Source organism: Rhizobium sp. BK538, assembly GCF_014197575.1.
In the GTDB taxonomy this organism is placed as follows: domain Bacteria; phylum Pseudomonadota; class Alphaproteobacteria; order Rhizobiales; family Rhizobiaceae; genus Rhizobium.
Genome location: NZ_JACIFT010000012.1, coordinates 167557 through 224444, shown reverse-complemented (window position 1 = coordinate 224444; position 56888 = coordinate 167557). Strand labels below are relative to the sequence as shown.

Sequence of the window (56888 nt, the reverse complement as noted above, 5' to 3'; positions counted from 1 at the left end):
AATGACTCGATCGACGCTTCCACACATGGCGGCGGCTATGACCGCTATGACGGTGGAGATGGCGTCGACACGATTAGCTACGCCACCTCGACCGAGAACTTGACCATATCCCATGACGATTTCTGGGGAGAATATTCCGCCACGGGGTCCTCCGGCGAGTCTGATACCTTCACGAACATCGAACGGATTATCGGTGGTCTCGGCAATGATTCAATTGCGGGGTCAGACGCAGATGAGACCTTCGCTGGGGGCGGTGGAAACGACACGATCAACGGCGGAGGCGGCGTTAACACGGTCGATTTCTCGATGCATACGGCATCGGTGACAGTTCAATTTACCTCGACCGGTCAGGGGACGGCGGTTGGTACCCAGAATGGCCAAGACAGCTTCGCTGCCATCCAGAACGTAATCGGTAGCCAGGGCAACGACACCATCACCGGTGACAGCGCTGACAACATCATCGACGGACAGAACGGTAGCGATCAGATCGACGGAGGAGCAGGATTCGACACCGTCGCCTTCCTCAACAGCATCGCGTCCTACACGATCATAGTGGCGTCGGGCGGACATCTGCAGATCTGGGACCACACATACACAGACACGGTCATAAATGTCGAGGAGTTCTCGTTCGCGGGTGTTGCATTTACTTACGCCGCTGTGCAGGCGGCCGCCGCTTTCATGACATTGGGTACCAGCGGTGGTGACAGCCTCACCGGATCGACTGGGGGCGACGCTATATTCGGCGGTGCCGGGAGCGACACCATTTTTGGTCTGGCCGGAAACGACCTGATCTATGGTGAAGACGGCGACGACGTCATTTTCGCGGGAGATGGAACCAACAACATAAATGGCGGAAACGGCAGCGATACTGTTATCATCAACGGTGCCCAATCGGATTTCACCGTTACTGTCCAACGCGATCACTCGGTTCTGGTAACCGCATCAGGCATCACAAATCGGATTGCCGACGTGGAGTGGATCGCCTTCGATGCGCCCGATGGGCAAGACGACACCAGTATAAACGTGGGCTTCCTCATCGAGTCTAATTCTTCAACCGATCTGACCGGCTCGGGGGGCAACGAGACGCTGACCGGTACTGCCGGGCACGACACGATCCACGGCCTCGCCGGAAACGATACTATCTACGGACTTCAGGGCGACGACACGATCGACGCCGGCGCCGGTGACGATGTGGTATTCGCGGGCACGGGGAAAGACATTGTCGACGGTGGTGACGGCGTCGATACCGTGGTCATCGGCGGTGCGTACACCGACTTCGCGATCAGCGTCCGGGACGATCATTCAATTCTCATAAGTGGAAACGGTGTTTCAAACACGATATCCCATGCCGAATGGATTGTGTTCGATACGCCGGACAGTCAAAATGACACGAGCGTCAGCGTCAGTGGCCTGATCGAAGCTCAATCTGCGACAGCCGTTGCCGGGACGATTTCCGCTGATACGCTGACGGGGACAGCCGGCCAGGACACCATCACAGGTCTTGGTGGAAATGATACGATCTACGGTCTTGCTGGCGACGACGTGATCAATGCCGGCGATGGCGACGATGTCATATTCGCAGGCGTCGGAGCGAATCTGGTAGATGGCGGTAACGGGTCTGATACGCTCGTCATTGACGGTGCCTACGACGATTTCAAACTGGATCTTGTCAATAACTCCACCGTAGTCGTCTCCGGCGGCCAGCTTATGGATGTCGCCAACAACGTCGAGTGGATTGTCTTCGACGCACCCGGAACAGGGACTGACCACAGCATCGACGTTTCTCAGTTCATCTTGCAGAATTCTACCCACACGCTCGAGGGCACGTCTGGAGCCGACACGCTGAATGGTGGTGCAGGGCTCGATACGATCCACGGGCAGGATGGCGATGACACCATCTACGGACTGGGCAACAAAGACGCTCTTTATGGGCAGGCCGGAAATGACATCCTATTCGGCGGCGACGGTGACGATATCATCGTCGGCGGGGACGGGGATGATTTTCTCGTTGGGGGCGGCGGGACGGATACGTTCGCCTTCGACCCGTCGAACGGGCAGGATTGGATCGACGATTTCGATGTCGGCGTCGACAAAATCGACGTGAGTGCAATCGCAAGCCTGCATGACTTTTCGGCGGTATTGGCGAACGCACAAGAATGGGTGAGTGGTACCACGTGGCTTTACGCGGACGTCAACAACTACGTTCGCCTCGAAGGCGTCTCGATCGCAAGCCTGCAAGCCAACGATTTCGTTTTCGCTTGATCCTGGCGTGAACGATGTGTGGGGGAGGGCGGCGTCTATCCCCCGCACATCGCTTTCCAGCTCTCTAATCGCCGTCCACTTGGCGAAGGATCGCCGCTGCGCTCGTGAATGGGGGATCACCATCCGCCCATCGATAGCCACCACACAAAATTTCCTTGGCTGTGGAAACACGTCCTCCGCGTTAACAGCGTTTTGAGCGTAAGGATTGGTAAACGCTAAAGCGACCTATCAAGGGTCCATTCGCGGTACTCGGACGCCGCGTAAGCCCCTCTTTACCGATTAGACCTAGTCAGTCGGAAGACGAGTGGGGATCCCTATGACTACAGAAAATTTCGGAATTGGGTAGATCCTATGAGGAGGGTGGATAGCAACCAGCGCCGTGGCAAGGTGAGGTTGCTATCCACCCTCCTCATAGGATCTACCTATTAATTCTTCCATCGATGCCGTCTCCAGACTATGTCGAATGCGGTGTGACATCCGTTTCCCTCCTGGACGATGATGAAGGGAAGTGCCGGCCCACCGAGAAGCGGGGCCAGTTCCGGGACACGACCGGCGAGAGCTTCGAATTCTTCGCGCCTGTAAAGCGTGAGGACGCTCAGGTCCTGTGCTGTCCCCAACAGATAGCCGGCCCGTGTTCCTGCGTTCGTGGGCGCGGGCTGCGACGAGGTCCACAGCTCGCTTCCCTCCGCGACGATCGCTCTCAGGTGCGCGACCCTGTTGAGCTGGCGGGCGGTCATCGTCAGAGTGATCTCCACCACCATCTCCGGAAGGCGTCCGTCGAGCGAAGCCCATGCGCCGTCGGGAATCCTTAGACGCCAAGTCTCGAAACGCAGTTCCGACGCAAGCGACGAGCTGAAAAACCGAGCACGGAATGGCACATCAGCGCAGGCATATCCGATTACGGTCCGAAGCCCGCCATTCGGTTCGCCCGATACTCACCATACCGTTCATGCAAGCCGTCCAAAAACGACGGATAGGTATAGGAGTTGTCAGGGACATTTTCCGAGGCGATCTGCGGCAGTAGTCGCCGGAGACGATGCTGAACAGATGGATCTGCCCCGAGGAGGAGCCTCGCGTCATAAATCCTATCCTCTGAAAGGTAGTCCGCGAGGATGTCGATCTCCTCCTGCGTGGCCGTAGACGTTACCACCAACAGATGGGTAGAGCCTGTTCGCTCGCGAACACGACGTAGGTTCCCAGATATCGCTGCCGGCTCGGAGAGCCCGGAGGTCACGAGCGCCGTTACATCCACACCCCCTTTTTCGAGCGCGTGGTATTCTCTGTACAGAGGCGCGATATCAGGAAGGGGGGCTTCCGCCGAGAGGCGGTGGTATTCGTTCCAGTAACAAGTGACGCCGATGTCGGCGGGTAGCGCTTCCGCGTCTGTTGCCTGGGCAAGGCTGTCGATGAAGCCGTCAGCGTACAACAAATCCGCCGCTCGAATAACAACTTGAACGACCTGCTGAGCAACGGGGACTTTCTCTTTAAGAAGATTGCCAAGAAAAAAGCCCGCGAGACGTTCGATCGTCGCGCGGTCGCCTGATTTCGTCGAGCTGAACTCGAGGAACTGATCCTCTATGGCTTCAGACAGTTCAGGCTCCACCATAATTCCTTCCTAGCAGCGGTGACAATCTCTTCCAAGTTTTCGGCCTTCGAGCAATTATTTCCTCTTCGAATGCCTGCCCTGACGCCGATCCGATCCGACAACCGAGCACCCGCCCTCGCACTTCGGGATTGGTACATTTATAGTGGAGTTGATCGCCGCAAACCGCAACGGTCATACCGGGGACAGCTAAAATGATCGCTTCGGCGCGAGGATCAAGGCGCTGGTCTGGTACACAGGTGAATGCACCCTTGTACTTTCTCGAAAGCTGCTCGGCCACGAACGCAAGATCTCGGATCTCATTGTTCGGAAAATTTAGAGCCGTCGCCTGGAGTCCTACGTAGAGATCTTCAAGGTCGCGGCGGGCGGCGTCCAGCGGGATCAGCTTCGATAGGTCGTTGGGGAACCAAGGGTATTCGATCTCGATGTCGTCGACATTACCCGTGTTCGGAAATATGACGACTAAGACGACGCCCTTCGTTCGGTGGTCGGCCATGTCGTCGAGATGGGATTTTCTCTCTTGGGTCGGCACGACCAGATTATATTTAGCTTTTAGCCGACGACCGTGATCGAGCAAGTATTGAGAGAGAAAGTTGTCGGCGATCGTGTGGCGACCTTCATCCCACTCGGTCGCCTCGCCGGACTTTATCTCGTACCAGTTCACTTCGTTGCCGCGTGCGACGACGAAGTCATCGATGTAAGATCGAACCTGAACGCCGAACTTGACAGTCGAGAAATCGGCGTTCGCCTTCTTTGCGAAAAGTACTTCTTCAAGGACACGAAAGGCTATGAACCGCAACTCGAACACTACTCCGTTGCGTCCGGATCCGCCGCCGATGATTTTCCGCTGCAAATACGATGCGTCGGTCTCTGCCGAGAGTGCCTCGACTTCTGCCTTGGAAGGTATCAATGCCATGCCGGTGCCCCAAAATCGTTGAGCCTGATTAGGGCGATCAGGTTAAGTTTTGGTAGAGCGTTGAAGACCGCAAAACATTCCGCATGCGCTGGGTCGGCAGTGATTGATCTACCCGATCAAAGGGCTCTGAGAACAGACAATGAGCTTGCGCGATCCTCTTGTGATGGCGACGTAAAGGTTCTTCATGTTGCGGACCGGCATCCTATCGAAATCTGCGGCATCCAGGATAACCGCTACGTCGGCTTCGAGTCCTTTGAGCAGAAGCGGGCTTCCGACAGCCCTTGCAGGAACTCGGCGTCCTATCGATCTCGTCAGCTCGCGGATCCGAAGGGCGGCGTCGAGGAACGTGCCGGGGCTCCTTGCAAGCACGATCGGAGGGCTTGGATACAGGTACGAAGGATTTCTGGCCGAAAGGTGCGTGCGCCGGGATTGGATTCCAGAGCAAGGAAGAGCTTGACGAGATCCTCTGCCGATCCGGTCGTCTTGTAGGCGATCGCTGCCAATTCTGCCCCCGTGGCTACTTTCCGCTCCGCCTGTCGCTCGAGCACTGCAACTCGGTTCATCAGTTCGGCGCGATTCACGCCGGTCGTCACCTCCGAAGCGAAAGCAAGCACGGTTGCCAGATCGCCGGGCCGGTCGAGTTCGATCTGCTCGGCGAAGGCGATAACGTCCGTCAGATCTACGTTCTCGACAGTCACCGCGCCCGGCGTCTCTCGTGCGATCCTGCGCTGCACGTCCTTCTGATTGCCCGCAGCCATGATCAAGACATCTCCACCCGCCTGCGGAGACCTGACGGTGCAGGCTTTACGGTGCTTGGTGTCGTCTTCGATCCCATCGAGTTGCACCCATTCCACCTCCGGCGGAGCGTCACGAAGGTCTATCTGGTTTCCAGCCATCAGGGTGCGCCGAGCCTCGAGGAGCCATTCGCCGAATCCTCGGGCGTCGGCCCGGATCCATCGCCAGGGCGTCGAAAGTTCACCGGCGGGCGGGAACGCCGAGCAGACGTCGCCCTCCCAGTCGGGGTGCGCGCCGTTGAAGCTGAAGATCTCTTGCATGGGGTCGCCAAGGACCACTGTCGGGAGAACAGAGGCGAGGTGGCAAACCATCCCGTGCTGCTCGAGACCGCAGTCTTGGTACTCGTCGACGATGACGCGGCCGTAGCTTGCCTCCAGGACGTCATTGATATGTTTCCCACCGAGCAGCGCGGCCGCGGCATGCTTTATTGCCGGATAGTCGGTGCGGGGATTGACAAGTTCGAGACGTCTTGGATCGATACCCGAACGTCGTGGAAATGTCTTCAGCGTCCTGAGCGCCCACCCGTCAAGCGTCGCTAGGCGGTACGAGGAAGAAGGGACGCCCGCACGCTCCAGCCGTGACCGCAACGCGGCCACTCCGGCGTTGGTGTGGGTTAGAACGAGAATGGGCTTTCGATCCGAATGCCGCTTCAAGGAATCCGCGATCAGTTGCGTCTTCCCGCAACCGGCCGGTGCTGTGATCGAACCACAACGGATTCCCAGCAAGTCGATTGCATCTTCAGGCACCGACGCACCACTTTCTCATTGCGACGATTACGTCCTTGAAGGCTACGTCACTTTTTAGCAGGTGAGGGATTACGACCTCTCGACCGATTTCTTCCATCGCACCGACGGACTTGAACCATGCCTTCTTGCCCTCGCTGTTTCCGCCGGCCGCTTCTCCCAGTGCCTTTCTGGCTTCCCCGCTGAGCACGCCTTTCCCTAGCTCGTCGCGGACAATTGCGAGCGTGACCGCATTGCCGGAACGGCTGCTGAGCTGGTCGTTAATTTCGGTCTCCGAGCGATCTTCCAGCACTTTTTCAAGCAAGATGTTGACTGCGTTCTCCGGAAGGCTCCCGAAGAGCTCGACTTCGAGCTTGTTGCCATCCCGCCATTTGAATACCTCGCCGCCGTCGACCTCGAACGCCGCTTCCTTGCCTGGGTTAGGCTTTACGTCGTCGTCCCGGAACGTGGCCACTCGATAACCCATGGTCTGGAAGGCGAGCGCCCGTCCGAGAATCTTGTCACACCCACCCGCGTCGACGAGCACGGTCCCCGTCGCGTACATTGACGCCTTGCCTGCTGCGTGCCTGTTCTGATCGATGCCACGGACCAGCCCCACTTCGCTTGCGCCTTCACAAACAAGGATTGATCGCGCAAGGAAGGCGTCTGGGTGGGCTCGCAGAGTTCCTTGCAGATCCGGGTAGTCGCCGACCCACCGGATTTCATGCTTGCCGCCGGAACGTCGCACGATCCAAAGCTGCTCCACTGTCAATTCCCTGACTGCTATAGGGGAATGACTGGTCAGAAAAACCTGCAGAGGTGTGTCCGCGTTCTTGGCACCGAGATTGTGCAGGAACTGGATAATCCGATGGGGCTCCAGGCCGTGCTCGAGTTCGTCGACGAGCAGCACCGCCGACTCCGAGGCGCTCTTCTGCTGAAGGCCGGAAATCATCAGTCTTGTCGATCCCAGGCCCAGCCGACGTAGCGGAACGCCCGTCTCGCTGTGAAGCGAGATGGTTCCCGCCGCCACGGAAACCGAGTGGGCCTCAAGCTCGGCCCTGGCCTTCGCACCGACGTCTATCCCCAGTTCGCCTGCCACCTGCGTGACGATGTCGAGCGCCTTGCCAAGCTTCTTGTCCGCATCTACGCCGAAGGATTTCCGTGCCGCGCGCGCCGCTTCCAGAAGGGCGGTCGATGCATCCGCGCTCTCGTCCGAGAGACGATTGAGAATCGATCCTCGGCGCCAGGCGAGATTGTTATCGGACAACGCGCCGATCCGGACAGGGGCGAGGTTGGTACGGTCCGACCAGGAAAGGTTCCGCGTCAGACCAGCCGCCTGAGCTCGGTCCGAAACCAATGTCCATACGGGCTCGAGATCACTTTCGACGCGCATGTTCAGCGAGAGAACTGTCTCGAGGCCGGCACCGGGTTCGTCCTCGAGTTCCTGCTTCGCGGAATCGTACCCCCGCAGATAGACGCCGTAACCTTCCATGGACTTCAGCTCAGGTGCGAGGTTTCCAAGCGTGATCGTGACGCTGATCGGATCGTCGACGAAGAGCGTGTCGCGCCGAGGCAGAGATCGATAGCGTCTAGTATCGTAGACTTGCCGCTATCGCCCGGACCGATCAGGCAATTGACGCCTGGTTTCGGATGCCACTGCAGCTTCTTGATGCCGCGAAAATTCTCGATCTCGATCGTTCTGATAGTCGCCATTCGTCAACCGTTGAAAATCACCAGTGCGCGGAGCGTCAGGTCTTGAGGGGGCCTAAAGTGAGGGGTTGAACCCGATCGGTCGCATGCGGCGCTGGGTTGCCTGATCCCTTTTTGTTCTTGTAAGCATTTCCAGGCGTCGAAACGCCTGGATTTGTTGGCTTTTTGAGCTCCGAACCTAGTTGGCCAGTTTTAGCTTCCTCTGAGGCCGGAAATTGGTCGTTTTTCGGCTTTTTGGCCAGTTATTGGTTCGGTTTCTCACGTCGTGTCGTCGTCCGAATACCGGCTATCAGCTGCAGCCGCTCGTTGCGCCGCATGTGTCGCACTTCTCGCAAGTGCCGTTGCGCACCATCGTAAAGTTCTGGCACTCGGAGCACATGTTGCCGGTGTAACCCTGCATGATGGAGCGGGCACGGCGTTCGGCTTCGACCTTCTTGGCTTCCGTCTTGGCCGATGCCGCGTCGGCGGCCGCCTTGTCGGAGAAGAGGGCGGTTGCCTGCTGCTGGGCCTCAGTCGTAACTTCTTCGATCACTTCCTCGGCGATCTCTTCGGCTAGTTCCTTCGCCCGCTCCTCATAGTCGCGCTTGAAAGCGACGATTTCGGAGCTCGAAATGGCGACGGTCGGTTCGATCTTGCGGGCGGCAGCACCGGCAAAGGACGTCACCGTGGCGCCAGAGGAGGCACGCGCCGGGGCTGTGGTGGCGGCGCCCTTCGGCTCGCCGCCGGCCTGACGCTCGTTGCCCGTTACCAGCGTCGGCTTGTAGCCGCGCGTCCAGCCGGTCGAGACGAGGTTCGTCTTGCCTTCCTGGATGCCCTTGCCGAGCGCCGTGTTCGAGAAGTCCGACGTGTCGACATGTGCCAGATCGTGGCGGCCGAGATAGGACACGGCGAGTTCGCGGAACACGTAGTCGAGGATCGACGTGGCGTTCTTGATAGCGTCATTGCCGATGACCATGCCGGCCGGCTCGAACTTGGTGAAGGTGAAGGCCTCCACATATTCTTCGAGCGGCACGCCGTACTGCAGGCCAAGCGAGATGGCGATCGCGAAGTTGTTCATCATCGCACGGAAGGCGGCCCCTTCCTTGTGCATGTCGATGAAGATTTCGCCGAGGCGGCCGTCGCCGAATTCGCCGGTGCGCAGATAGACCTTATGTCCGCCGACGGCGGCCTTCTGGGTGTAGCCCTGACGGCGGTTCGGCAGCTTCTCACGCTCGCGGGTGACGCGTTCGACCACACGCTCGATGATCTTCTCGGTGATGGTGACGGCCTGGGCCGCGACCGGCTGCTGCAGCAGTTCCTCAACCGCATCCTCGTCGCTTTCGTCCTCGATCAGCGAGGCGTTCAGCGGCTGCGACAGCTTGGAGCCGTCACGATAGAGGGCGTTCGCCTTCAGGCCGAGCTTCCAGGAGAGCATGTAGGCGCTCTTGCAATCCTCGACGGTGGCTTCATTCGGCATGTTGATCGTCTTGGAGATCGCACCCGAGATGAAGGGCTGGGCAGCTGCCATCATGCGGATGTGGCTCTCGACCGAGAGATAACGCTTGCCGATCTTGCCGCACGGGTTGGCGCAATCGAAGACGGCGAGATGTTCGTTTCTCAGGAATGGTGCACCTTCCAGCGTCATCGCACCGCAAACATGGATGTTCGCAGCCTCGATGTCCTTCTTCGAGAAGCCGAGATGGTCGAGCAGGTTGAAGCTCATGTCGGCGAGCTGCTCGTCGGAAACCTTCAGCGTGCCCTTCAGGAAGTCGGTACCGAGCGTCCACTGGTTGAAGACGAACTTGATGTCGAATGCCGACTTCAGCGCGGCGTTGATCGCCTCGACCTTCTCGTCGGTGAAGCCCTTGGCCCTCAGCGTCGAGGGGTTGATCGCAGGCGCCTGGTTCAGGTTGCCGTGACCGACTGCGTAAGCTTCGATCTCGGCGATCTGGCTTTCGGAATAACCCAGGGTGCGCAGCGCCTCTGGAACCGCACGGTTGATGATCTTGAAATAGCCGCCGCCGGCGAGCTTCTTGAACTTCACCAGTGCGAAGTCGGGCTCGATGCCTGTTGTGTCGCAATCCATGACGAGCCCGATCGTGCCGGTCGGCGCGATCACGGTTGCCTGGGCATTGCGGTAGCCGTGCTTTTCACCGAGCTCGAGAGCCTTGTCCCAGGCGCTCTTGGCATGGGCTACGAGATCCTGGTCCGGGTTTTCGGAATGGATCAGCGCGACCGGGTTGATCGACAGGCCTTCATAGCCCGAGCTCTCGCCGTAAGCGGCACGGCGATGGTTGCGGATGACGCGCAGCATGTTTTCGCGGTTCGGCTTGAACATCGGGAACGGGCCGAGCTCGGAAGCGATTTCCGCCGAGGTGGCATAGGAAATACCGGTCATGATCGCCGTCAGCGAGCCGGCGATGGCGCGGGCTTCGTCGCTGTCATACGGAATGCCCGAGGACATCAGCAGGCCGCCGATGTTGGCATAGCCGAGGCCGATCGTACGGTATTCGTAGGAGAGTTCGGCAATCCGCTTCGACGGGAACTGTGCCATCATCACGGAGATTTCGAGAACAACGCTCCACAGGCGGACGGCGTGCTCGTAGTCGGCAATGTTGATGCGTTTGGTGGCGGCATCCTTGAACTGCATGAGGTTCAGCGAGGCCAGGTTGCAGGCTGTGTCGTCGAGGAACATGTATTCCGAGCACGGGTTGGATGCGCGGATCGGGCCGGCTGCGGGGCTGGTGTGCCAGTCGTTCATCGTCGTGTTGAAGTGCAGGCCCGGGTCGGCCGATGCCCAGGCGGCGTAGGAGATCGACTCCCAGAGATCGCGGGCCTTCAGCGTCTTCATGACCTTGCCGTCCTTGCGGGCGGTCAGGTTCCAGTCGCCGTCGTTTTCGACGGCGCGCAAGAAGTCGTCCTTGATCGAGACCGAGTTGTTCGAGTTCTGACCGGATACGGTGAGGTAGGCTTCCGAATCCCAGTCGGTGTCGTAGGTCTTGAATTCGAGGTCTTTGTAGCCCTGGCGGGCGAACTGGATGACGCGGCCGATATAATTCTCAGGAACCTGATCCTTCTTGGCAGCGCGGATTTCGCGCTTCAGGGCAGGGTTCTTGTTCGGGTCGAAGCAATCGCCCCGAGTGGCTTCGGAGCCAGCCTCGCAGTTGACGCAGGCCTTCATGATCGCCTTCAGGTGCTTGGCGACGACCTTGGAACCGGTGACAAGGGCAGCGACCTTCTGCTCTTCCTTCACCTTCCAGTTGATATATTCCTCGATATCCGGGTGGTCGATGTCGACCACGACCATCTTGGCAGCACGGCGCGTTGTGCCGCCCGACTTGATGGCGCCAGCTGCACGGTCGCCGATCTTCAGGAAACTCATCAGGCCGGAGGAGCGGCCACCGCCGGAAAGTTTTTCGCCTTCGCCGCGGAGATAGGAGAAGTTGGAGCCGGTACCGGAGCCGTACTTAAAAAGACGGGCTTCGCGAACCCACAGGTCCATGATGCCGCCTTCGTTGACGAGGTCGTCTTCAACAGACTGGATGAAGCAGGCGTGCGGCTGAGGATGTTCGTAGGCCGACTTCGACTTGGTCAGCTTGCCGGTGAAAGGGTCTACATAGAAGTGGCCCTGGCCGGGGCCGTCGATGCCATAGGCCCAATGCATGCCGGTGTTGAACCATTGCGGGGAATTCGGGGCAACGCGCTGGGTAGCAAGCATGTACGCAAGTTCGTCTTTGAAGGCGAGGGCGTCTTCCTCGGACGAGAAGTAGCCGCCCTTCCAGCCCCAGTAGGTCCAGGTGCCGGCAAGACGGTCAAAGACCTGGCGGCCGTCGGTTTCGGAACCGTACTGTTGGTCCTTGGGAACATCCTTCAGAGCCGCTTCATCGGCAACCGAACGCCACAGGAAGGAAGGAACGTCGTTTTCCTCGACCTTCCTGAGCTTGGCTGGAACGCCGGCCTTGCGGAAATACTTCTGCGCCAGGATGTCGGCAGCGACCTGGGAGAACTGCGCCGGAACATCGATATTCTCGAGGCGGAAAACGATCGAACCGTCCGGGTTCTTGATCTCGCTCGTCGCCTTGCGGAATTCGATATCCGCGTAAGCGCTCTGTCCTGCCTTCGTGAAACGGCGTTCTATGCGCATTTGCCTAACCTCTAGCTTGCGCGCCCCGTCCCCGTTTGATCAAGGCGCAAGTTTCCACCTCCGGCGGCGCCGTGAGGAGCGCAGCCAGTTCTCGTTTCCGTATCGTCACAGGAGTGTCATCGGAGATGGCTTTCCTGTATCTTGTGGTGATGGTGGCTGCAAACACTAAATATAGTATTAACAGCTTATTATCGCCAGCCCCCCGATGTCACTTTTTGGAAGATAAAAATCGCGCACGAAGCCCCTCATGGCGATCATCCTTCATGGATGCAACACCCTGATTCTACGCTCGATTTTTGAAGAGAACCGGCCTCGTTAATTCCGGTCCAACTGCCGCAGCAACATCGGAACCCATTAAGTTGGAAACTGGCGATTCCGTCAAGGGGTTGTTTTTAACGAACCGTTCACCACAACATATTGTGGATCGGGCTGTGGAGAGTGGGGAAAACAAAGTCGTGCAAGAAATTCAATGGGTTGCGAGCTTTAGTCGGCCCAGAGCCTAAAAAATCTAAGAAAAGTTGCGACCGTGTTGATTTGGTTGCAGCTTTTGCCGGCCAAATGCGGCAACCGATTCGTTTGAGGCCAATTTCGGTCATAATGCGTCAATCGCAATTGTCACCGTTGCGATACCTATAGGCTGTCCGTTTTCATCCTTGATGACAAAGCTTGCCTGCGTTTCCAGTAATTGTGTCTGCTCATCGCGCTCAGCCCGGTCGATAAATATCTCGTCGGAATATCTCGGAAATGTTTTCAGGAACTTGTCTTCATCGCCTTGCCAATAGTCGGTGGTCATCGTGCCCTGGCCGACATTGAGTCCATGACGATCGGTTACAAAAAATTCGATGATGGTGCCCTGCGAATCATCCTGCTTGGATTTCAAATATCGTGACACCGGCTTGTTGAGCAGGCGCCTGACCATCTGCCACCCGCCACTCTGGACCTCGGAGCGGTAGGTATTGTCCAGCACCTGGATGTTCGCGTCACTGATATTGCCGAGTTTGGCGTTCTGGTCCTCGATCGCCTTCCGGACGATCGGCGTATTCACCATCGGCTTAACGACTGTCTCGACGTATTCCCGTACGACGGACACATAGGCCGGTTCCGCCGAAGTGGCCAAAGGCGAGAGACAGAGGCCCAGCCCGAAAGCCGCAACCGTCCCGACGTAGCCCCAACGCATCATATTCGTTCCAACGTCGCGCCCCGCGACTAAACTTCTACCCCGGTCCGCAGCGCAACGCCGTTGCCGCGCGGGACGGTTGCTTTGAAGGATAAGGTCTGAGGGGGCGGCGCGATAGCGGAATCCGATGAGTTAGTTAAACAAAGATTGGTGCAATTTGAAATTGTCACCGGCCTGTCAGGTTGCGCCGCGAGTCGCGCTCAGCCCCGGCCGGCCTTGGAGATCGGTTCCTGATAGGTGAACCCCATATCCCAAGGGAAATAGATCCAGGTGTCCTGGCTGACTTCCGTGACGAACGTATCGATCATCGGAACACCCTGAGGCTTCGCGTAGACGCAGGCAAAGTGTGCCTTGGGCAGGATCGAGCGAACTTCCGAGGCCGTCTTGCCGGTATCGGTGAGGTCGTCGATGACGAGGACAGCTTCGCCTTCGTCAGCGGTCAGTTCCGGCGCGATGCCCTTCAGGAGCATCATTTCGCCCTGGTTCACATAGTCGTGGTAGGAGGCAACGCAGACCGTTTCGATCAGCCTGATGTTGAGTTCGCGCGAGATGATCGCCGCTGGCACGAGGCCGCCACGCGTGATGCAGACGATTGCCTTGAAATCGCGCTTCAAACCAGCAAGGCGCCAGGCGAGCGCACGCGCGTCACGGTGGAACTGATCCCAGGAGACGGGAAAGGCTTTATCGGGAAGGGACATGGTTTGCTCCGCGGCATGAATGATGACACGCCGTTTGCCGGCGGCCGGACAAAGCATTCCGCGATCGGCCAAACGCAAATCGCGCAGCCGAGACTGCGCGATTGGAGGACCGAAGCCGGAGCTCGTCATCGGTCGCCGCAATTAACGGATTCCGGGGGCAAAACGCAAGCCCCTCGTCATTCTTATCGCGACAGCAGCGTCAAAGCAGTCATCGACTGCAGCAGCGTTTTCGTGGTGCCGCCGAAAATCATCTGCCAGAGTCGCGAATGGGTGTAAGCACCCATAACCAGCAGGTCGATGCTGCTGTCGGAGAGACGGTTTTCGATGACAGTCGACGCGGATTTGTCCGCGCTTTGAGCGGTCGCCAAGGTGACCTTGACGCCGTGGCGGGAAAGAGCCGCTGCGATGTCCGCGCCCGCGACAGCCGCAGACTGGAGTGCATTGTCGACGGGATCGACGGAGAAAATCTCGACTTCGTCGGCGGCTTTCAGGATTGGCAAGGCGTCGAACGCCGCGCGCGCTGCCTCCCTTGAGCCGTTCCAGGCGATGAGAACACGTTTGATCGGCTTCGGCTGGCGCAGCACAAAGGGGATCAGCATGACCGGGCGACCGCTTTCGAAGAGAAAGTTGTCAATGTCGACATGACTGTCCGACGGTTTTGCCGGATTGGCCTGCGACGCGATCAGCAAGTCAGCACTTCGCGCGCTTTCGATCAACGGTGCCGTGCCGTAGCCGGTGGATGAGGCGAAGCTACGCCATTCAAAGGAGATGCCTTCAGCCTGCGCCTTCCTGCGGAAGACGCGCTCTACTTCGAGGGTTTCCGCACGCGCCATGTCCTGAAGCGCCTGCACGGCGACGGGGTCGGGTATCTCCATTGGTGCCACGAGAGGCACGACCGCGACGGTTTCCGCATGAAGGCCGATAACGTGGGCATTGGTCTGCGCGGCAATGGCGAAAGCAAAATCGGCCACGGCGGTGGTGTTGTCGACGGTGTCGAGAATGGCAAGTATCGTCTTGTAAGACATAAACAATTCTCTCCTTACGCGGATGAAATCGGCTAATCTTCAACGAGAATGCGCCGGCAAGGGCGCCGGTGCCTTGATGCATATCAACGGCGAGCCGGGATCTCCTTTATTCTACGCCTCTGCCGAGCGGTTTTCAGCCACCTCCTTTGTTTGACGGATGGTCTCGATCATGGCGCGCACATCAACTCCCGCGGCATCGACCGCATTCTGCGAGCGGCTTCGTACGACGATTTCAGTCGAGAACGCCTGGCCGACATAGCGGGGGTAGGAGCCGATACTCGTCTCCGGGTGGGCTTTCTGGATGGCGGCAAGCGGCGTGCCGATGTCGCCCTCGCCGTAAGGGCAGGAGATGCCGAGCGAGAGCACGCGCGTGCCGGTGCGCAAGGTCGGTATGACCGCGTCGACCATGGCTTGGAAGACCTGCGGGACGCCGGCCATGACGTGAACATTGCCGATGACGAAACCAGGTGCGGTCGAGACCGGGTTGGCGATATGGCGCGCCCCCCTGGGCATGCGGGCCATTCTCTTTCTGGCATCGGTAAATTCGAGCCCACGGCGCGCATACATCTCGCCGAGCAAGGTCATTGCGTCAGCATCGTATTCGCAAGGCAGCCCGAACGCTGCGGACACAGCATCGGCGGTAATGTCGTCATGGGTCGGCCCGATGCCTCCCGACGTGAAGACGTAATCGTATTTTGCGCGCAGGGCATTCAGGGCCTCGACGATCACATCCTCCTCGTCGCCGACGATGCGGACCTCTCTGAGATCGATGCCGCAAAGCGTCAGCATATCCGCCAGATGGCCGATATTCTTGTCCTTGGTGCGGCCGGATAAGAGTTCGTCGCCAATGGCAAGCATGGCGGCGGTGACAACTGTCTCATTGGTCATTGGAAATTTCCGAACGTTTGGATCCCAACATAGGTAGCGCCCTTCGCCGGTCTTGCAAACCGTGTCACCGCCGCTAGGTCACGCAACTGGCTCCAAGTATTTTTTCGTCTATGGCCATTGAACAGTGCGTTCTGCCGCGTGGGGCTATGTTGATTACAGCGCGCTGCTAAGTTTCCACCGCCTACGAATTCAAACGCAAATTCCCTGATGGAGATAAGTAAATGGCGAAGGTACTCGTGCTCTACTATTCGGCCTACGGCCACATCGAAACCATGGCATATGCCGTCGCCGAAGGCGCAAAGTCGACTGGCGCCGACGTTGTTGTCAAGCGCGTTCCGGAACTGGTTCCAGACGAAGTTGCCAAGGCGTCCTACTACAAGATGGACCAGGCCGCGCCGATTGCAACTGTCGATGAACTTGCTGATTACGATGCCATCATCGTTGGTGCCGGCACGCGCTTCGGAACGGTTGCGTCGCAGATGCGCAATTTCTGGGATCAAACGGGCGGCCACTGGTTTGCCGGCAAGCTGGTCGGCAAGGTCGGTTCGGTTTTCACGTCCTCGGCAACGCAACACGGTGGTCAGGAGTCCACCATCCTCGGCTTTATCCCCACCTTCCTGCATCAGGGCATGATCGTCGCGGGACTTCCCTACGCTTTCCAAGGCCAGATGGGCGTTGATGAAATCAAGGGCGGCTCACCCTATGGCGCATCCACCATCACGGATGGTGACGGATCCCGCCAGCCTTCGGCGATCGAGCTGGAAGCGGCAAAGTATCAGGGCGCTCACGTCGCCAAGATTGCCGCAAAGCTGGGCTAATCGGCTCTCTTCACCGGCAGGCGCGGCCATTGGGTTCGCGCCTGCTTACACTGCGCAGAGAAAGTCACCGACTGCGCATCAGCCGTAGAGATCGTGCAGTTTCACTGCGTAGAAAAGAAGCGGTATTCCGAGAACCGCAATGGCGATCATGAATGCCGTTCCCGCCCTGAACAATTTGAGACGTCGCGTTCTCGTGCCATCCCAATCGTAAACCATAGCCTTACTCCCACAAGACAAGCCTACAACTATGCGCAGCCCCAACCGCGGTCCTTCTGGCGTGCGCATACAAGCACATTCGCAAGCGAGGATAAAGGGTGGTGGCCGGCTGCCCTGGATGTTGATACAGTCTGGCCCTGATGGTGCGAGCGACGGGGATCGAACCCGTATAGCCTAAGGCCGAGGGATTTTAAGTCCCTTGCGTCTACCAGTTTCGCCACGCTCGCGTTCAACGATCGCAATAACTTAGCGAATCTGTTTTGGGAAGCTCTGCACACCCAATCGTGGCGCAATTTATCGCCATATATTGAAATGCTGCTGCATGTACTCGATGCACCGGCGATTGGCTTCGCTACGGACCGCACCCTCGATGGTGGCGAGGTATAGTGAGGCGACATCGTGTGCAGCGGTCGTCCGTGGTTCTTCCAGCCCAGCAGGGAGCCAGATCGGGATACCTTTCAGTGCAAGCATGCCGGACAACCAAACGTCATCGACTGCCCATATGACTTCAGGGATGTCATACGCGATATCATCGAAAAACTCTGGACGCACGACGGCACCGCCGAGCCCTTGAAGCACATCCACGTAGCCGCCCTTCGCAACCAACGTCGGCATCGGTTTCGGCTGGTCCAAACGCAACACTATGGAAGCGAACTTATGCCGTAGTCGGCGGGCGCGGAGCAAAAGATCCATTTTCCGTCTGCGCACTGCTTTCGGCACAATGGCGGAGGGTTTCGCAATATGGGTTGGCACGTCCTTGCCGATCAGGGCTACGCATTCCGCTGGTCGCTCGTCCTGTGCCGCGAACAACTGAGAGGCCCAATTGGGCGAGAACACCTTGTCGTCATCGCAGAACAGAATTTGTGCCTTTTTCCCACGGAGCTCGCGTGCGGCAAACAGCACCTTAGATGCAGGTCCCATGTCTTCTTCAGGTCGAACTATCGTGATCCCAGTGGGCACGGATGGAACGGATCCGTCGTAGTCAGGAAACCGCCGATAGCGTTTGGGCACGTAGAGCCGGATCTCATCCACTGCGCCGTTCTGCTTAACTAGGCTGTTAAGGGTCGGTGCAAGCTTGGCGAAACGTGGAGGGATGGTAGAGAGCGAGATGATGCGCAATGTAGTGGACATGCGGAACTGTAAGTCATTGATGGGAAGTTGGGTGGCACTATGCCATTCCGAGTTGAGTTAAGTCAACCAAGCCGACCAGTGAGAACGAGTGGGATAGGCGTGGCATCTGAATTCGGCGCCGTGCCCAGCCGACATTCAAACGTTGTGCGAACGAAAGGGTTCTTGATCATTTTTCATCTAATCTGCGAGCTATATTGAGAAAAATAGCTTGTAAAAAATGCAGCGTATGAATTGCGACATCTTGCGATTGGCAGTTGCACCATGCTTTTCCAGCGAAGACTCAGCCGATTAGTCGTCACCAAGCAGCTGCGTTTTTATCTCTGAGGTGCCAGCTGTGGATGTTGCGCACACGCGGGCAGCGAATATTCCCGCAGATGCGCCGAGGATCTTGACGAGCGCGTCGTGCAGGCGCGCGTGGCGCGTCGGCGACAGATATTGCAGATATTCGATCGCCAATGCGCCAAAGATTAGGAGAACGGCGACCGCGAGCCAATGCCTGGGATAGGCGACCGCGAACATGAAGCCCACCAACAAATAGGCGAGCGCGCGGTCGAGATTGACCGAGGTCACGGTATGCGGCCGCAGCCCGATCGGCGACAGCGTGACGAAAATAATGGCCGCGAGAAGCAGCCAGGCAGCCGGCTTTGCAAATTTACTTGATATCATCGGGGCGATGTAGCCGCATCGTGAGCGAATTGATAGCGCACAATTGCGTTATCCGACCAGCTTTGGAACTCCGATTTAAAAGATGACTTTTGAAGTAAACAATATCGTCGGATATGGGCTTTCTCGCTCCGCTCACTTGTGCGATAGCGAGAGCAAAACAGGAATGGACGAACGACCGTGACCAGACAGGATGTCGAGAGCGCCAAGGCGGCCATGCGCAGCCTCTTTCCAGCAACGCCACTGCAGCTGAACGAGCACCTGTCGGCGCGTTATGGCGCCGACATCTGGTTGAAGCGTGAAGATCTTTCGCCGGTGCGCTCCTACAAGATTCGCGGCGCCTTCAATTTCTTCCGCAAGGCGATCGCCATGGGCGCTGGCGGCAAGACCTTCGTCTGTGCCTCGGCCGGCAACCATGCCCAGGGCTTCGCTTTTGTCTGCCGCTATTTCGGCGTGCCCGGTGTTGTCTTCATGCCGGTAACGACGCCGCAGCAGAAGATCGACAAGACTCGCATCTTTGGCGCCGAGTTCATCACCATCAAGCTGACGGGCGACTTCTTCGATCAATGCTACCAGGCCGCCCGCGATCACGTCGAGGCGATCGACGGTGTCATGGTGCCGCCTTTCGACCATGCTGATATCATCGAAGGGCAGGCGACGGTCGCTGCGGAAATCCTGCAACAGCTGCCCGAAGGAACGCTACCTGATATGGTGGTGATGCCGGTGGGTGGCGGCGGCCTTGCGGCTGGCATCACCGGCTATCTCGATGGCCTCATGCCGAAATCCGGCTTCATCTTTACGGAGCCGGCCGGAGCGCCGAGCCTGAAGCGAAGTATTGACGCGGGGCGCTTGGTGACGCTCACCAAGGTTGACAATTTCGTCGACGGCGCGGCGGTGGCGCGGATCGGGGATCTGAACTTCGCCGCCCTCGAAACATTCCCGACCGAGCAGGTCATGCTGATGCCGGAAAACGCGATCTGCGTGACCATTGGCGAGATGCTGAACGTGGAGGGCGTTGTTCTCGAGCCGGCAGGGGCGCTGTCACTGACCGCGATCGCTGCAATGGATCCGGAAGTGCTGAGGGGCAAAACGGTCGTGGCCGTCGTTTCTGGCGGCAACTTCGATTTCGAGCGCCTTCCCGATGTCAAGGAGCGCGCAATGCGCTACGCCGGCTTGAAGAAGTACTTCATCCTGCGGATGCCGCAGCGGCCGGGCGCATTGCGCGATTTCCTGAACCTGCTCGGTCCGGACGACGACATCGCCCGTTTCGAGTATCTGAAGAAGACGGCTCGCAATTTCGGCTCTGTCCTGATCGGCATCGAAACCAAGGCGCCGGAGAATTTTGCGCAACTCGTCGCGAACTTCGAGAATGCCGCCATCGGCTTCGAGGACATCACTGAAAACGAGATCCTCGCAAACCTCATCATTTAACTTTTCCGGCACGAGCTGCCGTGATAAAGGCGGAGTATGGCTTCGATCTTCTCCAGCATTTTCTCAATGTTTTCAGGCAGCGGCAAATCTGCTGACGCTCCGGCAGGCGTCTCTTCCGAGCCGCAGCTCTACGGCGACTGCACGATCTACGCCGAGCCGCAGAAAGAGGGCGGCCAGTATCGCCTTGCTGGCCGGATCGAGAAGACGGTCGGTGCAGAAGTCCTCGTGCGCAACTTCATTCGCGCCGACATGTTTGGATCTTCCGACGATGCGATCGAGTGCACGGTGCGCAAAGCGCAACAGATCATCGATCAGAACGGCCCGTCGTTGTTCAGCGATGGTGCAAAAATTCGTCAGGTCTGATCCGCTTCCGACGCGGTCTCTCCGGTGTCTGACGTGACGGTATTAATCCTCACGTAATCTTAAAGGATTGCGAGGAATCTTGGTGTTCGCAGCCTTGCAGGACGTCCACGTGCCTTACACCACACACGGACAGCCACTCATGTTCGCCGCCGCTGATTCTTCGCGCGGCGTGCCGCCTCTGGCGTTGGTGCGCTGGCTGAGGAGAGAGGCGCCTGATGCAAGCCTTTAATCTGCTGCTGTTTGTCATTGAGGCCGTTGGCTATTTCACGCTCATGGTGACGCTGCTGCATTTTCGCCAGCGCCTTGGCCTGGGTGTGTTTCTCACAGCCCTCGGCGTCATGCATTTCATGGAGACTTACCTCGCGGCCGTGTTTTATGTCGCGCTGCCATTCGGCGTTGCGTCGCCCGGATCGTCGGTGTTCTTCGCCGGCAAGCTGATGATGATCCTCATGCTGTATCTGCAGGAGGATGCTGCGACGGTTCGCCAGCCGATCTACGGCCTGTTTCTCGGCAATATCCTGACGGTCGCCGTAGCGTGGCTGCTTCAGTTGCATACGCCAATCGATCTGCCGCGCGGGGACGGCGCGAACTTCGATTTCCTCAAGGAAATGGGCTGGCTCATGGTCTGGGGAACAACGCTTCTGTATCTCGATTCCATCGGCATTATCCTCCTGTACGAGCGTCTCGGCCGCTATTTGAAGCGCAGGATCATCCTACGGTTCATGATCTGTGGCTTTGTCCTCCTAACCTTCGATCAGATCGGGTTCTTCGGTGCATTGCACTATTTCCTCGAGATTCCGGCCTCCGCCTTCTGGGACGGGTGGAGGGCAAAGATGTTCGCCGTCTGCATCTATACGGCGCTCTTTGCCGTCTACGAGATTTGGATACGCCGCGACGGCGTTCCCGCGAGCGTGCGGCCGATCAGCGATGTCTTCAGTGACTTGACTTTCCGGGAGCGCTACAACGACCTGCTGAACCGGACGGGTAGGGACGTTCTGACGGGTGTCTACGACCGTACGCGCATGGAGATGGAAGCGCCGGTCATGGTCCGCGAAGCGTTGCGGCAAGGGCAGTTGGCTACTGTGATCATTCTGGACGCAGACCATTTCAAGGACGTTAATGACCGCTTCGGGCATCTGCAGGGAGATGAGGTGTTGAAGGCGATCACGCTTCGCCTCGGGACCATTTTGCGATCGGCCGACCGCCTGTTCCGCTTTGGCGGCGAGGAATTTGTCGCGGTCTGCCCGGCAACCGACCATGCCGAGGGAATGCGACTTGCCGAACGCTTGCGCTGGACGATTGCAAGCAGCGTCAAGACGCCGGATGGCAAGCCGGTGACCGTCAGCATCGGCGTGGCGACAGCCGATACCGACGGCGTGAGCTTCACAACCGTCCTTTCGGCTGCCGATGAGCGGCTTTATCAGGCAAAGAAAGGCGGCCGCAATTGCGTTGTTGGCAAGCCTGGGCTTGTGAAGACGGGCTAGCGATTATCCGGCGCGGAAAATCTTGGCACCGGAGGGTGCGCCCGTCGCGCCGCCGTCGACCACGATCTCGATCCCTGTGACGTTGGTCGAATCACTTGAGGCGAAATAGAGCGCAGCCTTGGCAATTTCCTCCGCTTCGTTCATTCGTCCGAGCGGACTCATGCCGCCCAGTCGGGCTTCGAGCGCGGACATTGCATCGGCCGTGGACGCCATTGGCTGCCAGATCGGTGTCTTGGTGCCGCCGGGCGTCACCTGATTGACACGGATACCACGCGGTGCAAGCTCGGACGCCATATTGCGGGTCATGGCGCGCACAGCACCCTTTGTGGCGGCATAGGCCGACCAGCCAGGCGCACCGAGCACCGCATGCACGGATCCGTTGAGGATGACAGAACCGCCATCGTTCAGATGCGGAAGAGCCGATTGGACCGTGAAGAAGACGGCGGTCAGGTTGGTAGTGATGATGGCGTTAAATTGCTCCAGTGACGTCCCGCCAAGTGGCGTAGCACCACCAATACCCGCATTCGCAAAAAGCACGTCAAGCTTGCCGAATTTAGCAGCTGCTTCTGCAAATACCCGTTCCGTGGCCGCTACATCAGTAACGTCGAGCTTCAGCGCGAGCACGTTGCCGCCTAGCGCCTTTTCGGCCGCGGCGAGGGTCTCGGTATTGCGCCCCGTAATGATCACCCTGGCCCCTTCATCGAGGAAGACCTTGGCGGTCGCAAGACCGATGCCACTATTTCCGCCCGTGATGAGGGCGACCTTATTCTGCAGACGCATTGCATAACTCCTCTTGGAAATTTTCCTGATCTGGATTACGATCAACATCCATAAGGATTATGATTGTAATCTTGATAAGTCAACCGATCCCGGGAGAGAATTTCATGGGCCACTCACAGCAGGATAAGCGCAAGACGCACGAGAGGATCGTCGAGATTGCTTCGAAACGTTTGCGCGAGAAGGGTCTTGAAGGCGTCGGGGTCGCGGATCTCATGAAGGAGGCGGGGCTGACGGTCGGTGGCTTCTACAAGCATTTTGCGTCGCGTGACGAGCTGGTCGCCGAGGCGATGCAGGCAGCCTTTGGCTCCTGGGCCGCGAAAGTGCGGTCCGAAGGGCGGGCGCCGGCGGACATCGCGCTGGAGGAATATACGGCCAGCTATCTGAGCCGGGAACACCGAAACGATACGGCCGGAGGGTGCCCGTTCGCAGCCCTCACGGCTGATATCGCGCGCGGTGGGGAGAGGTGTCGATCGCTCGCGACCGATCAGATGAAGACGAACTTGCACAACATGCAGGCGCGCATGGCCGCGGCCAATGAAACAGAGGTGCGCCGCAAGGCGATTATCACGTCCTGTCTCATGATCGGCGCACTCGGCCTCGCACGCATCGCGAACGATGAAGTCCTCGCTAGCGAGATACTCGATACTGTAAAGGCTTTCGTGAACGAACTCGGCACAAAATGAAACGGCCGGTCAGAGCCGGCCGTTTTCAACATCAGTCTGGACACCAATTACGCGGCGAGGGCGATTTCCTCGGCGCGAGCCTTGGCAGCGCCAATTGCCTTTTCCGCAGCTTCCGGGCCAAAGGCGAGACCTTCGACGTAAATAGTTTCGATGTCGGTGATACCGAGGAAGCCGAGAACCGACTTCAGATACGGAACAGCATGGTTCATGCCGGCGGCCGGTCCCTGCGAGTAAACGCCGCCGGAGGCGAGAACGACGTAGACCTTCTTGCCGGTAGCAAGGCCAACCGGGCCGCTTTCGGTGTACGTGAAGGTGAGGCCGGCGCGAGCGACATTGTCGATCCAGGTCTTCAGCGACGAATAGATGTTGAAGTTGATGAGACCGGTGCCGATGACGATCGTGTCCGCTGCGAGCAGTTCGGCGACGAGCTCGTCGGAGGTCTTCACTGCGGCGGCTTCGGCGGCGGTGCGGTCATCGGCCGGCTTGCGGATGGCAGCGGTGAAGAGATCGTCGATATGCGGGAGCGGGTTGGCGGCGAGGTCGCGACGAACGACAGCGCTGCCCGGCTGCTGAGCCTTGATCTTCTCGACGAGGTCAGCCGCGATCGTGGTGGAAAGCGAGTCTACGCGCGGGCTGGAAGTCAAAAGCAGGATGGACGACATGATTGAATTTCCTCTCGAATTTGGTTCTGCGGCACGTCTTGGGAGCTTCGAGCCGCTGTTTCGAAGCAGAAAATAGGACTGGCTGGCTATCGAAAAAACTGTGATAATGTCGATCAAAAGCATCGATAGATTGGATGGTAAATGCTTCCGAATCCGACATTGGACCAGCTGCAGGTGTTTCTCACTGTTGCGGAAACGGGCAGCTTTTCGGCCGCTTCGCGCTCGCTAAACCGCGCTCAATCGGTCATCAGCTACACAATCGCCAACCTCGAGGCTCAATTGGAAGTGGCGCTCTTCGAGCGCTCCGGCGCAAGGCAGCCGAATCTGACGGAGGCGGGCAAGGCGCTTCTTGAGGATGCGCGGCGGCTTGTCTCGGATCTCGAGGTGATGCGTGCCCGCGTGAAAGGGCTGAAGGAAGGGCTGGAGGCCGAAGTCTCCGTGGCGATCAGCGTCATGGTGCCGTCGCACGCGGTCGTCGACGTGCTGCGCGGGTTCCGTGACAAGTTCCCGTCCGTGGCGCTCAGTTTGACCGTGGGTGAACTCGGTGTGGTGATGGATCTCGTTTTGAGCGGCAAAGCAACGATAGGCATCGGCGGCGCTCTGCTGAAGCAACACGATGCGCTTGCAGCAGAACAAATCGGACATTCCTTCATGATGCCCGTTGCCGCGCATGATCATCCGCTGGCGAAGATCGGCAGACCGCTGACCCTGGCGGATGTCCGTGAGGAGACGCAGTTGGTGGTGACGGACGCGTCTGGTTTGACAAAGGGCCGTGATTTCAATGTGCTTTCCTATAAGACATGGCGGGTGAGCGACATTGCGACGAAACACTCCCTCATTCGCGGTGGGCTTGGTTGGGGCGGCTTGCCCGCCTCGCTTATTCGCAACGATCTGAGAAGCGGTGCTTTGGTCCATCTCGACTTGCCTGCTTTCGAGCAGGGAGAATATCCGCTCTATGCCATGAGACGGATCGCCAGCCCGCCTGGTCCGGCGGCAAGCTGGATGATCGAAGCGTTTCGGGTAAGGCTGGAGCAATGCCCCAGGCACGCCGATTTTACGGCCCAACTGGCTGAGCTATCGCCGCCCGATTTACCGATTGCCGCCGAGTAAGAGGACGCGGATTCCCGCGCCTTCCCATTCCGCGCTGAAAACCTCCTGAAGCTCACATCTAGAGTATCAGCCTGAACTTCGAGAATCCGTCAGTGCCTTCACCGGCGTCCTCGATCTTGACGCTCTCCACATCCGCGAGAAATTGCTTGGCTTTCGGACCGCTCTGGAAGACCGCCGTCGTCCCCGGCAGCGGTTTGAAGCTCCAGTTGCCGTCGGCCGACGGATTGATCGTCCCCTGCTCGTGGACGAAACGGACAATGACGTCGCGGTTCGTGTCCGGCGCCTGGAAGACGACCTTGTCGGCCGCAATTTCCGGAAACTTGCCACCGCCGCCGGCGCGGTAATTGTTGGTGACGACCAAGAATTTCTGCTTGAGATCAATGGGCTTACCGTCGAATTGCAGATTCTGGATGCGGTTTGCATCGGCATTGTTCAGCTTGCCGTCATCATCGAACCGGCGCGGCTGCGATAGATCGATCTGGTAGGTGACGCCGTCGATCACATCGAAGTTGTAGGATGGGAAGGCGTTGTTCAGCAGTTCGGCATCCTTTGAGCCCGGCTTCACCTCGTTGAACATGGCGGCTGACATTTCCAGCCAGTTCTTCACCTGCTCGCCAGTAATGGCGACCGCCTGGACTGTGTTCGGATAGAGGTAGAGATCAGCGACGTTCTTGATCGCGATGTCGCCGGCAGGCACGTCCGTATAGTAGTCCGCGCCGCCGCGGCCACCCGCCTTGAACGGCGCCGCCGCCGAAAGCACCGGCAGGTCCTTGTATTCGGTGTCGGCGAGCATCTGCTTGATGTACCAGGTTTGCGCCTGGCTGACGATCTGAACCGACGGATCGTCGGCGACCAGCGCGAAATAGGAGTAGAGCGGGGCTGAGGTCTTGCCGACGGGGGTGCGCACGTAAGCGAGCGTTGCCTCGTGCTCGGCCTTCGCAGCCTCGATGACGTCCTTCTTGTCGACCACATCGGCGACGACTTTCTTTTTGTCATCGCGGTGGTAGATCGGCCGAGCTTCGGAGGTGAAGTCAACGATCCTCCAGCCCTTGCCGTCCTTCTCCAGAAGGAGATCGATCAGGCCGAGATGCGAGCCCCAGAAGCCGGCCATGACGGCGGGCTTGCCGTACAAGGTGCCTTTCACCGGATCGGCGTTCTGGATGCCATCCCAGGTCTTGGGGCCGGGGAAGACAAGGTGCTGGTGGCCGGTGAAAATTGCGTCGATTCCATCGACGGCGGCGAGATGCAGGGAGGCATTTTCCATCTTCTCGGAGGCTGCCGCACCGTCGATGCCGGAATGCGAGAGCGCGATGACAATATCTGCCCCTTCCTGCTTCATGACCGGCACCCAGGCCTTAGCAGCTTCGACGATGTCGCGCGTCTGCGCCTTGCGTTCGAGGTTCTTGATATCCCACAGCATGATCTGCGGCGGCACGAAGCCAATGAAGCCGATCTTGACCATGTTCTCGTTGCCGGCACCGTCCCTGATGGTCTTTCCGACGATGATGTAGGGCTTGAAGAACAGCTCATCCTTCGTCGGATCCGATGCGAGCTGGCCCTTTGTCAGGTTTGCGCAGACGAACGGAAAGTTTGCCCCGTTCAGCACCTTGAACATGAAGTCGAGGCCATAGTTGAATTCGTGGTTGCCGAGCGTGCCGACGGTGTAGCCGAGCGTGTTCATGGCCTTGATGACGGGATGCACATCGCCGTCCTTCATCCCGCGCTGATAGGCCATATAGTCGCCCATCGGGTTGCCCTGCAGCACGTCGCCGTTGTCGATCAGCAGCGAGTTGGCAGCTTCCGCCCGGATGTTGTCGATGATCGTCGCGGTGCGCGCCAGACCCATCGTATCGTTCGGTTTGTCGGCATAGTAGTCGTAGGGAAAGACGTTGACGTGAATGTCGGTCGTTTCCATCAGGCGCAGATGAGCCTGATTGGCGGCTGCGCGCGCGCTAAAGGGATGAAGCAGGACGAGTGCAGACGTGGCAGCGATGCCGCCAAGCAGAGAGCGACGGGTCATTGGTGGCAGATCGAGAATGGAAGACATGAAAACTCCTTCGAAAATCACGCATCGCCCGGCCCGCGGGCGAGATTATGGTGATTTGCGAAGGAGTAAACCCTGAAAATGACAGGGCGATTATCGCGTCAGGACTGGTTTTACCTCCTTGTGGAAGAACCGGAAATATGACGCCACCTGCGCGCGGGCATTGGAATTCGGATCGAACTGAATTCCCAGACGGCCATTGTGGCTCCAGCGGATGATGCCGTGCAGCGTGCCGAGATCATCGGCAAGAACCTGTACACGGCTGCCGGAAGCGGCATGAATCGGCGCCCGGATTTCGACGGCCATGCCGGTAACCGACATGTCGAGGATGCGGGCATCCACTTCTTTGGTGAGATAGCGGACCTTACCGAATATGCGGCAGGACCGGCGTTCGGCCTTGCGGGTAATGATATTCAGATTGCGCTGCATGTTACGCTCCACCAGAAACATACAGATGAATTCTATGGGACGAACGTTGAGAATGCTTTAATAGCTCGATCTAAAATTGCCGAGATTCCTGTTGCCGACGCGATCTGCGTGCAACGACCTGTTCCCGCCATACGGTGAAAATGCCCGCCGCGACGACGATGACGGAGCCGATGATCATGGTGAGGTTCAGCTTCTCGTTGTAGATCACGACGCCGATGATCGATGCATAGACGAGCTGCAGATAGGTCAGCGGCTGCACGGCGGTGGCATCCAGCATGTCGTACGCACGGATGAGGAAATAGTGGCTCGATATGCTGGTCATGCAGACAAGTGCCATCCATACCCAATCCCAGCCCGACATCCAGGTCCAATAGAAAGGGCCGACCAGCGTCATGGCGATGCCGCCGACGACGCCCGTGTAGAAGAAGCTCGTCATGGCCGAGTCGTCCCGGCTGACAAGGCGGGTGGCGATGACATAGAAGGCGAACAGGAAGCACGAGAAGACGGCAAGCAGAAGCTGGACATCGAAGAATTCGCCTTCCGGCTTCAGGATCAGCAGCACCCCGACGAGACCCGCACCGATTGCCGTCCAGCGACGCCAGCCGACCCGTTCGCCAAGGATAGGCATCGAGAGCAATGCAATGAGAATCGGGGTTGCCGAGAAGATCGCCTGCGAGTGGGCAAGACCGATCAGGGCAAAGCAGTTGATGACGACGACGACCTGAGCGGCCAGCAAAACACCCCGGATCACCTGCAGCAGCGGCCTCTTTGTGTAGGCCGTCTGTTTCAAGCCACCCCTCATCCTGCTAGCAAGCGCTACGGTGAAGGCGGCAAAGGCCCAGTAGCGGATCATGGTAACCAAGACGGGTGGGTAGGCGGATGCCAGATGCTTCGAGATGCCGTCCTGCAGCGAGAAGATGGTGATCGCCAACAGGACGAAAACATAACCTTGGGTCTTGGATTTCATGCGTGCGTCTTGCTGCGGGGGGATCAGGCAGGGGTAACGAAGCTGCTGCTCCGATGCAAGAACTGTCTGCCGATTTTGGCTCTCTGTCAAAGCCCGACATTTGGCCTGTCGATGACTTCCCGCAAGGCAAAGCTGGAATTGATCTTGACGACGTGTGGAAGCGCCGAGAGCCAGTCGCGATGGATGCGCTCGTAGTCCTCCAGGTCACGGGCGGCGACACGGAGAATATAGTCGTATTCGCCGGACATCAGGTAGCAGACGAGGACGTTCGGACAGCGCTTAACGGCGGCCTCGAATTCGGAAAGCGTCTTCGCAAACTGGCCCGACAGGGAAATGTGCACCACCGCGATCATCTTATAGTCGAGCGCCTTGTGAGAGACGTGCGCGTGGTAGCCGCTGATGACGCCGCTTTTCTCCAGTATATCAAGCCGCCGAGAGCAGGCCGATGCCGACAGGCCGACCTTGGCCGCAAGATCGGCGTTGGTAATGCGGGCATTGGACTGAAGTGTCTTCAGAATCGCAAGATCGATGGTGTCGAGTTCGGACATTCGAAGGACTTTCGATTATTTGCTCGAATTTGCAATAATCTTCGAAAATCAGTGTCGGCGCAAACCTTCTTTGCAAGGACATTTCGTGGCCGTGGTGGTTGGATTTCCTCGTCAATACACTCCGCCAAGCGGACAAAGAGAGAGGAACGCCTAATGCGTGTCGGTTGCCCGAAGGAAATCAAGAATCATGAATATCGTGTCGGCCTGACACCTGCATCCGTTCGTGAATATGTCGCACATGGCCATGAGGTCTGGGTTGAAACCAAGGCAGGCGCTGGCATTGGTGCCGATGATGCCGCCTACGCGGCCGCCGGCGCAAAGATTGCTGCCTCGGCCAAGGAAATCTTTGAGAAGTGCGACATGATCGTAAAGGTCAAGGAGCCGCAGCCCTCCGAATGGGCGCAGCTTCGCGATGGCCAGATTCTCTATACCTATCTTCACCTCGCGCCCGATCCGGAACAGACCAAGGGCCTCCTCGCCTCCGGCGTCACCGCTGTTGCCTATGAGACTGTAACAGATGACCGCGGCGGCCTGCCGCTCCTTGCGCCCATGTCCGAGGTCGCCGGACGCCTGTCGATCCAGGCGGGCGCGACCGCGCTGCAAAAGGCGAATGGCGGCCTTGGCATCTTGCTTGGTGGCGTGCCCGGCGTGCTGCCGGCCAAGGTTGCGGTGATCGGCGGCGGCGTCGTCGGTTTGCATGCAGCCAGGATGGCGGCGGGCCTCGGTGCCGACGTCAGCATCCTCGACAAGTCTCTGCCGCGCCTGCGCCAGCTCGACGATATCTTCGGCGGTCGCGTCCATACCCGCTATTCCAGCATTCAGGCCCTGGAAGAGGAAGTGTTCTCGGCAGACCTCGTCATCGGCGCTGTGCTCATTCCGGGAGCCGCCGCACCGAAGCTCGTCACCCGCGAAATGCTGTCGGGGATGAAGCGAGGCTCCGTGATCGTCGACGTCGCCATCGACCAGGGTGGCTGCTTCGAGACGTCGCATGCAACGACCCATTCCGAGCCGACCTACGTTGTCGATGACGTGGTGCATTATTGCGTTGCCAATATGCCAGGCGCCGTGCCGGTCACTTCGGCCCATGCCCTGAACAATGCGACGCTGGTTTATGGGCTGGCGCTTGCGGACCGTGGGCTGCGTGCAATCGCGGAGGATCGTCACCTCAGGAACGGTCTCAACATCCATAAGGGCCGCGTCACCAATAAGCCGGTGGCCGAAGCTTTAGGCTATGAAGTCTACGCCCCGGAAAGCGTACTGAACGTAGCGTAATTCCCATCACGTTACGTGAGGCAGGGCCGATCGCATTCTCCTGCGATCGGCCCTTTTTGCTGTCATCTGTCGATACGGCACTGATAGCAGTTGTTGCGCGCTGACCGCACGTGCACGTAGGCGATCTCCGGCCGCTCGAGGAGTTGGGCCGCATAGGAGCGAATGTCGGGTGTCAGTGTTACCGCGCCTGTGCCGTAGACAATGCGGTTTTCGGCATTGTAGCCGCGCACGATGAAATCGGGGCTGGTCAGAACCGGTGGTAGGACTTCTTCGGCGACATAGCGCCCGCACGGTTGCTTGTGGAGAAAGACAGGGCCGGTTTCAGCATAGGGCTGAAGCTCGGGAAACGGCCGGTATGCAAAAACCAGCAGTTCCTCGCCCGCATCGATGTTGTTCAGGCAGTGACGGCAGGGGTAGCCCGGGCCGTCTGAGACCATCGTCTCGGGCAAGAAACCGTAGGCATCTGTACCGCCGTTCCAAAGATTTTCGGCGTCGGCAGTGGGCATGGCGGAAAAGCGGATGTCGGTCATTGCAGATCTCCTTGCTGATTGCCATGAGATGCGCCTTTGCAGGCGCGCAAGCCACCCGATTCCTGCGCAAGCGCCTCCAGCCAGAGTTCCTTTTGGCCTGCTCAACAGCCCTTCTTACTCAGCTCCAGCAGTTCCTTGTCGCTGAGCGGCCGGACGATGCCCGCGCCGGTGGAGACCGGAGAAAAGCCGAACATCTGGTAAAGCTGGAGCGCACGCGGATGATCGAGATTGTTGGTCGTCGTCGTCACTCGCTTCGGATTGAGCGTCCAGATCGCATAGAGTGCCTGCAGCAGGAACCACTTTCCGATCCCGAGACCAAGTGCATGCTCGATCAGCCCGAAGTGGCAGAGCTCGATGGTGTCCTCATCCTCGACGAAATATTCATAGAAACCGGCGGGTGCGCCATTCACATAGAGCACGCTGATATTGTTGCGCTTATCATGCAGCGCCCTGGCCAGGTCCTCGTCCACCATCCGTATCCGATCCACCCACTGCCACCGGGCCCCGACCTGGCGGTAGAGATAGCGGTAGAAAGGCAGCGGAATATCGGGAGCGCGCATGATCGCCGTCTGGATGTTGATGGGCACCGGCAGGCTTGCCTTCGGCGGTGCCGTCATTTCCAGGCGCGTAATATGGGCTTTCAGGGACGAGGGGGCCTTCACCATCGCGTTAGACTTTGACCGGTTCTGGTGGGCCAGTGACGACGGGCGTGTCGTCCCGGCCACCCCATTCGCTCCAAGAGCCGTCGTAGAGCTTGTTGTCGGCATGGCCGAGCGATTCCAGCGCCAGCGTAATGATCGCGGCTGTGATGCCTGAGCCGCAGGACGTGACGACGGGCTTCGACAGGTCTATGCCCGCGTCCTCGATCGTCTGCTTGAGTTCCGGCAGCGACTTGAAGCGGCCCTGGTTGGCGAAGACACCCGACGGCAGGTTTCGCGCACCCGGCATGTGACCGGAGCGCATGCCAGCGCGCGGCTCAGGCTCGAGCGCTGCAAATCGGCCGGCGCTTCTGGCGTCGGCTATCTGCAGGGCGCCGCTCGCAACGATATCCCGCATTGTGTCGAGAGTGACGACCCGCGAGGCGTCGTAGGTCGGCCTAAATACCTTGGGCTCATAGTGCGGCACGGTTGTCTCAAGCGGTCGACCCTCAGACTTCCATCCGTCAAGGCCGCCGTCGAGAACGTACACATTCCGCGCGCCCATCACGCGAAACAGCCACCAGACGCGCGGCGATGCGAACATTCCGATCCCGTCGTAGACGACGATAAGGTCGTTTTCACCGATGCCGAGTTTTCCGACCTCAGTTGCGAAAAGCTCAGGCGAGGGAATGGTGTGCGGCAGCGGTACGGAATGATCCGCGATTTTGTCCTGATCGAAGCGGACGGCACCAGGGATGTGGCCGGCGGCATATTCCGCGTCGGCATCACGCTTCTGCGCCGGCAAATAAAAGGATGCATCTAGGACGCGCAAATCCGGCTTGCCCAATGCCGCCTGCAGCCAATCGGCCGAAACGACGAACCGGCTCTTCTCTTCGCTCATTCTGCTCTCCCTAGGCTTCAAGCTTCGTCGCCAGGAGCGCCGAAGCGAATTCGGAAGCGGCGGTTTTCCTTGCCCTTCTTCTCGATCTTGGCAATGTGAATCTGGCCGACTTCCTGCGTTTCGGACACATGTGTGCCGCCGCAAGGCTGGCTGTCAATCGCAGAGTTTTCGCCGATGCAGACAAGGCTGACCCGGCCTAGGCCGATCGGCGGGCGAACATTCTTGGATTTGACGATGCCCGGATTGGCGGCAAGCTGCTCGTCGGTGATCCATTGCAGGTAGACCGGATGGTTCTGCCGCACCAGTTCCATCAGTTTTTCGGTCACGTCGTCCTTGTCGATTGTCTCGGTCATATCGAAGTCGACACGGCTTTCGTCTTCGCCAACGGCCGCACCGGTGATCGGATAGGAGCAGACCACCGAGAGCAGATGACAGGCGGTATGCATTCGCATCAGCTTGTAGCGGCGCGGCCAGTCGACGTGCAACACCAGCTTTTCGCCGACAACTGGCTTGGTCTCACCTTCGAGCGGCACATGGACGACGATGTCCTTGCTTGCCCCATGCTTTGTCTGTGCGAGCGCGATCTTGCTGCCGTCGGCGCGCTCGAGAAAGCCGGTATCGCCCGGCTGGCCTCCCGATGTCGCATAGAAGCAGGTCCGATCCAGCTCAATGCCCCCGTCTTCGTGAATGGCGGTTACAACCGCCTCGCATGTGGAAAGATAGAAATCGTCACGATAGAGGGCATTGACGGGCATGGGGTCTCACGCTGCTGGTTCGTACGGGATCTGTATGTCTTGCGTCTTGGCGAGCCACGCCGGGACGGGCAAGCCCTTCGAGGTTAGGAAATCCGGGTTGAAGAGCTTGGACTGATAGCGGTTGCCGTAGTCGCAGAGGATGGTCACGATGGTATGGCCGGGACCGAGCTCTTTAGCAAGGCGCACTGAGCCGGCAATGTTGATCCCGGTCGATCCGCCCAGGCACAATCCTTCATGTTCGACGAGGTCGAAGACGTAGGGCAGGGCTTCGGCATCCGAGATGCTGTAAGAGAAATCGGGCGTAAAGCCTTCCAGGTTTGCCGTGATCCGGCCCTGACCGATTCCTTCGGTGATCGAGGAGCCAGCGGATTTAAGTTCGCCGTTCTTGTAGAATTCGTAGAGCGCGGCTCCGTCGGGATCGGCAAGGCCGATCTTGATGTCATTGCTGAAGGCTTTGAGGCCGGCTGCCACGCCCGCAAGCGTCCCTCCCGAGCCAACGGAGCAGATGAAGCCGTCGACTTTGCCGTTCGTGTCGTTCCAGATTTCTTGGGCCGTCGTTTCAATATGCGCCTGCCGGTTGGCGACATTGTCGAACTGGTTTGCCCAGATCGCGCCGTTCGGGTCCGTCTTCGCCAGCTGCTCGGCAAGCCTTCCGGATACCTTCACGTAGTTGTTCGGGTTCTTGTAGGGAACGGCGGGCACCTCGACGAGCTCGGCACCGAGCAATTTCAGGGCGTCCTTCTTTTCCTGGCTCTGGGTCTCCGGGATGACGATGACGGTTCGGTATCCAAGCGCCTTTGCAACGACGGTCAAGCCGATACCGGTATTGCCGGCCGTCCCCTCGACGATAACTCCGCCCGGTCTCAGCAAACCTTTCTTCTCTGCATCGCGAATGATGTAAAGCGCGGCGCGATCCTTGACCGACTGGCCCGGATTGAGAAATTCCGCTTTACCGAGGATAGTGCAGCCGGTCGCTTCCGACGCGCCCTTGAGCTTGATCAAGGGGGTGTTGCCGATTGCCTCTAGAACGGACGGATAGACGGTCATGGACTCTGCCTCTTTTGAACGCTTAGTTTAGGAACGGTCTTTTCCCTTCACAAGGCTAGGTTGGCAAGAAATGCTATTCCATCCCTTTGAGCGCAGCGACAAAATTAGACTTCATCGTGGTCCGGGGCGCTTGAGCCAGAGCCGTTTGCGACCGTCGTGATCCGGAGATTGACTTTCAACGTACGGATGATGACAAAGCAATCTATAAAAGCGGAAATCACCGAAACCGTCATGGTTCACGAGCATATCGACACGGTCGATGCACTGATGGCGCATTACGTCGCCGGATCTCTACTTGAGCCGGCGCGGGTGCTCGTGGAATCGCATCTCGAAATGAAGGCAGATCATCGTCTGCTCGTGAGCGATCTTGAAGCCCTGGCTGGTGAGGCTCTCGAGCAGATACCGGAGACTGCGATCGGCGATCGCGAGGCACGGGTCGCTGCCGTCTTCGCCTCCGCGCCGCCGGCCGAAGATCACGCGCCAGCCGATCTACAGGCACACGGGGGCTTCTTCCCGAAGGCGATTCGCAATCTGGTCGGTTATGATGTGGATACAGTGCCTTGGAAGACGAAGCTTCCAGGCTTCAAGGAATACTCCACCGACATCGATGGCTGCGAAGTCAGCCTGATGTGGATCAAGGCCGGCCGGGCGCTGCCCGCGCATACCCACAAGGGAATGGAACTCACCTTAATCCTGGACGGCGCGTTCAACGACGCACGCGGCCGTTTCGGACCTGGCGATATCTCGGTAGCAGACGAGAGCGTCGACCATCGGCCGATCGCCGAAAGGGACCGTCCCTGCATCGCGTTTTCGGTTCTCGATGCGCCGGTCAAGCTGACCGGATCTTTGCGTCAGCTGATAGGTGACCTGATCGGCTGAAAGCAGCCACAATGGCGTGATATTGCGTTGAATCCGGGAGATGGCGAGGAACTCCCGGACCTGTTTTGACGTTCAGAAAACAGCCCGGAGGATATGTGCCATGCAAGACTTTGTCGCTCGTCCAGAACACGGAATTGCCTGGATTTCGGGTGCGAGTTGCGGAATTGGGCGAGCGTTGGCACTCAAGCTTGCCGGAGACGGATACAAGGTCGCTGTCACCGCTCGCGATCATGAAAAGCTTGCCGAATTGCAGGTCGAGGCTTCCGATCTGCCCGGCAGCATCATCGTGCTGGACGGAGATGTCACCAACGCCGAAGACATGGAGCATGTGCTCGCTTCAATCGAATATGAACATGGCGCGCTCGCGTTGGCGGTCTTTAACGCCGGCGTTTATCTCCCCGTCCATGCGGAGGAGTTGAAGCTTACTGATTTTGAGCAGAGTTTCGCGGTCAATCTGCAGGGCGTTGTGAATTGCCTCGTCCCTGCGGTGCGGCACATGAAGGCGAAGGGGCAGGGGCAAATTGCCATCGTCGCGTCTGTTTCAGGCTACGGCGGCCTGCCGACAGGTGCGGCCTACGGCGCCACACAAGCCGCCTTGATCAATATGGCGGAGAGCCTCAAATTCGATCTCGACAAGATGGGCATCCGCATCCAGCTCATCAATCCGGGCTTCGTCGATACGTCCGCAATGAAGAGAAACCAATTTCCCACGCCCTCGCTGGTGTCGGTGGAGGAGGCAGCAGAACAGATTTCGGCGGGCCTCAAGTCTCAAAGCTTCGAGATTAGCTTCCCGAAGCGCTTCACCTACATGATGAAGCTCGTCAATCTCCTGCCTTACAATCTCTATTTCTGGGCAGTGAATCGCTTCACAGGCTGGCGGGAGCGGCCGTTAGAAAAGCATGCGCGGCCGGGCCTAGCGCATCCTGCAGAGTAGTCGTCGACGTCCGAGGCAAGGACGAGGCGGATGGCGGCCAGACAGGAGGTCATCTGTCGAACAGGCCGCCACCCGCTCTCGTCAGCTCCGCGAAAAGACGACCTGGCGGACGTCTATGTTTCTAGCGCGGAAGCCTGCTTCACAATAAAATAAACAGAATTTCCAGAGCCCTTGAAGCGCTCATCAATGCCCCATGGGCGAACGCGCTCCCATACCGACAAAAACGCTCGCGCCATTCGGCAAGTGTAGTCTAACCCGAAACCAAAGTCCCTGACCAGTGACAAATTCACTTTCCAGCCAAGTTCGGCTGGGTGACCCTGCGTCGGCGTTTTGTTCTTGGCGCGAAACTACGGTAGGCGTGGAACAGGCGTTTCTGCCTTCATGGAGAGAGTTTCTGGAGGTTCAAGCGCAAGAAAAGGGCCGGTCATCCCGGCCCTCTTGGAAGCCGGCCATCGGCCCGATCAGTTGTCGTATTCGCGGCAGGGGGGACTGATGGATGCGCCACTCTCGCCGCCACGGGTGTCAATACCCGAATTTACCTGTGGCATACCCGGGCAATCCATTGCCTTGGGCTGGGTGTGATGCTCTGCGTGGTCGTCGGGTCAATCGGAGCGACAGTGATCGGATGTGTGCCGCTATCGCCGCTCGTATAGTCGCCCGAGTAGGTGCTGGAGCTGGGATTTGTAGAACCGCCATTCGTTGGGCCGATTGGATCGGGATTGGATTAGGCAAAGGCGGAGGTTGCCAGACCCGCAGCAAGAATAGCCGCGCTATCATCGGACTACGTATGGGGATTTCCTCTTGTCGTCGTTTTTCGTTTGGGTGACATGGCAAAGTCCATCGGCAAAAGCATTGTTGCGAAGTTTTTATCCACCCAAGCGCGGATTATTCAGCAGCCGTCCCAACACTCGCGGGCTGTTTCCCGTCGCCGATCGGCAAGCATGCCATGGGCATTTCGATCGTCTTTGCGCCACCATGGGCAGCGCGAGCCCAAGCCTCAACTCTAAGAAGTTCGAACATCGCGCCCACCAACGGAGCGCAATCCTTGACCAAAAGGTGAGCTTTTCCCGAGAAAGGCCTGAGAGATTTCAGAAAAGAAAGAGCGGTTCGAAACTCGAACCGCTCTTGAAAGTGTTCAGCAATTGCTGAGAAACTGGCTCCCCGGGCCGGATTCGAACCGGCGACCTGTCGATTAACAGTCGAATGCTCTACCGCTGAGCTACCAGGGATCACCGCTCGCCGCGGTGTGAGTGGCCTAATACAAATGCTTGCCCGATTTGCCAAGCGGTTTTTTCAAAAAAATGACATCCGCTTGTATTCGTTCTGTATAACCCCATCTCCTGTGGATGACTGAAGCACATGATACCACTGGAAAATCGGGAGCCAAGCGATTTGGCATCGATCACAACACCGGCCATCTCGTTCTCGGCTCCGTAAGTATTCCGCTTCCACGGTCGCGCCTCGCCAGAATGACGATCGGCATGCTGCTGATCCTGGGTGGATTTTTGGGATTCTTGCCCGTTCTCGGCTTCTGGATGATTCCGTTGGGATTCATCGTTCTATCGCACGACCTGCATCTCGTGCGTCGGATGCGGCGGCGATTCTCCGTCTGGTGGAGCAAGAGGCGGAAACCCGCCCCTTAAATCAGTTGAAAAGGCCCGCCACGCAATAAAAGAGCGCCGAAATAAGCGCGGCAGCCGGGAGCGTGATCACCCAGGCAACGACGATGTTGCCTGCTAGGCCCCAACGGACTGCCGAGACGCGGCGCGCGGCGCCAACGCCGATGATCGCGCCAGTGATCGTATGGGTCGTGGAAACCGGAATCCCAAGCCACGTGGCTCCGAAGAGGGTGAGAGCGCCGCCTGTCTCCGCGCAGAACCCCTGCATAGGGTTCAGACGGGTGATCTTCGACCCCATGGTATGGACGATTCGCCAGCCGCCGAAGAGTGTCCCAAGCGCCATGGCCGTCTGGCAGGAGAGCACGACCCAGAGCGGCACGTGGAAGCTTCCCCCGAGATAACCCTGCGAATAGAGAAGTACGGCGATGATGCCCATCGTCTTTTGCGCATCATTGCCGCCGTGGCCCAGCGAATAAAGAGAGGCGGATACGAATTGCAGGACGCGGAACGTTCGATCGACAGCAAAGGGTGTCTGCCGAACGAAGATCCAGGAGACGATAAGCACGAGGAAGAGCGCCAGCATGAAGCCGATCAACGGCGACATGACGATCGCGCCCGCTGTCTTCAGCAGTCCGCTCCACACGATTGAGCTGAAGCCAACTTTTGCTAGTCCGGCGCCTACCAGCCCGCCCACCAGAGCATGCGAAGAGCTGGACGGGATGCCGAAGATCCAGGTGACGATATTCCAGACGATCGCGCCCATCAGTGCCGCGAAGATGATCAGCGGCGTGACGATATTGGGGTCGATGATGCCGGTTCCAAGGGTTTCGGCAACATGGAGACCGAAGAACAGGAACGCAATGAAATTGAAGAAAGCTGCCCAGACGACGGCATACTGAGGCCGCAGTACGCGCGTGGAAACGATCGTTGCGATCGAATTCGCGGCATCATGCAGGCCATTCAGGAAGTCAAAGAACAGCGCGATCGCGATCAGGCCGGCGAGCAGCGGAAAGGCGAGGGTGGCGTCCATCAAACGTTCTCAATCACGATGCCGCTGATTTCGTTGGCAACGTCTTCGAAGCGATCAACGACCTTCTCGAGTTCACCGTAGATTTCGCTGCCGATGATGTAGGCCATCGCATTCGACGCGCCGTGACGGAGGAAGAGTTCCTTCAGGCCGTGATCGTGCAACTCGTCGGAGCGTCCTTCGACGCGGGTAACTTCCTCCGCAATCGCCATGAGCCGCGGAGCGTTGGCGTTGATGCGATCAAGCAGTGGGATCGCCTCGGCGATGAGATGGGCGGCCTGCACGATTGCCACGCCCATTTCTTGCATGCGTGGATCGAATTGGGTTTGCTCGAAGAGCCGGATCGTCTTGACAGTCTTGTGCATCATATCGATCGCGTCATCCATCGACTGGATCAGATCCTTGATATCGACACGGTCGAAAGGTGTGATGAAGCTCCGGCGAACCGCAAGCAGCACCTCGCGGGTGATGTTGTCGGCATCGTTTTCGAGCGCGACGATCCGATCGCAATGCCGCTCGGTATCCCTGCCGGCGAGCAACTCGTTCAGCGCTTCCGCGGCGCCAACGATCGTCCGGGAATGCTGGGCAAAAAGGTCAAAGAACCGGTCTTCACGCGGCAAAAGTCTACGAAACCAGCTGAGCATTCCATCCATCCGTTTGAGAATTTTTAGAAGCTCGTCATAAATTGGCAGGGCTTGCAATTAAAGTGTCACAATTGCACCTGCTAAGATTCTTTTGCGCCGTGCATTACAATAGGAGCCAGGGAACTTGAGACTTGACTGAGCGTTAAAGTTCTAAGCGTTTTCCAACGCGAGACAGGCAGGAAATGAGAAGGTGCTGGAATGAAGAAGCTTGCGGTACTGGTATTGGCAATTGCGACGAGCCTGTCGGGCATCGGACCGTCCTTTGCCGAAAATTCGGGTGACGAGCATTCGGTTCAAAGCCGCGGCACGTTTGGAGATTCTGGCGCGAGAAACAACCGCAACTACGATCGATGCAGCGTCTATCGTTGCGGTGGCTATCGCCACGGCCACTATGGTAGGCGCTACTATCGTGATGACTACTATCGCCGTCACGACAATGATGCCGGCGCTCTGATCGGTGGTCTGGCGGCGGGGGCAATCATCGGCGGCCTCATTGCTTCACAGCCACGGGTTGGCCCGATCGGCAATTCGCACGTCGATTGGTGTTACAGCCGCTACCGCTCCTATCGGGCATATGACAACACCTATCAGCCATATTATGGCCCGCGGCGGCAGTGCTACTCGCCATACTAGACTAAATGTTCGCCTGGGACCGGGTGACCCGTCTCACAATATGCAGGTATCGAGGGTTGCGTAAGTTATCCTCGCACAGAGCCTCATGCATAGGAGACGGGCCGTGGAAGAGACTATCACATTTGTCGGATTGGACGTTCACAAAGAGACGATTGCGGTCGCGCTTGCCGATGGCGGTGGGCGCAGTGACGCGAGGGCATTCGGCCAGATTGCAAATACCCCCTCAGCGTTGGCCCGTATGGTGGCCAAGCTTTCGCAGCCGGGCCGGACGTTGAAGTTCTGCTACGAAGCAGGACCTTGCGGCTATGGCATTCAACGACAGCTTTCCGATGCTGGCCATGACTGTGTGGTCGTCGCCCCATCTTTGATCCCACGAAAGCCGGGTGATCGCATCAAGACGGACCGCCGGGATGCGAACAATCTGGCAAGGCTGCAGCGCTGGGGAGTTGAGCGCGGTTTGGATACCCGATCCCGCCCATGAAGCGATGCGCGATCTGGTTCGAGCACGCCTTGCTGCGGTGCGCAGCCTAAGACAAGCGCGTCAGCAACTCAGCGGATTTCTATTGCGTCACGGCTTTCATTATAACCGGCCAGCCTGGACACAGATGCACCGCCGTTGGCTGGCTGGTCTCCGCTTCGAACAACCAATCCACCTTATCGTGCTTGAGGATCATATCGCCACGATCGAAGCTGCAACAGACCGGCGAGACCGGCTGACGAAGCAAATCGAGATGATGTTAAGCGATTGGTCGTTGGCCCCGGTCGTACAGGCTTTGCAGTCGCTGCGCGGCATGGCGTTGGTTACCGCCGCTACGATGATTGCCGAATTGGGCGATATCAGTCGCTTCACCAATCCTCGCCAATTGATGGCGTATCTCGGGCTGGTACCATCGGAGCATTCGAGCGGTGGAACTCGGCGCCAGGGCGGAATTACCAAAGCTGGCAACGGAACGGCCCGTCGCATGCTGATCGAAGCCGCTTGGAGTTATCGGTTTCCTGCAAAGATCAGCCGTGAACAGTTGCTGCGCCAGGAGCAGCTTCCAAAACCGATCCGCGACACGGCATGGAAGGCACAAGTACGTTTGTGCAGCCGCTATCGAAAGCTCACCAAGGCCGGAAAGCCAGCGACGACCGTAACGACGGCGATTGCCCGTGAGCTATCGGGTTTCGTCTGGGCAATTGCATGCCAGGCTTCACCGCGTTGAATAATACCGCTCAAATCTAGCTCATCAAGGAGGACAACAGCCGATCAGAGTGGTTGATCACAGAAACCGGCGGGCCTGTCGATTGGAAATCCTGCCGGTTTTTGCGGCAGGGTGACCGGGATCATCACCACGCTTCCGGGTCGAGGTTTGCCGCATTTACGGTGATCGACGAGCTCAAGGTGAGAGGCAAGATCACGTTCGTTCAGGCGGTTCGTCGTACATATCCTTCAAAAACATGGATTCTCGCCTCTCCTCTTTCCAACAGGCGAGTACAGGTTCATCATGTCATGGCTGTCCCTTGACCTTTCCGCGCGTCGCTTGAACAGCACGACCTGCTGGGGACGTGGGATGCTTACCGCCGCTTAGCTGTTTCAGCAGGTCCGAACCCGGAACTAACACTGATTTATTTGGGATCGGAAGGTTTCGGCGGTCAGGCCTTGTAGCATGCTCAATTTGGAGAGTTCCCATGATCCGCTTGCACAAGCCAATCGCAGCTTTCGCTTTTCTCTTGCTCGCCGCAATCAGTTCGTCATGTACCCCCGGTGGGCCGGGGGCCCGCTCGCTGAACGAACCTTTGAACCTCGCCTGCGCGGATGGCTTCAAGGCCAGAGGCGACGGCTCATGCAGCTTTTAAGATCCGAGTAAATGCAATATCGCCCGCGGCTGACAGGCTCCCCGTGGAGTTGCGATATCTTGGTCTCGTCGTAATATTTTTTGCCTAGGACGTGGTAGATTCGCTCGCCAGTGTTGAGGCTGACGTTGCCCTTGATGTTGCATGCGCTGGAGAAGGCCGCAAGCGGCGTCGAGGACGTGAGTAGGTCCGTTCCAACGTAGCCAGCCAGTCCGCCAACGATGATCGCCAGGTAGAAAAAAGCGGCGGTGGCTGCTTCTTTGTCCGATATCGCGGCGGGGGAAATGAGCGGTGCATACCTTTAGCAAAAGAGAATTCCGGCCTTCGCTCAAGGAGAAGTTGCATGAAAGGTGAAGCATCCGCTTCCTGATACGATTCCGTAATGGCCCTTTGATCTGTCTTCCTGGACCCTCACGTCAAGCCTGTGGAAGAACGTTCTGGAAACGCTTATTCAGAATGGAAAAAGGACATTATTCAGAATGAACCCTCTTGCGATTTTTCTAGGATGGTTCTAAACGACCGCCACGGTTCGATTTTTCGACCGCGTGAGGCCTCGTGGCGGAGTGGTGACGCAGAGGACTGCAAATCCTTGTACCCCGGTTCAATTCCGGGCGAGGCCTCCAACTCTATTTTCTATCCGTAAGATATTGATTTACGGCCGGATTTTCTGATCAGGTCGCGTTGACCTCGCCATGCCGGATCGGGCAGTGGCGTCTTAATCCGATTTTCAGCTTGCTGTCCAATCGCCAGCTGGCAGCACGTCTCTTGCCGCTTCAATCCCGCGAAATTTGTTTGCAGCGAGCTCGCCAATCCACCTACTCCAATCGGACTAGGACCTAGGTCCATCTGGGCCAACTCTTACAACAGCGCTATGCTCCTCTTACTGGTCTGCCGGGGATAACACGGGGCTTTGAAGGTATCGGACCCACTCCTTGATCAGCTCCATCTTCCTGTCCGCGGCAGACAGGGCGGGGGTGAGTTTTCTGTCCCAGCAATGCTGAGGGGGCGGCCAAGTTGGTCGCCCTCTCCCGGTCATAGTTACCTCATCCCGCCGAGCAGCTCGGCGGTTCGGGTCGGACGCTTCTGGAGCGCCCTCCCTCCACGGCTAAACTTCGACGACATTTTCTCCACCGGCATATGAAAATCCGCAAGGCACTAGCCTACGCGGACGTTTCCCACGACCAACTCGGCGATCGCCGAGTTTTCGGTAGGGCGCTGAAGCTTCATCTTCAGTTCTGAGGAGCGCCTATGAAGTCGGCGACTAAAATACCGCACCTGGTGGAGCCGTGAACTGCATGCCGACATGCTGGCTATACTGATCGAGGAGGCCCTGAAAGAGGCCAAGGAAGAAGCGTTGCGCCACGGCATTCTCATCGACATAGAAGAGGAAACCGAGTTGCAGTAGCCTTCGCCGTAAACCGAGCGGCCCCGGCTGTATTCGGCCCCGGCCGGGTTGTCGACTGGGGAGGGGCTGGGGAGGCTCCGGGATCGACCGCGACACGATATAGGTCCCGTTTGACGGCCGCCATTGTAGCTTAAAGGTCTGTTTCGTCGTTTGTTCTTGCCTAAAAAGAACTTCTCGGCCCGCGTTCCAGTCGCTACCTCCGCCGCGGCTTGGCGTTCAGTTGATCCGCTGCAGTGATGGCATCGGTGACACGCCGGTTGTCGCGATGTTCGGGGCGCTGACCCTCACAAAGGGGATCAGGAGTATGATTGCTAGCAACGCGCAGATGAAGAAGCTGCCCAGCAGGAGCGGTTTGATTGCCATGTCCCATCCGTCGAATCGCAAGGAAACGACACTATCGGGACAAAAACTGACAATGGCCTGAAGGTAGGCAGTCAGCTTGTTTCACGATCGAAAAGACCGCAGCAGAAGATGCCAACCAACGTTGCGATGATGAAGAAGTCGAACAACGAAAGATATTCGATAATGTTCGGCATGGCCTACTCCTCCTCAATTCCTCCGGTTGCAATAATATCACAGCACGCTCCTTTGTTCCATGAAGGATTGCGCTAGGGCCGCGTCGGCGCCGCTCGCACCCCGAATTCTTGCCGCAGCCATTCGCGAAGCCTTGAAAGGCCGCTGTGCTAAGATTAAGAGACGTGCAGACAAAGCCGCTTCTACCGGGCGAGAGGACATAATGAACTTCGAATCAGCACGCGCAAACATGGTCGACAACCAGCTCCGCACGACGGACGTCACCTCGCATTCCGTGCTGACGGCCTTTCTCACCGTGCCGCGTGAGGCCTTCGTTCCCGAGAAGGCGAAGCCGCTTGCCTATATCGACAGTGACGTCGAAATCTGTCCGGCAGTTGCCGCCAAGCCTGCGCGCTATCTGATGCAGCCGTCGCCGCTTGCAAAGCTGCTCCAGCTTGCGGCGGTCACGAAGGATGATGTCGTACTCGAGATCGGCGCTGGCAGTGGCTACGTATCGGCTCTTTTTTCGCAGCTTGCCGGTACGGTGATCGCGGTTGAGGAAGACGAAACGCTCGCTACGGAAGCCAGGACCAACCTTGCCGGCTACACGAACGTGTCGGTCGTCACAGGCTCACTCAATGCTGGCAACGCGTCCGGCGCTCCTTATGATCTCATTTTCGTCAGTGGCTCAGTCGAGGAAGTTCCTTCCTCCTTGCTCTCCCAGCTTCGTGACGGTGGCCGTCTGGTCACGGTACAGGGTTACGGCGGTTCGGCACGCGCGAAGGTCTTTGTGAGCGAGCGCGGCACCGTTTCCGAAAACGTCTACTTCAATGCCTCCGTTAAGCCGCTTCCTGGTTTTGCCAAGGCGCGCGAATTCGTGTTCTGATCCACAGCTGCGATCACTGATTTTCAACGGGCGCCTTTTGGCGCCCGTCTTTCTTTCCGGCCATCGAAACGGGGTGCCAAGCAAGCGTGGCAGAAAGCTGTGCATGGCAGCATTCATTTGATTCGCGATGATTTTTTTCAATCATCGGCTATCCTAAGGTACGGGTGATTCGGATGCCCATTCCACGCAATCCGGTCGTTTTTCGGAATAACGGGGATAGATATGGCTCAGCCAAGCGTAGCGCGTGAACCGTCCATGGAGGAGATTCTGGCGTCGATCCGCCAGATCATCGAAAGCAATGACCCTGGTGCGGGCAGGGCGCTTTCGGCGTCGCTGCCGGCGGTTTATGGCGCCGATGAGGACGATCGTGATTCGGACATTCATTTGACGGTGGACGAGACTTACGCTGGCGTGGAATTCCCTGAACCGGTCTCTCAGCCCGACCCACGTTTCGTCGCTGCTAACTCGGCGGGCTCGGCTCCTCTGCCGGGCGCGCAGCCGCGTGCCATGTCTCTCGCTGATGTCGCTGCGCGCGTCCGTGCGGCGTCGGAGCGGAACGCTGCCCAGTTGCAGCGCGAAGTGCCGCCGGCATTTCGGCAGCCGGACATAAGGAACACAGAACTGAGAGCCGAGGCGTTGGAAGCTCCTCGTGAGATGCCGATGCCTGCTCCGATGGCTCCGCAACCTGCTGAAGCCGCGACAGCCCCCATTTCAGCTCCTGCGCCAAAAATCGTTGCCGTGCGTCCGCCTGTGGAAGTACCGTTCGAAATGCCTCAAATTGTTGCCATGGAGCCGCGACCGGCTGTCGTTGAAGTGGCTGAGGTATCCGTTCCCGCCGTCGCCACACCGATGGCGGAGGAGATGCTGCCAGGCCGCATCGAGGATGAGCAGCAGCCGGCATTGCTCTCGCGTGACGCGGGCCTTCAGGTCAGCCGGTCCTTCGAGGAGCTCGCTGCCGCGATCGATGGCGCCGAGCGTCGCTCTCTCGATGAGATCGCGGAAGACATGCTGCGCCCGATGCTGCGCGAATGGCTGGATGACAATCTGCCGACGCTGGTCGAACGTCTGGTGCGTGAGGAGATCGAACGCGTGGCGCGCGGCCCGCGCCGCTGATCGGAAACGCCTTTTCCCAAAGAGCCGCTCCGGTCTCCGGGGCGGCTTTTTTATTGACTTGCCTGAAGCCATCCTATTTACAACCCGCATCTAAGAACCTCCAGATTTTGGTCCCCAAATGCTCGACAAGACCTACGATTCCGCTGCCGTTGAACCGAAAATCGCTGCGAAATGGGATGAGGCGGACGCCTTCCGTGCGGGCGCCAATGCCAAGCGGGGCGCCGAGACCTTCACCATCGTGATCCCGCCGCCGAACGTGACCGGCTCGCTGCACATGGGACACGCGCTGAACAACACGCTGCAGGACATCATGGTCCGCTTCGAGCGCATGCGCGGCAAGGACGTGCTCTGGCAGCCGGGTATGGACCACGCCGGTATCGCCACCCAGATGGTTGTCGAGCGCAAGCTGATGGAACAGCAGTTGCCGGGCCGCCGCGACATGGGTCGCGAAGCCTTCATTGAGAAGGTCTGGGAATGGAAGGCGGAATCGGGCGGCCTCATCTTCAACCAATTGAAGCGTCTCGGCGCGTCCTGCGACTGGTCGCGCGAGCGCTTTACTATGGACGAGGGGCTCTCCGCTGCCGTTCTTGAAGTCTTTGTAACGCTTTACAAGGAAGGCCTGATCTATCGCGACAAGCGCCTTGTCAACTGGGATCCGAAGCTGCTGACGGCGATCTCCGACATCGAGGTCGAGCAGCACGAGGTCAACGGAAACCTCTGGTATTTCCGCTATCCGCTGGAGCCCGGCGTCACCTATCAGCATCCGGTTGCCTTCGACGAAGAAGGTAAGCCGACAGAATGGGAAACGCGCGACTATGTCGTCGTCGCCACCACCCGCCCGGAGACAATGCTCGGGGACACCGGCGTTGCCGTCAATCCGAAGGATGAGCGCTACAAGCCGCTGGTCGGCAAGCATGTGATCCTTCCAATCGTCGGCCGCCGCATTCCAATCGTCGCCGACGACTATCCGGATCCGACGGCCGGCACGGGCGCGGTCAAGATGACGCCGGCGCATGATTTCAACGATTTTGACGTCGGCAAGCGCACCGGCTTGCGTATCGTCAACGTACTCACGGCCGATGCGCGGATCACCCTCAAGGACAACGAGGATTTCCTGGAAGGCATTCCAGATGCCGCAGCGCTGCACGGCGCCTGGGATGAGCTCGAAGGCAAGGATCGATTCGAGGCGCGCAAAATCATCGTCCGTATCTTTGAAGAGGGGGGGCTGCTCGACAAGGTCGAACCGCATAAGCACATGGTTCCGCATGGCGACCGTGGCGGTGTTCCGATTGAGCCGCGCCTGACGGAGCAATGGTACGTTGACGCCAAGACGCTGGCCGCACCGGCGATCGCGTCGGTTCGCGAAGGCCGCACCAAGCTCGTTCCACGCAGCTGGGACAAGACCTATTACGAGTGGATGGAAAACATCCAGCCCTGGTGCGTCTCGCGCCAGCTCTGGTGGGGCCATCAGATTCCGGCCTGGTACGGCCCGGATGGTCAGGTCTTCGTCGAAAAGACCGAAGAGGAAGCCCTGCAAGCGGCGATCCAGCACTATCTCTCGCACGAAGGCCCGATGAAGGCCTACGTCGAAGACCTGCTCGAAAACTTCAAGCCGGGCGAAATCCTGACGCGTGACGAGGATGTTCTCGACACATGGTTTTCGTCCGCGCTCTGGCCGTTCTCGACACTCGGCTGGCCCGACAAGACGCCCGAATTGGAGCGCTACTACCCAACCAACGTTCTCGTTACCGGCTTCGATATCATCTTCTTCTGGGTAGCTCGTATGATGATGATGGGCCTTCACTTCATGAAGGATGAGGACGGCGCTCCGGTCGAGCCCTTCAACACGGTCTATGTTCACGCGCTGGTTCGCGACAAGAACGGCCAGAAGATGTCGAAGTCCAAGGGCAACGTCATCGATCCCCTGGAGCTGATCGACGAATACGGCGCTGATGCTCTGCGCTTCACCCTGGCGATCATGGCAGCGCAGGGACGCGACGTGAAGCTCGATCCGGCCCGCATCGCCGGCTACCGCAACTTCGGCACCAAGCTCTGGAACGCGACGCGCTTTGCCGAGATGAACGGTGCCAAGAGCGATCCACACTTCGTGCCCGAAGCCGCCGAGCTGACGATCAACCGCTGGATTCTGACGGAGCTTGCCCGTACGGAACGTGACGTTACGGAAGCTCTCGAATCCTACCGTTTCAACGATGCGGCAGGCGCGCTGTATCGCTTCGTCTGGAACCAGGTCTGCGACTGGTATCTCGAGCTGCTGAAGCCGGTGTTCAATGGCACGGACGAGGGCGCCAAGAAGGAAGCGCAGGCTTGCGCCGCCTATATCCTGGAGGAGATCTACAAGCTCCTGCATCCCTTCATGCCGTTCATGACGGAAGAACTGTGGGCGCACACAGCAGGCGAGGGTAGCGAGCGCGACACGCTGGTCTGCCACGCCGAATGGCCGGCGCCGTCTTATGCCGATGATGGTGCGGCCGATGAGATTAATTGGCTGATCGATCTGGTTTCCGGTATCCGCTCCGTTCGCGCCGAAATGAACGTCCCGCCGTCGGCGGTCGCGCCGCTGGTTGTCGTTGACGCCAACAGCCTGACGCGCGAGCGGCTTGTCCGGCATGACGCTGCGATCAAGCGTCTTGCCCGTGTTGACGGCATCTCGCTGGCCGGCGAAGCGCCGAAAGGTGCCGCGCAGATCGTCGTCGCCGGGGCGACTGTCTGCCTTCCGCTTGGCACGCTGATCGATCTTGCCGCGGAGAAAGCACGCCTCGAGAAGGCGATCGCCAAGGCCGATGGTGAGATCGCGCGCATTAACGGCAAGCTCTCGAACGAGAAGTTCGTCGCCAATGCCAATCCTGAAGTGGTCGCCGCTGAGCGTGATCGCTTGGAGGAGCTGCAAGGCCAGATCGCTAGCTTGCGGGTTGCACTGTCGCGTGTATCCGAGGCTGCGTGAAGTCAACGCTTAGTAGCAGGTAATTTCAAAGGCGCCCGATGTCGAATCGGGCGCCTTTTGCTGAAGGTCGACATGGATCTCCGGATTTGGCATCCGGATTTGCCGATATTCCTGGGATCCCACCTTGATTCCACACGTTTTCTTGCTGCCCCTGGCGAAAAACATCAGTGTTGTTTCCCTGTTACAGGAGGCAGCTAACGTGGAATGGTCGACCTCAATGCCGGGGGTAATTTTACCATCTATAGAATTTTGTTCTAAATTGCCGAAATATTGACGTGCCCGTCAATTTTTTACGTAAAACATCCGTTAGCCGAGTTTCCAATCACGCCCGAACACAAAGTTGCCATTTATCGGCATCGCCTGCACAGTCCCGCCATTGCAATTGCCTGAGTGGGGGAGACACATTGGCATCTCGTATGACATCGGCCGGCGTTCTGTCGCTTGCCCTATTTTCGACGCTGGCGCAGCCGTCCTTCGCCGGCGGCCTTGATCGCGGCGGCTACAATATCGATCTGCTCTTCGATCAGTCGCGTTTTTCCGCGCAGTCGGCTGTGATTTATGTCATGCCGCAGCGTGAATTGGAGAATGTAAAGGACAACACTGCTCGCCGCGGAAATCTGAGTGGTCGGCCGAACTCGGCAGATGAGACCGAAAACTATGCCGTGCCCTATGTAGGCTTCAAGGCCGGTTATGAGGCGGTTGACTGCCTGTTCGACTACTCCGAACCATTCGGTGTTCACACCAATCCGGGCGTGAACTGGGCTGGCGCAAACAGCAACGTTGAGACGAAGGTCAATACTGAGAACTACGCGGCCACATGTTCATACAAGTTTGATGTGGGTCCCGGTCAACTTCGGCTCATCGGGGGCGGTTTTTATCAGCGGCTCGATGGTTTTCAGGAAAAACTCGTAGCTGTTCTCCCGCCGAGGTTCGGCACCGGCATCGGTCGCCTTGACATAGCAGACGAGTCCGGAGGATGGCGTGCTGGCGTCGCTTATGAGATTCCGGAATATGGCGTGCGCGCAAGCCTGGTGTACAACAGCAGGGTGAAATACGACGACTTGACGGGCACGTTGAACCTTTCGCAGGTCGCAGGCGGTGCCATCATTCCAGTTGCCGGCTCTGCCGAGGCGCCTGACTCACTTGAGCTGAAACTTCAGTCCGGTATTGCACCCGATTGGTTGGCTTTTGGATCTGTGAAGTGGACGAACTGGAGCTTGCTGCAGTCGATCCCTTTCTGCCCGACGAACGGGCTTGCCTGTCCGGCTGGAGGGATAACGTCTCTCGATCTAGCCTATCGTGATGGATGGACAGTCGTGGGAGGCGTTGGCCATAAGTTCAATGACCAATGGACGGCTGCGCTTAGCCTTACATGGGATCGTGGTACGAGCGATGGCTACGGCTCACAGACGGACACATGGCTGGTTGGCGCAGGCGCAGCGTACAATCCGACTGAGAATGTCGAATGGCGCGTTGCTGGAAGCCTCGGCGTCATGACCAGCGGTGAGTCAGGAACGTTCACGAGGGATGGCGTCACCTACGGAAATGACGCCACTTACACCTTCGGCAATGATCTTGTGGCTGCCGTGTCGACCAGCATCAAGGTGAAATTCTAAGTTACAAAGATGAGCCTCAGAAAAGCCCGGCAAAATTGTCGGGCTTTTCTTTATGTGCGGATCGTTAAGCATGCCGTTTCCACGTCTCATTTTGTGACGATTCAGCAACAGTTTTTTACCAGCATTTGCGTAAGATGATCTCACGGCGAAATTGTCCATTTCCCGCCACAAACTAGGCGCAGCGCTATAGGCGGGCGAGGGAATGACAGGCGTAGGGTGCGCGTAAAAGAGTACGATGAGCGAGTTCGTAACGGGTACAGTCAGGATGGGTGAAGCCTACGGCGAAGATGCCGCTGCCGACGCCATTTTCCTTTTCCCGCAAGGCGATTTCGCCTCAGAACTTCGCTCTGACGTTGCGCTTCCGAACCTTTCTTTCTTCTCGTTTTCAAACCGCTCGGCATTATCGGAATCGGCTTCCGGTAACATCGACACAGGTTTGGTCACAATTGGTGATTACCTTTTCTTTGACGGCGGAAAGGCGCATTGCCGGGCCGCGGGAGTGAGGCAGATGGCATCGCGGGCGAGCCGCGCCGGACAGGGGGCGGAGAGTGTCGATGCGCTCGGAATTGAGGCTCTCGCGGGAGGGCGAATGGCTAGATGCGACGCGGGCAAGCGGGCCTTTGAGCCCACCGCGGGATCGCTCGCCGGGAGGAATGCATCCGCGGATCGAAAGTCCGCATGGGTGGGAAGCGAAAGAAACCGAGTAAAATGCTGACGTCCGAGTTCAGACCTTTCAGATTGATGCTCATGGGGCTTTCCGTTGCCTGTTGCGCGGCAATTACATCGCCTGCGAGCGCATTCGACATCAAGTCGGGCGTCTCGAAAGAGTCCGGTCCCTTCGATCTCTTCAAGTTTGGTTTCAAGGCCTATAAGAACGGTCAGAAAGAAGAAGCGGTTGAAGCCTATAAGTACGCCGCCGAGAAGGGCCATACAGGCTCACGCTGGGCGCTCGCCAACATGTATGCTGACGGCGATGGCGTCGCGCAGGATGACTTCGAAGCCTTCAAGATCTATAGCGAGATCGCGCAGCAAGGGGTGGAGCCCGGCTCTGAAGACACCGGCTTCTTCGTCAACGCGCTGCTGTCGCTTGCCAACTATTACAAGCGCGGTATTCCCGGCAGCCCTGTTAAGACCGATCTCAACCAGGCGCGTCAGCTTTATTTTCAGGCTGCCTCTACCTTTGGTGTCGCTGAGGCGCAGTTCCAGCTGGCGCAGATGATGCTGGCGGGCGAAGGTGGCAGCACCAGCACGCAGCAGGCAAAGAAGTGGCTCAACCAGGCCCGCAAGAGCGGTCATCCCGGCGCCATGGCCGTGTTCGGCAATATCCTCTTCCAGGAGGGGCAGGCAGCCAACGGGCTCGCACTGATGACCGCCGCGCTTGACCGCTGCAAGCCGAAGGACTGTGGCTGGATGGAGTCCCTGCAGGAGCAGGCCTTCTCCGTCGCGAGCGAAGGCGACCGCCGCTCGGCCGTGGCGCTTTCTCACAAGATTGCAGCTAGCGGCGCCGACTAAGCGCGTCCTTCCCGACAGCGGAGGCGTGTTTGGCGATAGCTGGAACGCGGGTGCGCGAAACGTTGAAGGTGATGCGCTTTAACTCAGGCCGCGAAATCGAAATAGGCCACGACGGGCACGTGGTCTGACGGCTTCTCCCAGGCACGAACGTGCTTTTCAATCGCTGATGATGTCATGCGGTCGGCGGCTTCCGGTGAAAGCAGCAGGTGGTCGATGCGGATGCCGTTGTTCTTCTGCCAGGCACCCGCTTGATAGTCCCAGAACGAGTAGAGTTGAATGGCATCCGTCGTTGCGCGCACGGCATCTGTCAATCCAAGGCCTTCAAGTCGACGGAAAGCCTGACGCGTCTGCGGCAGGAACAGCGCGTCATTCTCCCAGACCTTTGGATCGAAACAGTCATGCGGCTCCGGGATGACGTTGTAGTCGCCAGCAAGGATCAGGATTTCCTCGTAAGCCAGGCGCTCGGCTGCGAATGTGCGTAACCGTTCCATCCAGGCGAGCTTGTAGGTGTATTTCTCGGTTTCAACAGGATTGCCGTTCGGCAGGTAGAGGCAGCAGACACGCGCGACGCGATTGCCGGGAAGCGAAAACACGGCTTCCAGGAAGCGAGCCTGCTCGTCCAGCGGATCGCCCGGCAGCCCGCGGCTCACTTCATCAGGCTTGGTCTTGGAAAGGATCGCGACGCCATTGAAGCCTTTCTGTCCGTGCGTCTCGACATGATATCCCATTGCTTCGATTTCGAACCTGGGAAAACCCTCGTCGATCGTCTTGATCTCCTGCAGGCAGACGATATCGGGATTGGAGTCTTTCAGCCATTGCGTCAGGTTGTCGATGCGCGCCTTGACGCCGTTGATGTTCCAGGTCGCGATCTTCATGGGGGTGTCCTGTTCCGCTTCGTCGGTCTCTTGTATCGTGCTCCTTCGAGCGCGGACAAGACTATAAACCGACCGCAAGAGATTCTTCGGCCGGTTCGGTGTGGATACCCTGAGGGATCGATCAGATAGAGAAGCTGGTGCCGCAGCCGCAGCTTGCAACCGCGTTAGGGTTCTTGATCTGGAAGGACTGTCCGAGCAGGCTATCGACGAAATCGATTTCGGATCCCGCCATATAGACCAAGGAGAGGCTGTCGATCAGCACCTTGGCGTCATTCTTCTCGACGACGGTGTCGTCGTCCTGCGCATTATCGGCAAGGTCGAACTTGTAGGAAAAGCCCGAACAGCCGCCGCCTTCCACGGAAACGCGCAGCGCGCTCTTCCCGGGTTCCGTGCCGACGATTGCCGCGATTCGTTTTGCCGCGGCATCGGAAAGGGTTACACTTGCGTCCGTCATGTTTGCTCCTGCCGGGTTCAAGATCCGGAGAGAATACCTGTTAGCCGCTGGTTTCAAGCGGCTGATTTCAAAGCTACTTACGCTCTATACCACGAAAGCGCAGGTTCGGGCAAAATGACTGCGAAAGCATCGCTTTGCCGTTTATGCTCTCTATAGGTATGAACAGCGCAAGGCGGCGTCAATGGGCGGCTGCATATCAGGTAACGGTGACGAATGACGATCGACAGGCATGCTTTGGGATACGGCAACAGTGACAGGGCGGCGTATGCGGCAGATCCCTGGTCGACACGCGGCAGGCTCTATCCCGAGGACCTCAGCCCCACCCGTTCGGATTTTCAGCGCGACCGCGACCGCATTGTTCACACGACGGCATTTCGCCGATTGAAGCACAAAACGCAGGTCTTCATCGCGCAGGATGGCGATCACTATCGCACCCGGTTGACACACACGATCGAGGTTGCGCAGGTGGCCCGCGCTCTCGCCAGGGCACTGAAGCTTGACGAGGACCTCGCCGAAGGTGTGGCGCTTGTCCATGACTTTGGCCACACGCCCTTCGGCCACACGGGCGAGGATGCGCTGCATGAGGTTCTGTTACCCTACGGCGGCTTCGATCACAACGCCCAGTCGCTGCGCATCGTCACCAAGTTGGAGCGCCGCTACGCCGATTTTGATGGCATCAATCTGACATGGGAAAGTCTGGAAGGGCTCGTCAAGCACAACGGCCCGCTCCTGACCAAGGACGGTGCCGGCACGCGCGGGCCGGTTCCGCAGCCGATCCTGGACTATTGCGAGATCCACGACCTGGAACTGGATACCTATGCAAGCCTGGAAGCGCAGGTTGCCGCGATCGCTGATGATATCGCCTATAACACGCATGACATCGATGACGGGCTTCGCTCCGGCTATCTGACCTTCGACATGCTGGAGGAGATCCCGTTTCTGGCAGGTCTGATGGCCGAGGTACGGGAACGCTATCCAAACCTCGAGGCCAGCCGTTTTACCCACGAGATCATGCGCCGCCAGATCACCCGGATGGTCGAGGACGTCATTTCCGTCGCCCAACGGGGACTTGCAGATATCAAGCCGAACAGCGCAACCGATATTCGCCAGGCCAATCGCGTGATTGCGACATTTTCCGACGAGATGTTTGAAACCGACCGGCAGATCAAGGCAATGCTTTTCAAGCGCATCTACCGGCATCCCGAGATCATGCGCATCCGCGCCGGCGCTGCGCAGATCGTGACCGATCTCTTCGGCGCCTATATGGCCAATCCGAAGGAGATGCAAAGCCACTATTGGGTGGATCATATCGCCGGTCTTGCCGAAGCGGCGAGGGCGCGCCATGTCGGCGACTATCTTGCGGGGATGACCGATACCTACGCGATCAGTGCCCACAGGCGATTGTTTGACCGCACTCCGGATTTGCGATAGGCAGCGGTCGCCCGGCCAAGTCCGGACAAATGCCTTGTGGCAAAGCCTATGCATGGAAGAGTGCGATGAACCTTTTTACCGATTTTGAAGCCAGGATTAAAACCGCCCTTGAGCAGATTGATCTGGTCAGGGAAAAGCGATCCGAGCTGGATTTCGGCCGCATCGCAATCGAGCCGCCACGCGACCCGAGCCACGGTGATGTTGCGACCAACGCAGCGATGGTGCTGGCAAAGCCGCTCGGCACCAATCCGCGCGCTCTGGCGGAGATCATCGCTGAGAAGTTGAAGGAAGACGCCGACGTTGCGGACGTCTCGGTGGCTGGCCCCGGCTTTATCAATATCAAGCTCTCCGTCGGCTACTGGCAGCGTCTGCTTGCCTCGATGATCGAGGCCGGCACAGACTACGGCCGCTCGGCAATTGGTGCCGGCAAGCGCGTCAACGTCGAATATGTGTCGGCGAATCCGACCGGGCCCATGCATGTCGGCCACTGCCGCGGCGCCGTCGTCGGCGACGCGCTGGCCAACCTGCTTTCCTTCGCCGGCTTCGAGGTCGTCAAGGAGTACTACATCAACGATGCCGGCTCGCAGATCGATGTGCTGGCGCGCTCTGTTTTCTTGCGTTACCGCGAAGCTCTCGGCGAGAAGATCGGAGAGATTCCGCCCGGACTTTATCCGGGCGATTACCTCGTGCCCGTCGGCGAGTCACTGGCCCGTGACTACGGCGTCAGGCTGCACAATATGACCGAAGATCAATGGATGCCGATCGTCAAAGATCGTACGATCGACTCAATGATGACGATGATCCGTGAGGATCTGGACGCGTTGAACGTGCATCACGACGTCTTCTTCTCGGAGCGTACACTGCATGCGCACGGCGCTGCCGCTATCCGCACGGCAATCAACGATCTGACATTCAAGGGGCACGTCTACAAGGGCACGCTGCCGCCGCCAAAGGGTCAGTTGCCGGAGGACTGGGAAGACCGCGAGCAGACGCTGTTCCGCTCCACGGAAGTCGGCGACGATATGGACCGGCCGCTGATCAAGTCGGACGGCTCCTATACCTATTTTGCTGCCGACGTTGCCTACTTCAAGAACAAGTTTGACCGTGATTTCAACGAGATGATCTATGTTCTCGGTGCAGACCACGGCGGCTACGTCAAGCGCCTGGAGGCTGTTGCTCGGGGTGTTTCCGAGGGTAAAGCGAAGCTGACCGTCCTTCTTTGCCAGCTTGTCAAGCTGTTCCGCAATGGCGAGCCGGTGAAGATGTCGAAGCGCTCTGGCGACTTCGTGACGCTACGCGAAGTCGTAGAGGAGGTTGGCCGCGATTCGGTCCGTTTCATGATGTTGTATCGCAAGAGTTCGGAACCGCTGGACTTCGATTTCGCCAAAGTGACGGAGCAATCGAAGGACAATCCGGTGTTCTACGTGCAGTATGCGCACGCACGCTGCATGTCTGTTTTCCGGCAGGCGAAGGAAGTGTTTCCGGACCTTGACGTGACGCCTGCCGAGCTTGCGAAAGCGGCGGCGGGGATCTCGGATCCGACGGAATTGCAGCTGGTTGCGAAGGCCGCCGAGTTTCCACGCTTGGTCGAATCCGCGGCGCAGTCACAGGAGCCCCATCGCGTCGTTTTTTACCTCTATGATCTGGCAAGTTCTTTCCATGCGCACTGGAATAAAGGTAAAGACCAAGTAGACTTACGATTTATTAACGATAAGAACCGAGAATCGAGTATAGCCAGATTAGGGCTGGTGTACGCCGTTGCGTCGGTTTTGAAGTCGGGACTTGCCATTGCGGGTACCGCTGCGCCGGATGAGATGCGGTAGCGTCACCATTTACCCACAATGCTCTGGCATAAACCTTAGCAGTTGCGAGTGGGATGAGTATGGCAGACAAACAGCGGGCGTATGACACGCGTAAGAATACGGACCTCTTTGCTGACGACGACCCTTTGGCGGAACTTGCTCGCATCGTTGGCTTTGAGCCGCGGGTAGCAGCGAATACCGTCGAAGACGCCCCCCGACAGGAACCGGCGTTCAATCTCGAAGATGAATTGTTGCGCGAATTCGAGCGTTACGACGAACCTCAGTCCGCTGCGTCTTTCGATCGTCTGCCTGAGCCCGTCTTGGAGCAGCCGGCGGCCTATGAGGCTCCCATCGAA

50 protein-coding genes, 3 tRNA genes and 4 pseudogenes (2 of these 57 only partly in view) are annotated in these 56888 nt (G+C 58.4%); 22 read left to right on the top strand and 35 right to left on the bottom strand.

Annotation, left to right across the window (positions count from 1 at the left end; genetic code table 11):
• Positions 1-2262, top strand: partial view of a calcium-binding protein gene (locus FHX09_RS17045; RefSeq protein ID WP_184450412.1) — the 3' portion only. Its footprint begins 336 nt before the window's first position; 2262 of the gene's 2598 nt are visible here — the last part of the coding sequence; its start codon lies beyond the left edge, outside the window; the stop codon is at positions 2260-2262.
• 425 nt (positions 2263-2687) lie between these two features.
• Here the strand turns inward: FHX09_RS17045 and FHX09_RS17040 are convergent, their stop codons facing one another.
• The 11 genes from FHX09_RS17040 to FHX09_RS16995 all read right to left on the bottom strand — a co-directional run bounded on the left by FHX09_RS17040 (position 2688) and on the right by FHX09_RS16995 (position 15919).
• On the bottom strand, positions 2688-3017 hold the full coding sequence (locus tag FHX09_RS17040) for a hypothetical protein (protein ID WP_132594571.1): 330 nt from the start codon (positions 3015-3017) through the stop codon (positions 2688-2690).
• 143 nt (positions 3018-3160) lie between these two features.
• Complete coding sequence (locus FHX09_RS17035; RefSeq protein WP_132594569.1) at positions 3161-3868, bottom strand: hypothetical protein; 708 nt, start codon at positions 3866-3868, stop codon at positions 3161-3163.
• The gene (locus FHX09_RS17030) at positions 3855-4781 is read right to left on the bottom strand and encodes a hypothetical protein (RefSeq protein WP_132594567.1); all 927 of its coding nucleotides are present in this window, start codon (positions 4779-4781) and stop codon (positions 3855-3857) included. Before FHX09_RS17030 ends, FHX09_RS17035 begins: the two co-directional genes overlap by 14 nt.
• Positions 4782-5092: 311 nt before the next feature.
• A complete protein-coding gene (locus tag FHX09_RS17025) occupies positions 5093-6322 on the bottom strand; it encodes a UvrD-helicase domain-containing protein (RefSeq protein WP_207911695.1) in 1230 nt (409 codons plus the stop codon).
• Positions 6315-7790 carry an AAA family ATPase gene (locus FHX09_RS17020; protein WP_210294067.1) on the bottom strand — a complete coding sequence of 492 codons (1476 nt, stop codon included), beginning with the start codon at positions 7788-7790 and terminating at the stop codon, positions 6315-6317. The genes FHX09_RS17025 and FHX09_RS17020 overlap by 8 nt, the downstream gene beginning before the upstream one ends.
• 5 nt (positions 7791-7795) lie before the next feature.
• On the bottom strand, positions 7796-8011 hold the full coding sequence (locus tag FHX09_RS29465) for an AAA family ATPase (protein ID WP_207911693.1): 216 nt from the start codon (positions 8009-8011) through the stop codon (positions 7796-7798).
• A 286-nt stretch (positions 8012-8297) separates the two neighbouring features.
• Positions 8298-12131, bottom strand: coding sequence for a vitamin B12-dependent ribonucleotide reductase (locus FHX09_RS17015; RefSeq protein ID WP_132594565.1), 3834 nt, complete (start codon positions 12129-12131; stop codon positions 8298-8300).
• Between the two features lie 592 nt (positions 12132-12723).
• The gene (locus FHX09_RS17010; RefSeq protein WP_132594563.1) at positions 12724-13311 is read right to left on the bottom strand and encodes a hypothetical protein; all 588 of its coding nucleotides are present in this window, start codon (positions 13309-13311) and stop codon (positions 12724-12726) included.
• A 197-nt stretch (positions 13312-13508) separates the two neighbouring features.
• Entirely contained in the window at positions 13509-14006 is a 498-nt protein-coding gene (gene gpt, locus FHX09_RS17005; protein WP_132594561.1) for a xanthine phosphoribosyltransferase, read from the bottom strand.
• Positions 14007-14188: 182 nt separating this feature from the next.
• The gene (locus tag FHX09_RS17000) at positions 14189-15031 is read right to left on the bottom strand and encodes a universal stress protein (protein ID WP_132594559.1); all 843 of its coding nucleotides are present in this window, start codon (positions 15029-15031) and stop codon (positions 14189-14191) included.
• A 111-nt stretch (positions 15032-15142) separates the two neighbouring features.
• Positions 15143-15919 carry a competence/damage-inducible protein A gene (locus FHX09_RS16995; protein WP_132594557.1) on the bottom strand — a complete coding sequence of 259 codons (777 nt, stop codon included), beginning with the start codon at positions 15917-15919 and terminating at the stop codon, positions 15143-15145.
• A 221-nt stretch (positions 15920-16140) separates the two neighbouring features.
• Between FHX09_RS16995 and wrbA the strand changes: the two genes are divergently transcribed.
• Positions 16141-16737 (top strand): NAD(P)H:quinone oxidoreductase type IV, encoded by a 597-nt coding sequence (wrbA, locus tag FHX09_RS16990; RefSeq protein ID WP_007792676.1) that lies wholly within the window; start codon positions 16141-16143, stop codon positions 16735-16737.
• 78 nt (positions 16738-16815) lie between these two features.
• On the opposite strand, the gene FHX09_RS16985 is transcribed toward wrbA, so the two are convergent.
• The 4 genes from FHX09_RS16985 to FHX09_RS16970 all read right to left on the bottom strand — a co-directional run bounded on the left by FHX09_RS16985 (position 16816) and on the right by FHX09_RS16970 (position 18750).
• A complete protein-coding gene (locus FHX09_RS16985; protein ID WP_007792673.1) occupies positions 16816-16953 on the bottom strand; it encodes a hypothetical protein in 138 nt (45 codons plus the stop codon).
• Between the two features lie 141 nt (positions 16954-17094).
• Positions 17095-17180: transfer RNA gene (locus FHX09_RS16980), tRNA-Leu, on the bottom strand.
• 67 nt (positions 17181-17247) lie between these two features.
• Positions 17248-18084, bottom strand: coding sequence for a glycosyltransferase (locus FHX09_RS16975; RefSeq protein WP_132594555.1), 837 nt, complete (start codon positions 18082-18084; stop codon positions 17248-17250).
• Between the two features lie 288 nt (positions 18085-18372).
• Positions 18373-18750, bottom strand: coding sequence for a VanZ family protein (locus tag FHX09_RS16970; RefSeq protein WP_007792808.1), 378 nt, complete (start codon positions 18748-18750; stop codon positions 18373-18375).
• Positions 18751-18927: 177 nt separating this feature from the next.
• On the opposite strand from FHX09_RS16970, the gene ilvA reads away from it, so the two are divergent.
• The 3 genes from ilvA (at position 18928) to FHX09_RS16955 (ending at position 22025) form a co-directional block, all read left to right on the top strand.
• On the top strand, positions 18928-20178 hold the full coding sequence (gene ilvA / locus FHX09_RS16965) for a threonine ammonia-lyase (RefSeq protein ID WP_132594553.1): 1251 nt from the start codon (positions 18928-18930) through the stop codon (positions 20176-20178).
• Between the two features lie 36 nt (positions 20179-20214).
• The gene (locus FHX09_RS16960) at positions 20215-20541 is read left to right on the top strand and encodes an HlyU family transcriptional regulator (protein ID WP_132594552.1); all 327 of its coding nucleotides are present in this window, start codon (positions 20215-20217) and stop codon (positions 20539-20541) included.
• Between the two features lie 212 nt (positions 20542-20753).
• Entirely contained in the window at positions 20754-22025 is a 1272-nt protein-coding gene (locus tag FHX09_RS16955; RefSeq protein WP_183719163.1) for a GGDEF domain-containing protein, read from the top strand.
• Positions 22026-22028: 3 nt separating this feature from the next.
• Here the strand turns inward: FHX09_RS16955 and FHX09_RS16950 are convergent, their stop codons facing one another.
• On the bottom strand, positions 22029-22805 hold the full coding sequence (locus FHX09_RS16950) for an SDR family oxidoreductase (RefSeq protein WP_132594548.1): 777 nt from the start codon (positions 22803-22805) through the stop codon (positions 22029-22031).
• 104 nt (positions 22806-22909) lie between these two features.
• Between FHX09_RS16950 and FHX09_RS16945 the strand changes: the two genes are divergently transcribed.
• Entirely contained in the window at positions 22910-23488 is a 579-nt protein-coding gene (locus tag FHX09_RS16945; RefSeq protein ID WP_132594546.1) for a TetR/AcrR family transcriptional regulator, read from the top strand.
• A 47-nt stretch (positions 23489-23535) separates the two neighbouring features.
• Here FHX09_RS16945 and FHX09_RS16940 read toward each other — a convergent pair whose 3' ends face one another.
• Entirely contained in the window at positions 23536-24150 is a 615-nt protein-coding gene (locus FHX09_RS16940; RefSeq protein WP_007792820.1) for an FMN-dependent NADH-azoreductase, read from the bottom strand.
• Between the two features lie 141 nt (positions 24151-24291).
• Here FHX09_RS16940 and FHX09_RS16935 point away from each other — a divergent pair, with 141 nt between their 5' ends.
• A complete protein-coding gene (locus FHX09_RS16935) occupies positions 24292-25260 on the top strand; it encodes a LysR family transcriptional regulator (protein ID WP_184450410.1) in 969 nt (322 codons plus the stop codon).
• A 58-nt stretch (positions 25261-25318) separates the two neighbouring features.
• Here FHX09_RS16935 and FHX09_RS16930 read toward each other — a convergent pair whose 3' ends face one another.
• The 4 genes and pseudogenes from FHX09_RS16930 to FHX09_RS16915 all read right to left on the bottom strand — a co-directional run bounded on the left by FHX09_RS16930 (position 25319) and on the right by FHX09_RS16915 (position 29248).
• The gene (locus tag FHX09_RS16930) at positions 25319-27307 is read right to left on the bottom strand and encodes a bifunctional 2',3'-cyclic-nucleotide 2'-phosphodiesterase/3'-nucleotidase (RefSeq protein ID WP_132594542.1); all 1989 of its coding nucleotides are present in this window, start codon (positions 27305-27307) and stop codon (positions 25319-25321) included.
• Positions 27308-27406: 99 nt separating this feature from the next.
• A pseudogene (locus FHX09_RS16925) lies at positions 27407-27733 on the bottom strand (PilZ domain-containing protein); the annotation flags it as partial.
• Positions 27734-27803: 70 nt separating this feature from the next.
• The gene (locus FHX09_RS16920) at positions 27804-28700 is read right to left on the bottom strand and encodes a DMT family transporter (RefSeq protein WP_132594540.1); all 897 of its coding nucleotides are present in this window, start codon (positions 28698-28700) and stop codon (positions 27804-27806) included.
• An 86-nt stretch (positions 28701-28786) separates the two neighbouring features.
• On the bottom strand, positions 28787-29248 hold the full coding sequence (locus FHX09_RS16915; protein ID WP_007792837.1) for an Lrp/AsnC family transcriptional regulator: 462 nt from the start codon (positions 29246-29248) through the stop codon (positions 28787-28789).
• Positions 29249-29401: 153 nt separating this feature from the next.
• On the opposite strand from FHX09_RS16915, the gene ald reads away from it, so the two are divergent.
• Positions 29402-30520 (top strand): alanine dehydrogenase, encoded by a 1119-nt coding sequence (gene ald / locus FHX09_RS16910; RefSeq protein ID WP_007792839.1) that lies wholly within the window; start codon positions 29402-29404, stop codon positions 30518-30520.
• Positions 30521-30582: 62 nt separating this feature from the next.
• Here the strand turns inward: ald and FHX09_RS16905 are convergent, their stop codons facing one another.
• The 5 genes from FHX09_RS16905 to FHX09_RS16885 form a co-directional block, all read right to left on the bottom strand.
• On the bottom strand, positions 30583-31050 hold the full coding sequence (locus FHX09_RS16905) for a DUF1203 domain-containing protein (protein ID WP_007792842.1): 468 nt from the start codon (positions 31048-31050) through the stop codon (positions 30583-30585).
• A 101-nt stretch (positions 31051-31151) separates the two neighbouring features.
• On the bottom strand, positions 31152-31715 hold the full coding sequence (locus FHX09_RS16900) for a GNAT family N-acetyltransferase (protein WP_037082727.1): 564 nt from the start codon (positions 31713-31715) through the stop codon (positions 31152-31154).
• Positions 31716-31719: 4 nt separating this feature from the next.
• A complete protein-coding gene (sseA, locus tag FHX09_RS16895; protein WP_132594538.1) occupies positions 31720-32589 on the bottom strand; it encodes a 3-mercaptopyruvate sulfurtransferase in 870 nt (289 codons plus the stop codon).
• 17 nt (positions 32590-32606) lie between these two features.
• Positions 32607-33344: an alanyl-tRNA editing protein gene (locus tag FHX09_RS16890; RefSeq protein WP_132594536.1), complete on the bottom strand. Its 738-nt coding sequence runs from the start codon at positions 33342-33344 to the stop codon at positions 32607-32609.
• A 6-nt stretch (positions 33345-33350) separates the two neighbouring features.
• Positions 33351-34391 (bottom strand): cysteine synthase A, encoded by a 1041-nt coding sequence (locus FHX09_RS16885; RefSeq protein WP_132594534.1) that lies wholly within the window; start codon positions 34389-34391, stop codon positions 33351-33353.
• A gap of 186 nt (positions 34392-34577) precedes the next feature.
• Between FHX09_RS16885 and FHX09_RS16880 the strand changes: the two genes are divergently transcribed.
• Positions 34578-35270: a ChrR family anti-sigma-E factor gene (locus FHX09_RS16880; RefSeq protein WP_183719165.1), complete on the top strand. Its 693-nt coding sequence runs from the start codon at positions 34578-34580 to the stop codon at positions 35268-35270.
• Positions 35271-35370: 100 nt separating this feature from the next.
• Complete coding sequence (locus FHX09_RS16875) at positions 35371-36204, top strand: SDR family NAD(P)-dependent oxidoreductase (protein WP_132594532.1); 834 nt, start codon at positions 35371-35373, stop codon at positions 36202-36204.
• 81 nt (positions 36205-36285) lie between these two features.
• On the opposite strand, the pseudogene FHX09_RS29960 reads toward FHX09_RS16875, so the two are convergent.
• The 3 genes and pseudogenes from FHX09_RS29960 to FHX09_RS16870 form a co-directional block, all read right to left on the bottom strand.
• A pseudogene (locus tag FHX09_RS29960) lies at positions 36286-36530 on the bottom strand (SAM-dependent methyltransferase); the annotation flags it as partial.
• A gap of 135 nt (positions 36531-36665) precedes the next feature.
• Positions 36666-36967, bottom strand: a pseudogene (locus FHX09_RS30495) (hypothetical protein).
• Between the two features lie 391 nt (positions 36968-37358).
• Positions 37359-37433: transfer RNA gene (locus FHX09_RS16870), tRNA-Asn, on the bottom strand.
• Between the two features lie 117 nt (positions 37434-37550).
• Between FHX09_RS16870 and FHX09_RS29955 the strand changes: the two genes are divergently transcribed.
• Positions 37551-37847 (top strand): hypothetical protein, encoded by a 297-nt coding sequence (locus FHX09_RS29955; protein WP_132594530.1) that lies wholly within the window; start codon positions 37551-37553, stop codon positions 37845-37847.
• A 1-nt stretch (position 37848) separates the two neighbouring features.
• On the opposite strand, the gene FHX09_RS16865 is transcribed toward FHX09_RS29955, so the two are convergent.
• Positions 37849-38853, bottom strand: coding sequence for an inorganic phosphate transporter (locus tag FHX09_RS16865; protein WP_007788869.1), 1005 nt, complete (start codon positions 38851-38853; stop codon positions 37849-37851).
• Positions 38853-39494: a DUF47 family protein gene (locus tag FHX09_RS16860; RefSeq protein ID WP_132594528.1), complete on the bottom strand. Its 642-nt coding sequence runs from the start codon at positions 39492-39494 to the stop codon at positions 38853-38855. Before FHX09_RS16860 ends, FHX09_RS16865 begins: the two co-directional genes overlap by 1 nt.
• 198 nt (positions 39495-39692) lie before the next feature.
• Between FHX09_RS16860 and FHX09_RS16855 the strand changes: the two genes are divergently transcribed.
• From FHX09_RS16855 to FHX09_RS16845, 3 genes and pseudogenes are all read left to right on the top strand, one after another.
• Positions 39693-40127 (top strand): BA14K family protein, encoded by a 435-nt coding sequence (locus FHX09_RS16855; protein WP_007788873.1) that lies wholly within the window; start codon positions 39693-39695, stop codon positions 40125-40127.
• A 103-nt stretch (positions 40128-40230) separates the two neighbouring features.
• Positions 40231-41332: pseudogene (locus FHX09_RS16850) on the top strand (IS110 family transposase).
• A 1180-nt stretch (positions 41333-42512) separates the two neighbouring features.
• A tRNA-Cys gene (locus FHX09_RS16845) sits at positions 42513-42586 on the top strand.
• A gap of 998 nt (positions 42587-43584) precedes the next feature.
• On the opposite strand, the gene FHX09_RS16840 is transcribed toward FHX09_RS16845, so the two are convergent.
• Positions 43585-43731: a hypothetical protein gene (locus FHX09_RS16840; protein WP_007788879.1), complete on the bottom strand. Its 147-nt coding sequence runs from the start codon at positions 43729-43731 to the stop codon at positions 43585-43587.
• Positions 43732-44104: 373 nt separating this feature from the next.
• Between FHX09_RS16840 and FHX09_RS16835 the strand changes: the two genes are divergently transcribed.
• The gene (locus FHX09_RS16835; protein ID WP_132590825.1) at positions 44105-44767 is read left to right on the top strand and encodes a protein-L-isoaspartate O-methyltransferase; all 663 of its coding nucleotides are present in this window, start codon (positions 44105-44107) and stop codon (positions 44765-44767) included.
• A gap of 13 nt (positions 44768-44780) precedes the next feature.
• Here FHX09_RS16835 and FHX09_RS30360 read toward each other — a convergent pair whose 3' ends face one another.
• On the bottom strand, positions 44781-44912 hold the full coding sequence (locus FHX09_RS30360; RefSeq protein WP_274533071.1) for a hypothetical protein: 132 nt from the start codon (positions 44910-44912) through the stop codon (positions 44781-44783).
• Positions 44913-44989: 77 nt separating this feature from the next.
• On the opposite strand from FHX09_RS30360, the gene FHX09_RS16830 reads away from it, so the two are divergent.
• From FHX09_RS16830 to exoR, 4 genes are all read left to right on the top strand, one after another.
• Complete coding sequence (locus FHX09_RS16830; RefSeq protein ID WP_132590827.1) at positions 44990-45880, top strand: DUF2497 domain-containing protein; 891 nt, start codon at positions 44990-44992, stop codon at positions 45878-45880.
• Positions 45881-45998: 118 nt separating this feature from the next.
• A complete protein-coding gene (locus FHX09_RS16825; RefSeq protein ID WP_132590829.1) occupies positions 45999-48842 on the top strand; it encodes a valine--tRNA ligase in 2844 nt (947 codons plus the stop codon).
• A gap of 404 nt (positions 48843-49246) precedes the next feature.
• Complete coding sequence (locus FHX09_RS16820; RefSeq protein ID WP_132590831.1) at positions 49247-50458, top strand: OmpP1/FadL family transporter; 1212 nt, start codon at positions 49247-49249, stop codon at positions 50456-50458.
• A gap of 708 nt (positions 50459-51166) precedes the next feature.
• Positions 51167-51970 (top strand): exopolysaccharide production regulator ExoR, encoded by an 804-nt coding sequence (gene exoR, locus FHX09_RS16815; protein WP_132590833.1) that lies wholly within the window; start codon positions 51167-51169, stop codon positions 51968-51970.
• Positions 51971-52053: 83 nt separating this feature from the next.
• Here exoR and xth read toward each other — a convergent pair whose 3' ends face one another.
• Together xth and erpA are read right to left on the bottom strand one after the other, a co-directional pair.
• A complete protein-coding gene (gene xth / locus FHX09_RS16810; protein WP_132590835.1) occupies positions 52054-52845 on the bottom strand; it encodes an exodeoxyribonuclease III in 792 nt (263 codons plus the stop codon).
• A gap of 121 nt (positions 52846-52966) precedes the next feature.
• On the bottom strand, positions 52967-53299 hold the full coding sequence (gene erpA, locus FHX09_RS16805) for an iron-sulfur cluster insertion protein ErpA (protein ID WP_007788894.1): 333 nt from the start codon (positions 53297-53299) through the stop codon (positions 52967-52969).
• A gap of 213 nt (positions 53300-53512) precedes the next feature.
• On the opposite strand from erpA, the gene FHX09_RS16800 reads away from it, so the two are divergent.
• The 3 genes from FHX09_RS16800 to FHX09_RS16790 all read left to right on the top strand — a co-directional run.
• Positions 53513-54730 (top strand): deoxyguanosinetriphosphate triphosphohydrolase, encoded by a 1218-nt coding sequence (locus tag FHX09_RS16800; protein ID WP_132590837.1) that lies wholly within the window; start codon positions 53513-53515, stop codon positions 54728-54730.
• Between the two features lie 65 nt (positions 54731-54795).
• Positions 54796-56553 (top strand): arginine--tRNA ligase, encoded by a 1758-nt coding sequence (argS, locus tag FHX09_RS16795; RefSeq protein ID WP_007788898.1) that lies wholly within the window; start codon positions 54796-54798, stop codon positions 56551-56553.
• Between the two features lie 59 nt (positions 56554-56612).
• Positions 56613-56888, top strand: the 5' end (the start) of a protein-coding gene (locus FHX09_RS16790) for an SPOR domain-containing protein (protein WP_132590839.1). The gene runs 2694 nt beyond the window's last position; the window shows 276 of its 2970 coding nt (coding positions 1-276); its start codon is at positions 56613-56615; the stop codon falls past the right edge of the window.

Excerpts from the sequence above, each read along its gene's own strand:
- FHX09_RS16950 (WP_132594548.1), bottom strand. The coding sequence starts at position 22,805 with ATGCGTCTGCAGAATAAGGTCGCCCTCATCACGGGCGGAAATAGTGGC.
- FHX09_RS16800 (WP_132590837.1), top strand. The coding sequence starts at position 53,513 with ATGACGATCGACAGGCATGCTTTGGGATACGGCAACAGTGACAGGGCG.
- FHX09_RS16840 (WP_007788879.1), bottom strand. The coding sequence starts at position 43,731 with ATGGCAATCAAACCGCTCCTGCTGGGCAGCTTCTTCATCTGCGCGTTG.
- FHX09_RS17010 (WP_132594563.1), bottom strand. The coding sequence starts at position 13,311 with ATGATGCGTTGGGGCTACGTCGGGACGGTTGCGGCTTTCGGGCTGGGC.
- FHX09_RS17015 (WP_132594565.1), bottom strand. The coding sequence starts at position 12,131 with ATGCGCATAGAACGCCGTTTCACGAAGGCAGGACAGAGCGCTTACGCG.
- FHX09_RS16960 (WP_132594552.1), top strand. The coding sequence starts at position 20,215 with ATGGCTTCGATCTTCTCCAGCATTTTCTCAATGTTTTCAGGCAGCGGC.
- FHX09_RS16975 (WP_132594555.1), bottom strand. The coding sequence starts at position 18,084 with ATGTCCACTACATTGCGCATCATCTCGCTCTCTACCATCCCTCCACGT.
- FHX09_RS16825 (WP_132590829.1), top strand. The coding sequence starts at position 45,999 with ATGCTCGACAAGACCTACGATTCCGCTGCCGTTGAACCGAAAATCGCT.
- ald (WP_007792839.1), top strand. The coding sequence starts at position 29,402 with ATGCGTGTCGGTTGCCCGAAGGAAATCAAGAATCATGAATATCGTGTC.
- FHX09_RS16995 (WP_132594557.1), bottom strand. The coding sequence starts at position 15,919 with ATGACCAATGAGACAGTTGTCACCGCCGCCATGCTTGCCATTGGCGAC.
- FHX09_RS16985 (WP_007792673.1), bottom strand. The coding sequence starts at position 16,953 with ATGGTTTACGATTGGGATGGCACGAGAACGCGACGTCTCAAATTGTTC.
- FHX09_RS16915 (WP_007792837.1), bottom strand. The coding sequence starts at position 29,248 with ATGTCCGAACTCGACACCATCGATCTTGCGATTCTGAAGACACTTCAG.
- sseA (WP_132594538.1), bottom strand. The coding sequence starts at position 32,589 with ATGAGCGAAGAGAAGAGCCGGTTCGTCGTTTCGGCCGATTGGCTGCAG.
- FHX09_RS16875 (WP_132594532.1), top strand. The coding sequence starts at position 35,371 with ATGCAAGACTTTGTCGCTCGTCCAGAACACGGAATTGCCTGGATTTCG.
- FHX09_RS17035 (WP_132594569.1), bottom strand. The coding sequence starts at position 3,868 with ATGGTGGAGCCTGAACTGTCTGAAGCCATAGAGGATCAGTTCCTCGAG.
- FHX09_RS16885 (WP_132594534.1), bottom strand. The coding sequence starts at position 34,391 with ATGACCGTCTATCCGTCCGTTCTAGAGGCAATCGGCAACACCCCCTTG.
- FHX09_RS17020 (WP_210294067.1), bottom strand. The coding sequence starts at position 7,790 with ATGGAAGGTTACGGCGTCTATCTGCGGGGGTACGATTCCGCGAAGCAG.
- FHX09_RS17030 (WP_132594567.1), bottom strand. The coding sequence starts at position 4,781 with ATGGCATTGATACCTTCCAAGGCAGAAGTCGAGGCACTCTCGGCAGAG.
- FHX09_RS16905 (WP_007792842.1), bottom strand. The coding sequence starts at position 31,050 with ATGACCGACATCCGCTTTTCCGCCATGCCCACTGCCGACGCCGAAAAT.
- FHX09_RS17000 (WP_132594559.1), bottom strand. The coding sequence starts at position 15,031 with ATGTCTTACAAGACGATACTTGCCATTCTCGACACCGTCGACAACACC.
- FHX09_RS16865 (WP_007788869.1), bottom strand. The coding sequence starts at position 38,853 with ATGGACGCCACCCTCGCCTTTCCGCTGCTCGCCGGCCTGATCGCGATC.
- xth (WP_132590835.1), bottom strand. The coding sequence starts at position 52,845 with ATGAAGATCGCGACCTGGAACATCAACGGCGTCAAGGCGCGCATCGAC.
- exoR (WP_132590833.1), top strand. The coding sequence starts at position 51,167 with ATGCTGACGTCCGAGTTCAGACCTTTCAGATTGATGCTCATGGGGCTT.
- FHX09_RS16860 (WP_132594528.1), bottom strand. The coding sequence starts at position 39,494 with ATGCTCAGCTGGTTTCGTAGACTTTTGCCGCGTGAAGACCGGTTCTTT.
- FHX09_RS16935 (WP_184450410.1), top strand. The coding sequence starts at position 24,292 with ATGCTTCCGAATCCGACATTGGACCAGCTGCAGGTGTTTCTCACTGTT.
- FHX09_RS16970 (WP_007792808.1), bottom strand. The coding sequence starts at position 18,750 with ATGATATCAAGTAAATTTGCAAAGCCGGCTGCCTGGCTGCTTCTCGCG.
- FHX09_RS29955 (WP_132594530.1), top strand. The coding sequence starts at position 37,551 with ATGACTGAAGCACATGATACCACTGGAAAATCGGGAGCCAAGCGATTT.
- argS (WP_007788898.1), top strand. The coding sequence starts at position 54,796 with ATGAACCTTTTTACCGATTTTGAAGCCAGGATTAAAACCGCCCTTGAG.
- FHX09_RS16920 (WP_132594540.1), bottom strand. The coding sequence starts at position 28,700 with ATGAAATCCAAGACCCAAGGTTATGTTTTCGTCCTGTTGGCGATCACC.
- FHX09_RS16880 (WP_183719165.1), top strand. The coding sequence starts at position 34,578 with ATGATGACAAAGCAATCTATAAAAGCGGAAATCACCGAAACCGTCATG.
- FHX09_RS16835 (WP_132590825.1), top strand. The coding sequence starts at position 44,105 with ATGAACTTCGAATCAGCACGCGCAAACATGGTCGACAACCAGCTCCGC.
- erpA (WP_007788894.1), bottom strand. The coding sequence starts at position 53,299 with ATGACGGACGCAAGTGTAACCCTTTCCGATGCCGCGGCAAAACGAATC.
- wrbA (WP_007792676.1), top strand. The coding sequence starts at position 16,141 with ATGGCGAAGGTACTCGTGCTCTACTATTCGGCCTACGGCCACATCGAA.
- FHX09_RS29465 (WP_207911693.1), bottom strand. The coding sequence starts at position 8,011 with ATGGCGACTATCAGAACGATCGAGATCGAGAATTTTCGCGGCATCAAG.
- FHX09_RS16940 (WP_007792820.1), bottom strand. The coding sequence starts at position 24,150 with ATGTCGTCCATCCTGCTTTTGACTTCCAGCCCGCGCGTAGACTCGCTT.
- FHX09_RS16830 (WP_132590827.1), top strand. The coding sequence starts at position 44,990 with ATGGCTCAGCCAAGCGTAGCGCGTGAACCGTCCATGGAGGAGATTCTG.
- FHX09_RS16855 (WP_007788873.1), top strand. The coding sequence starts at position 39,693 with ATGAAGAAGCTTGCGGTACTGGTATTGGCAATTGCGACGAGCCTGTCG.
- FHX09_RS16945 (WP_132594546.1), top strand. The coding sequence starts at position 22,910 with ATGGGCCACTCACAGCAGGATAAGCGCAAGACGCACGAGAGGATCGTC.
- gpt (WP_132594561.1), bottom strand. The coding sequence starts at position 14,006 with ATGTCCCTTCCCGATAAAGCCTTTCCCGTCTCCTGGGATCAGTTCCAC.
- FHX09_RS30360 (WP_274533071.1), bottom strand. The coding sequence starts at position 44,912 with ATGATTGAAAAAAATCATCGCGAATCAAATGAATGCTGCCATGCACAG.
- FHX09_RS16890 (WP_132594536.1), bottom strand. The coding sequence starts at position 33,344 with ATGCCCGTCAATGCCCTCTATCGTGACGATTTCTATCTTTCCACATGC.
- FHX09_RS16930 (WP_132594542.1), bottom strand. The coding sequence starts at position 27,307 with ATGTCTTCCATTCTCGATCTGCCACCAATGACCCGTCGCTCTCTGCTT.
- FHX09_RS16900 (WP_037082727.1), bottom strand. The coding sequence starts at position 31,715 with ATGGTGAAGGCCCCCTCGTCCCTGAAAGCCCATATTACGCGCCTGGAA.